The following is a 46790-nucleotide window of genomic DNA, read 5'->3' as shown; positions in this document are numbered from 1 at the left end:
ACTCCGGCGATGGCATGGACGACTTCGTCTTCCAGATCACCCAGGAAGAATTCCTCGAATTCATGTTCGAGGATCTCGAACTGCCCAACCTGGTCAAACGTCACCTGACCGGGACCGACACCTTCAAGACCGTGCGCGCGGGCATCGCCAACGAGGGCAACCCGTCACGCATCAATATCGTGCGCACCCTGCGCTCGGCCCATGCCCGGCGCATTGCCCTGACCGGCAGCAGCCGCGCGCTGCTGCGCGAAGCACAAAAGGAACTCGACCGCCTACGGGTCGAGGAGCCGGACAACTTCACCGATATCCAGGAAGTCGAACAGGAAATCGAACGCCTGAAGGCACGCATCAACCGCCTGCCCTTCCTCGACACCTTCGACCTCAAGTACAACCTGCTGGTCAAGCAGCCCAACCCCAGTTCCAAGGCAGTGATGTTCTGCCTGATGGACGTGTCCGGTTCCATGACCCAGGCCACCAAGGACATCGCCAAGCGCTTCTTCATCCTGTTGTACCTGTTCCTCAAGCGTAACTACGACCGCATCGAGGTGGTGTTCATCCGCCACCACACCAGCGCCAGGGAAGTCGACGAGGAAGAGTTCTTCTACTCCCGGGAAACCGGCGGCACCATCGTCTCCAGCGCGCTCAAGCTGATGCAGGAGATCATGGCCGAACGCTACCCGGCCAGCGACTGGAACATCTACGCCGCCCAGGCTTCTGACGGCGACAACTGGAACGACGACTCGCCGATCTGCCGCGACATCCTGTCCAAGCAGATCATGCCGCACGTGCAGTACTACACTTACGTCGAGATCACCCCCCGTGAGCACCAGGCGCTGTGGTATGAATACGAGCGCATCGGCGAAGCCTTCCCCGACACGTTCGCGCAGCAGCAGTTGGTATCGGCCGGTGACATCTACCCGGTCTTCCGTGAACTCTTCCAGCGCAGGTTAGCCACATGACCGCCAGAGCACAGAGACGCCAACCCATTTCCACCGGGTCCGAGTGGACGTTCGAGCTGATCCAGACCTACGACCGGGAAATCGGGCGCCTGGCCGAGCGTTACGCCCTGGACACTTACCCCAACCAGATCGAGGTGATCACGGCCGAGCAGATGATGGACGCCTACGCCTCGGTCGGCATGCCACTGGGTTACCACCACTGGTCCTACGGCAAGCAGTTCCTCAGCACGGAAAAGTCCTACAGCCGCGGCCAGATGGGCCTGGCCTACGAAATCGTGATCAACTCCGACCCGTGCATCGCCTACCTGATGGAAGAAAACACCATGTGCATGCAGGCACTGGTGATTGCCCACGCCTGCTACGGCCATAACAGCTTCTTCAAAGGCAACTACCTGTTCCGCACCTGGACCGACGCCAGCTCGATCATCGATTACCTGGTGTTTGCCAAGCAGTACATCGCCCAATGTGAAGAGCGCCACGGCATTGACGCCGTGGAAGACCTGATCGACTCCTGCCATGCCCTGATGAACTACGGCGTGGACCGCTACAAGCGCCCCTACCCCATCTCTGCAGAAGAGGAACGGCGGCGTCAGAAGGAACGCGAGGAGCACCTGCAGCGCCAGATCAACGACCTGTGGCGCACCATCCCGAAAAGCGCCGAAAGGGGTAACGAACGCGATGAGGGCCGCTTCCCCGCCGAACCACAGGAGAACATCCTGTATTTCATCGAGAAGAATGCCCCGCTGCTCGAACCCTGGCAGCGTGAAGTGGTGCGCATCGTGCGCAAGATCGCCCAGTACTTCTACCCGCAGCGCCAGACCCAGGTAATGAACGAAGGCTGGGCAACCTTCTGGCACTACACGCTCATGAACGACCTGTACGACGAGGGGCTGATCACCGAAGGCTTCATGATGGAGTTTTTGACGTCGCACACCAGCGTGGTGTTCCAGCCCGGCTTCGACAGCCCCTACTACAGCGGCATCAACCCCTACGCACTGGGCTTTGCGATGTACACCGACATCCGTCGCATGTGCGAAAACCCGACCGATGAAGATCGCCACTGGTTCCCCGACATTGCCGGCAGTGACTGGCTTTCTACCATCAAGTTTGCCATGAGCAGCTTCAAGGACGAGAGCTTCATCCTGCAGTACCTTTCGCCCAAGGTGATGCGCGACCTCAAGCTGTTCAGCATTCTCGATGACGACCAGCGCGACGACCTGCTGGTGCCCGCCATTCACGACGAAGCCGGCTACCGGGTGATCCGTGAACTGCTGGCCGCGCAGTACAACCTGGGTAACCGTGAACCGAACGTGCAGATCTGGAGCGTCGACCGTCGCGGTGACCGCTCGCTGACCCTGCGCCACCAGCAACACAACCGCAAACCGCTGGGCGACTCGACCGATGAGGTGCTCAAGCACCTGCATCGCCTGTGGGGCTTCGATATCCACCTGGAGACCGTACAGGGCGAGCAGGTGATGAAAACCCACCACATGCCACCCCGTGGCGAGCACGGCGAAAGCGCCGACTACGGGCGCATGGACCTGGCTGTCATTCACCACCTCTAGTGCAACGCCATGACTGCCGACGGGTTATCCTGTCGGCAGTTATGGAGAGCTGCACATGCACATCTACAAAGTCGGCGGCGCCGTGCGCGACCGCCTGCTCGGCCTTCCTGTCAGCGATATCGACTGGCTGGTGGTGGGCGCCACCGTCGAAGAAATGCACGCCAAGGGTTATCGGCCGGTGGGCGCTGATTTTCCGGTATTCCTGCACCCGAAAACCGGTGAGGAATATGCCTTGGCGCGTACCGAGCGAAAGAGCGGGCGCGGTTATGGCGGGTTCACTTTCCACGCCAGCCCTGACGTGACCCTGGAAGAAGACCTGATTCGCCGTGACCTTACCATCAATGCGATGGCCGAGGACGAAGCAGGCACGGTGTACGACCCCCACCACGGCAAAGACGATCTCGAAAGGCGAGTTTTACGCCATGTTTCCCCGGCATTCGCCGAAGATCCCTTACGCGTACTGCGCGTTGCGCGGTTTGCTGCCCGGTATGCACCGCTGGGTTTCCGGGTTGCCGAAGAAACGCTTGAGCTGATGCGCCAGATCAGCGCCTCTGGTGAGCTGCAGGCGCTGACTGCAGAGCGTAGCTGGAAGGAAATCGAGCGGGCGCTGATGGAGGCGCAACCCCAGGTTTTCTTCCAGGTGCTGCGCGACTGCGATGCCCTGCAAGCGCTGCTGCCTGAGCTTGTGGACGATTCCCGGGCCTTGGCGGCGCTGGAGCAGGCAGCGGCGCACGAACAGCCCCTGCACGTGCGCTGGGCCTGCCTGTTGCGCGGGCTGGCACCGGCATCGATCAAAGCCGTCAACCTGCGCCTCAAGGCACCAAGGGATTGCCAGGAGCTAGCCTTACTGACCGGAGAGTGCCTGGCACAGGGCAATCAGGCGCTGGAGCTGCCTGCCACGGCGCTGCTGGAGCTGCTGCAGAAGTTCGATGTTTACCGACGGCCGCAGCGGTTCGAAGATTTTGTGGTTGCTTGCGAGATGGCGGCGCTGGGCGATGGCAAGCCAGGTTATCCACAGGCCGAGTACCTGCGAGGGGCAGCAGCAGCGGCGCGAGCGGTGGATGTGAAGCCGTTGGTGCAGACTGGGCTGACTGGCCAGGCACTGGGCGAGGCCCTCAAGAGCGAGCGGTTGAAGGCCCTTCAGGCTTACCAGCCGGAGTGAACATAGCGGGCTCTCCCACAGGAACTGCACAGGCCTGAAAACAGCACAGTACCTGTGGGAGCGGGCATGCCCGCGAAGAGTCCAGCACAGTGGATGGCACCGGCTTCGCCGGTGTTCGCGGCGGTTCGACGCCTCGACGCGCCCGCTCCCACAATGACCGCGAAAAACCAGCTAGGCTGGCGTCAGCTGCAACCCACGCCACTCAAAGGCGACCGGGGCCAGTACCTGGTCAATCTGTGCCTCTTGCCACAACCGGGCCATGCTCTTGCCCGCCCCCGGATGCACCAGCTCAGGGGCCAGCAACGACAGCGGCCACAGCACAAAGGCGTTCTTCAGGATCTCGGCCCGGGGCAACACCAGCCCATCGAAGGTGCCGTGCAGACCGTCATACATCAGCACATCGATATCCAGCGGCAGCCCTTTGCGGTCTGGCGCGTAACGGCCATTTTCGGCCTCGATGAACTTCAGCCGACGGTCCAGCTCGATCAACGGCAGCGCGGTTTGCCCGGTTACCACGAAATTGATGAACGGTCCGCTCTTGATCCCCACCGGCTGGCTTTCGAACACCGGCGAACAGCGCATGTCGGTCAGGATGCCCGCCAACGCATCGAGCCCGGCGCACAAATGCGCCTCACGGTCGATGTTGCTGCCGAGGCCCAGGTAAACCGTGCTCAGAGACATCCGCGCTCGATCTCCACGCCAACACCGCCACGGGCCGCCGGTACCGCACCCGGTTTGGTCAGTTTCAACCGCACCCAGGGGATATGGAATTCTTCCATCAAGGTTGCCACCAGGCGCTCGGCAAAGGTTTCCACCAACTCGAAACGCGCCTGCTCGGCAAACGCCTGGATGCGTGCCGAGACGCTGGCGTAGTCCAGCGCCAGGTTCAGGTCGTCACCCGCTGCGGCCGGGCGGTTGTCCCAGGCAAAGCTCAGGTCCAGGCGCAAGCACTGGCGAATATCCCGCTCCCAGTCATAGGCACCGATGACGGTATCGACTTCCAGGCCTTCGATGAACACTCTGTCCAAGCACTTCTCTCCACAGCACGACAAGGGCGACTGGCGCCGTTAGAATCAGGGCGTCCTCGCCCGGAATAGTTAGCATGTTTTGGTTACTGGCGTTGCTCGCCTACCTGCTCGGCTCACTGTCCTTCGCCATTCTCCTCAGCCGCCTTTCGGGCAGCCCGGACCCGCGTTCCAGCGGCTCAGGCAATGCCGGCGCCACCAACATGCTACGCCTGGCAGGCCGTAAACTGGCGATCCTGACCCTGCTTGGCGACCTGTGCAAGGGCCTTTTGCCGGTATTGCTCGCCCGCCTTGCCGGGCTGGACCTGCACGCGCAGGCCTGGGTGGGCGTATGCGCGGTGTTGGGCCACCTGTTCCCCCTGTACTTCCGTTTCCGGGGCGGCAAGGGCGTGGCGACGGCTGCCGGCATGCTCATGGGCCTGTATTTCCCGGCCGCGTTGCTGGCCATCGGCGCCTGGCTGCTAACGTTCTACCTCACCCGCACCAGCTCGCTGGCGGCGTTGATTGCCACGCCGCTGACCTTGCCACTACTGGCCTGGCGCGAGCCCGAAGCCCTGCTGCCGATCACCGTGCTGACCGTGATGATCGTATGGCGCCACCGGAAAAACCTGCGCGACCTGTTCGCCGGTCGCGAACGGCACTTCTGAGCTTTCGGCTTCACACGTTACAGCGGCGGCAACTGCTCCATCGGCCAGCGTGCCTGCACGCTGATCGCCAGGTCCTGCTGCTGCCCGGCCAACAGGCGTTGGCAACCGGCGTAAGCGATCATCGCGCCGTTGTCGGTACAGAACTGCGGGCGCGCGTAGTACACGTTGCCCTTGATGCTGCCGAGCATGTCCTCAAGCGACGCGCGCAAAGCCTTGTTGGCACTCACACCACCCGCGATGACCAGGCGCTTGAGGCCGGTCTGCTTGAGCGCCCGCTTGCACTTGATGGTCAAAGTCTCCACCACCGCCTGCTGGAATGCCAGCGACAGGTCGCAACGGGTTTGCTCGCTGTCGTCGCCAGCGTTCTTGCATTGCTGCCAGGTGTTCAGGGCGAAGGTCTTGAGGCCACTGAAGCTGAATTCCAGCCCCGGGCGGTCGGTCATCGGCCGCGGGAACACGAACCGCCCAGGTACGCCCTGCTCGGCCAGGCGCGCGATTTCCGGCCCGCCGGGGTAGTTGAGGCCGATCAGCTTGGCGGTCTTGTCGAACGCTTCGCCGGCGGCATCGTCCAGGCTCTCGCCCAGCAGCTCGTACTGACCGATGCCATCGACGCGTACCAGCTGGGTATGTCCGCCTGAAACCAACAAAGCGACGAACGGAAACTCAGGTGGGTTTTCTTCCAGCATGGGCGCCAGCAAGTGGCCTTCCATGTGGTGCACGCCAATCGCCGGAATGTCCCAGGCAAAGGCCAGCGCCTGGGCGCACGAGGCGCCCACCAGCAATGCGCCGACCAGGCCAGGACCCGCGGTGTAGGCAATGGCGTCGATCTCGGTGGCGACGCAGCCCGCCTCCTCCAGCACCTGGCGGATGAGCGGCAACATGCGCTTCACATGGTCACGCGAGGCAAGCTCGGGCACCACACCGCCAAACACGCGATGCAGGTCAATCTGGCTGAACAGTGCGTCGGCCAACAAGCCGCGCTCACTGTCGTATAATGCGACGCCAGTTTCGTCGCAGGATGTTTCCAATCCCAGTACTAGCATGGGTTCGTCCCTTGTGGGGGCTGAATTCGAAGGCGCGCATGATAGTCCCCGTGTCGGGTGCCGACCAGCGGTTTTCGATCAGAGGCTTTGCATTCCGGCTTGCTAAGGGTTAACATCCGCAACCCTTGAAAACCGACGTTCTCCAGCACACCTTTGTTTTGCCAGGAGCACGTCTACCCCGGTAATGAATTAAGGTAGCCCTGGATGCCAGCCGTCAAAGTTAAAGAGAACGAACCCTTCGACGTAGCTCTGCGTCGTTTCAAGCGCTCCTGCGAAAAAGCCGGTGTACTGGCTGAAGTTCGTAGCCGCGAGTTTTACGAGAAGCCGACCGCCGAGCGTAAGCGCAAAGCAGCTGCTGCTGTTAAGCGTCACGCCAAGAAAGTACAGCGCGAACAGCGCCGCGCCGTTCGTCTGTACTAATACAGACGTTCTACGCAAAGCTTCTGCCCTGCCCGGTTAACAGCCGGGCGATGGCAGCGGTCGTTTCAAACTTGAGCAGCTAGCTCAAGGCCCTGCACAAGCTTCATGCGAAATGCACACGGGCAACCTGCCTGAAACGTCAGAGCTGGTCTTTCTTGCTGTATGACCAGACGTGCACGTCCAACTGACGAGCCCCCAGGGGCTGGCGACGAGCACACACTCCCTCGCACTCCCAAGCATCACTCACCCCATTCGGCGCGTGAGCGATTAGACTTGCCAGTTGCCAGATGACGAGACTGCCATGGCCGGGCTGATTCCCCAGAGTTTCATTGACGACCTGATCAACCGCCTCGACATCGTCGACGTGGTGAGTTCGCGCGTCCAGCTGAAAAAAACCGGCAAAAACTACTCCGCGTGCTGCCCGTTCCACAAGGAAAAGAGCCCTTCCTTCACGGTCAGCCCCGACAAGCAGTTCTACTACTGCTTCGGCTGCGGGGCCGGTGGCAACGCCCTGGGCTTCGTCATGGACCACGACAACCTGGACTTCCCCCAGGCTGTCGAAGAGCTGGCCCGCGCCGCAGGCATGGAAGTGCCCCGCGAGCAAGGCCGCCGCGACCAGAAACCTCGCCAGCCAACCGACTCGCCGCTGTACCCGCTGCTGGACGCCGCCTCGGAGTTCTACCGCCAGGCCCTGCGCAGCCACCCGACCCGCAAGGCCGCGGTGGACTACCTCAAGGGCCGCGGCCTGTCGGGGGAGATCGCTCGCGATTTCTGCCTGGGCTTCGCCCCGCCCGGCTGGGACAACCTGCTCAAGCACCTGGGTGCTGACGCCCTGCAGCAAAAAGTGATGATCGATGCCGGCCTGCTGATCGAAAACGCCGAAAGCGGCAAGCGCTACGACCGTTTCCGCGACCGGGTGATGTTCCCCATTCGCGACAGCCGCGGGCGCATCATCGCCTTCGGCGGGCGGGTACTGGGCGACGACAAGCCCAAGTACCTGAACTCCCCGGAAACCCCGGTGTTCCACAAGGGCCAGGAACTGTACGGGCTGTACGAGGCGCGCAAGCACAACCGCAACCTCGACGAGATCATCGTCGTCGAGGGCTACATGGACGTCATCGCCCTGGCTCAACAGGGCCTGCGCAATGCCGTGGCTACCCTTGGCACCGCCACCAGCGAAGAGCACCTCAAGCGCCTGTTCCGGGTGGTACCCAGCGTGCTGTTCTGCTTCGACGGCGACCAGGCCGGGCGCAAGGCCGCCTGGCGTGCGCTGGAGTCGACCCTGTCGAACCTGCAGGACGGCCGCCGCGCACGCTTCCTGTTCCTGCCCGAAGGCGAAGACCCGGACAGCCTGGTACGCGCTGAAGGCACCGATGCCTTCAGGGCCCGTATCAACCAGCACGCCCAGCCGCTGGCCGACTACTTCTTCGAGCAACTGGGCGTTGAAGCCGACCCGCGATCGCTGGAAGGCAAGGCGCACATGGCGACCCTGGCCGCACCGTTGATCGAAAAGATCCCCGGCGCCAACCTGCGCCAACTGATGCGCAACCGCCTGAAGGAAATCACCGGCCTGGACCCGCAGCAGGTCGAGCAACTGGCGCAACAAGCGCCAGCGGCCAGCAGTGTGCCGGACTACGACCCTGGCTACGACTACGACGCCATGGCCAGCTACACCCCTGATTACGGCGACATGCCGCAGCACGACTTCGCCCCCGCGCAGCAGGAGCAGGCGTGGAAGCCGAACAAGGGCGGTGGCAAAAAGCAGTGGAGCGACAAACCCTGGGACAAGAACCGCAAGGGCGGCAAGCCGTGGCAGCAACGTGACGAAGCGCCACCGCGTGTACCAGCCCCGGTCGAGCCGCCTACCCTGGCCGCCCTGCGCACCCTTCTGCACCACCCGTTGCTGGCCGGCAAGGTGGAAGATGCCAGCCACTTTGCCGACGAAGAACACCTGTACAGCCAGCTGCTGGTGTCATTGATCGAAGCCGCACAGAAAAATCCTGGGCTAAGCTCAATGCAGTTGATCGCACGCTGGCATGGCACCGAACAGGGCCGCCTGCTGCGGGCCCTGGCGGAAAAGGAATGGCTGATCGTGGCCGACAACCTTGAACAACAGTTTTTCGACACTATAACTAGCTTGTCCGCCCGCCAACGCGAGCGCAGCCTGGAACAACTGCTCAGGAAATCACGTCAAAGTGAATTGACCAGCGAGGAAAAAACCCAGCTCCTCGCCCTGCTGAGCCGGAATGTTCCCGCACAAACGCCGACCTCATCTGGCGCGTGAGGCCCATGCTCGGGTATAATCCTCGGCTTGTTTTTTGCCCGCCAAGACCTTCAGTGGATAGGGTGTTATGTCCGGAAAAGCGCAACAGCAGTCTCGTATCAAAGAGTTGATCACCCGCGGTCGTGAGCAGGGCTACCTGACTTACGCGGAGGTCAACGACCACCTGCCTGAGGATATTTCAGATCCTGAACAGGTGGAAGACATCATCCGCATGATCAACGACATGGGGATCAACGTATTCGAGAGTGCTCCGGATGCGGATGCCCTTCTGTTGGCGGAAGCCGACACCGACGAAGCCGCGGCCGAAGAAGCCGCTGCTGCGTTGGCGGCAGTTGAAACCGATATCGGCCGCACGACCGACCCGGTGCGCATGTACATGCGTGAAATGGGTACCGTCGAGCTGCTGACCCGCGAAGGCGAGATCGAAATCGCCAAGCGGATCGAGGAAGGCATTCGTGAAGTCATGGGCGCCATCGCCCACTTCCCGGGCACTGTCGATTACATTCTCGGCGAATATGACCGCGTCACCACCGAGGGTGGCCGCCTGTCGGACGTTCTCAGCGGTTACATCGACCCTGACGACAACATCGCCGCGCCGACCGAAGAAGTGCCGATCCCTGGCGCCAAGGCCGCAGCCGCGAAGGAAGAGTCCGAGGACGAAGAGGAAGAAGCCGAGAGCAGTGACGAAGAGGAAGAGACCGAGAGCGGTCCGGACCCGGTAGTCGCAGCCCAGCGTTTCGGTGCGGTATCCGACCAGCTTCAGGCGACCGTCAAGGTCGTGAAGAAGAACGGTCGTGCCCACAAGGAAAGCATCGCGGCCCTGCAAGCCCTCGCCGACCTGTTCATGCCGATCAAGCTGGTACCCAAGCAGTTCGAGGTCCTGGTAGAGCGTGTTCGTGATGCCCTGAACCGTCTGCGTCAGCAAGAGCGCGCCATCATGCAGCTGTGCGTGCGTGATGCCCGCATGCCGCGTGCCGACTTCCTGCGCATGTTCCCGAGCAACGAAACCGACCAGACCTGGAGCGGTGACCTGGCCAAGCGCAACACCAAATGGGCTGCCGCCCTGGGTGAAAAGGACGCCGCCATTGTCGCTTGCCAGCAGAAGCTGATCGACCTTGAGACCGAAACCGGCCTGACCGTTGCCGAGATCAAGGACATCAACCGTCGCATGTCGATTGGTGAAGCCAAGGCCCGTCGCGCCAAGAAAGAAATGGTCGAGGCGAACCTGCGTCTGGTGATCTCCATCGCCAAGAAGTACACCAACCGTGGCCTGCAGTTCCTCGACCTGATCCAGGAAGGCAACATCGGCTTGATGAAAGCGGTGGACAAGTTCGAATACCGTCGCGGCTACAAGTTCTCGACCTATGCCACCTGGTGGATCCGTCAGGCGATCACCCGTTCGATCGCCGACCAGGCACGCACCATCCGTATTCCGGTGCACATGATCGAGACGATCAACAAGCTCAACCGTATTTCCCGCCAGATGCTGCAGGAAATGGGTCGCGAACCGACCCCGGAAGAGCTGGGCGAGCGCATGGAAATGCCTGAGGACAAGATCCGCAAGGTACTGAAGATCGCCAAAGAGCCGATCTCCATGGAAACCCCGATCGGTGACGACGAAGATTCGCACCTGGGCGACTTCATCGAGGACTCGACCATGCAGTCCCCGATCGACGTGGCCACGGTCGAAAGCCTCAAGGAAGCCACCCGTGACGTACTCTCGGGCCTGACCGCACGCGAAGCCAAGGTGCTGCGCATGCGTTTCGGTATCGACATGAACACCGACCACACCCTCGAAGAGGTGGGCAAGCAGTTTGACGTAACGCGTGAGCGGATCCGTCAGATCGAAGCGAAGGCGTTGCGCAAACTGCGCCACCCGACTCGCAGCGAGCATCTGCGCTCCTTCCTCGACGAGTGATGACAAACCCCGGCCCAGGCCGGGGTTTTTCTTTTCTGCCTCCTGCGCACTGCTGTGCCCCCTGTGGGAGCGGACGCGCCCGCGAACACCGGCGCAGCCGGTGCCATTCATCGCGGCGCCTGCTTCGCGGGCACGCCCGCTCCCGCAGGTACATCACCTGCCACAGTCAGATCTACAGCCCCACACCTGCAAGGCCCTGTTGTATTTGACAAAAGGGGCCGCCTTTCACCCTACACCTGCAGCAATGCCCGTCTACACTCGACGTCAGACCCCCTGAATGCGAGGCTGCTATGCCACCTATGCCGGCCATTCTGTTGCTGCTCCTGATTTTGTGGAACACGACGGCCGGTGCCCTGACCCTGACAGACGAGGAGAAAGCCTGGCTGGCTGCCCACCCGCAGCTGAGCCTGGGCGTAGACGCCTCTTGGCCACCGTTCGAGTTTCGCGACCAGGAGGGCCGGTACCAGGGATTGGCCGCCGATTACATCGCCGCGATCCAGCAACGCCTGGGCGTGACGCTCAAACCGGTCGAGCCCAGCAGCTGGACCGAGGTACTGGCGCAGGCGCGGGAAAACCGCATCGACCTGCTGCCCGGCATCATGTCCACGCCCGAACGCCAGGGCTACTTGGCCTTCACCCGCCCATACCTTGACTTCCCCATCGTCATCCTCGCCCACAAAGGCGGCGCCCAACCGCGCAAACTGGACGACCTGTACGGCCTGAAAATCGCCGTGGTCGAAAACTACGCCCCGCACGAACTGCTGCGCACCCATCACCCCGACCTCAACCTGGTGGCACTTCCCAATGTGAGCTCCGCGTTGCAGGCCCTGGCCACCGATCAAGTGGACGCCGTGGTCGGCGACCTGGCTTCAAGCATCTGGAGCCTGCGCCAGCTCAAGCTCGATGGCCTCTACGTCAGTGGTGAAACGCCCTACCGCTACCAGCTGGCCATGGCCGCACCACGTGACAACAAAGTGCTGGTGGGCATTCTGGACAAAGTCATGGCCGACATGAGCAGCGGCGAAGTCAACCAGATCCAGCAGCGCTGGGTGGGCAATGTGGTCGACCAACGGATGTTCTGGTCCGACCTGCTGGTATATGGCCTGCCAACGGTGCTGTTACTGATGGCCGTTCTGGCCGTGGTCATCCGTATCAACCGCCGGCTCAGCTCGGAGATATCCCGGCGTATCGCGCTGGAGCAGGAGCTGCGCAGCAGCGAGTACCACTACCGCGGCCTGGTCGAGAGCCTGTCAGCCATCGCCTGGGAAGCCGATGCCAACGACTTCACCTACAGCTACGTCTCACCGCATGCCGAAGACCTGCTTGGCTACCCGCTGAGCGACTGGCTCAAGCCGGGCTTCTGGCGCAGCATTCTGCACCCGGACGACGCCCTCTGGGCTCAGGCCTACTGCGAAAGCGAAACCGCAGCCGGACGCGACCATAGCCTGGACTATCGGGTAATCCGGGCCGACGGCCAGCCACTGTGGGTGCGCAATATCGTCAGCATGATCGAACACGGGCACCGGCCGGTGATGCGCGGGCTGATGATCGACATCAGCGAAACCAAGCGCACCGAGGACGCCCTGCGCCTGTCCGAGCAAAAGTTCGCCTCGGTGTTCCAGCAGTGCCCCGACATTCTGCTGATCGCCCGCCACAGCGACGGCTGCCTGTTGGAGGTGAACGAAGCCTTCGAAGAGCAGATCGGCCTGACCGCGGGACAGGTACTTGGCCGCAGCGCCACCGATCTGCACCTGTGGGGTGTCGAAGGCTCCGGCCCGCCACTGCTCGAGCGCCTGCACCAGGGCGGCATCCGCAACCTGGAAATGAGCTTCCGGCGCAGCAATGGCCAGCTGTTCACCGGCCTGACCTCGGCCGAAACCTTCGAGCTCGACGGCACCCCGGCGCTGGTGGTGGCGGTGCGCGACATCAGCCAGCTCAAGGAAACCCAGGGGCAACTGCAAACCTCGGAAGAGAAATTCGCCAAGGCCTTCCACGCTTCGCCCGACGGCTTGCTGCTGTCGCGCCAGAGCGACGGTTTGCTGCTTGAGGTGAACGAAGGCTTCTGCCGCCTTACAGGCTACGACCTCAACCCGACCATCGACCAGACCTCGCTTGACCTGGGTATCTGGGTCGACCTCAACGAACGCAAACGCATGGTCGACCAGCTCAACCGCGACGGCTTCGCCCCCTGCCACATCCGCCGCAGCGACGGGCAGATCCGCCTGTGCGAGCTGTCCGCCAGGCCCCTGCCGATTGCTGGCGTCGACTGCATGCTGACCATCGCCCGCGACATCACCGAGCGCCACCTGATGCAGGAAAAACTGCAGCTGGCCGCCACCGTGTTCGAGAACACCGCCGAAGGCGTACTGATCACCGACATCGACCAACGCATCAGTGCCGTCAACCGCGCCTTCAGCGAAATCACCGGCTACAGCGAGATCGAAGCCCTCGGCCAGACCCCGCGCCTGCTTGCCTCCGGCCAGCACGACAGCGCCTTCTATGCCGCCATGTGGCACCAGCTTACCGCCGAGGGTCACTGGCAAGGCGAGATTTACAACAAGCGCAAGAACGGCGAACTGTACCCCGGCTGGCTGACCATCAGCGCCGTGCGCAACAGCGATCGCGAGATCACCCACTTCGTTGCCGTGTTCGCCGACATTTCCAGCCTCAAGCACGCCCAGGCCAAGCTCGACTACCAGGCCCACCACGACCCGCTGACCGGCCTGCCCAACCGTGCCTTGTTCGAGAACCGCCTACAGGCTGTGCTCACTTGCGCGCAGGTGTCCAACCGCCAGGGCGCGGTGCTGTTCCTTGACCTCGACCGCTTCAAGCACATCAACGACAGCCTCGGCCATCCGGTCGGCGACCTGCTGCTCAAGGGGATTGCCCAGCGCCTGAAGGAGCAGGTGCGCGACGTCGACACCGTGGCCCGCCTTGGCGGCGACGAGTTCATCATCCTGCTGCCCGGCCTGCACAAGCCCAGCGACGCCAGTACCATCGCCAACAAGCTGCTGGCCTGCTTCGTCGCACCCTTCCAGGCCGGTGAGCACGAGTTCTTCACCAGCGCCAGCATCGGCATCAGCCTGTATCCGCAGGACGGCACCGACGTGGCCACGCTGATCCGCAACGCCGACGCGGCCATGTACCGCTCCAAAGCCAAAGGCCGCAACCGCGTCGAAGCCTACACCCGCGACCTGACCGCCCAGGCCAGCGAGCGCATCGCCCTGGAGCACGAGCTGCGCCGTGCCGTCGAACGCAACGAAATGAGCCTGTGCTTCCAGCCCAAGCTCAGCCTCAAGACCCAGAACCTGGTCGGCGCCGAGGCGCTGATCCGCTGGAGCCACCCGACCTTTGGTGAAGTACCGCCGGAGCACTTCATCCACCTGGCAGAAGAGAACGGCACCATCCTGCAGCTCGGCGACTGGGTGTTGGAACAAGCCTGCCGGCAGATGCAGGCCTGGAAGCAGCACTACGAACCCTTCGGCCCATTGTCGATCAACCTCGCGGGCGCCCAGCTGCGCCAGCCACACCTGGCGCGGCGCATTGAACAGTTGCTCAAGCACTACCAGCTCAAGGCGGGTGACCTGCAACTGGAAATCACCGAAAACTTCATCATGAGCCAGGCCGAAGAAGCCCTCGCCGTGCTGTACCAGCTGAAAAAACTGGGCGTGCAGCTGGCCATCGACGACTTTGGCACCGGCTATTCATCGCTGAGCTATCTCAAGCGCCTGCCGCTGGACATTCTCAAGATCGACAAGTCGTTCATCCGCGGCCTGCCCGACGACCCGCACGACGCCGCTATCGCCCGTGCGATCATTGCCCTGGGCCGCAGCATGCAACTGACCATCATTGCCGAAGGCGTGGAAAACCAGGCCCAGCAACGCTTCCTGGCGGCCGAGGGCTGCGAGCAGATCCAGGGCTACATCGTCAGCCTGCCGCTGCCGCCAGGGGAGTTCGCGGCAACGTTTCTTCGCATAGCACTATCGGATCTTTCAGATGGCACAGGTGCGAAACCCTCGTTATAATCCGGCCACTTACTGAGGGCCTATAGCTCAGTTGGTTAGAGCAGAGGACTCATAATCCTTTGGTCCACGGTTCAAGTCCGTGTGGGCCCACCAAATACGAAAGCCGCGCAAATGCGCGGCTTTTTCGTTCTCACGTCCTGCCTAAAGCGCTTTCCGATACCAAGCCGCTCTCACAAAAAATCCCCCCTGCAAAACTGCCGGTGATACAACGCGGCGACATTCCAGTCCGGCACCTTCGTCCCAAGGGCAACAGCCGAGGCCCACATAAATTGTTACCAATTCAAAAATACTCTTTTCCAGACTGCTTGATTTATCCAGTCCGTACAGCGTTTTAAACTAAAAACAACGCCAGCATCTTTTGCCCGGCACTGGATATCAAACACCGCGTCAAACTTTGTTTTAACCCATCACGCAACACCACCGTGCTGACCTGCAGCCAGGATCAAAGGCATGCCTTCCATCGCGCTGACGCCCATGGCGAACTTTGCCTTTGGCGGAGCCGTGCACCGCATTTTTGTACGCACCACCCGCAAGAACTAACAACGGCCCACTGACTGGCCTGGTTGCTCGCACCCTGAGGGAACAGCCATGTACTCACCAACAGAGCTCACACAACTATGACGGATGACAAAAGTTCCAACGCCGGGAGGCGCTCGTTAAGCAATGCTGCGCGACTGCTTTTTTCGCTACTTGTAATGGGTGTAGCGGTGGCATTGATTTACGGCGGCTCCAAACTTCTGGCACTGGGCGGATCGAGTTACTACTTGCTTGCGGGACTTGCCTACGCCGTGCTGGCCGTACTGGTATTCCTGCGCAAGCGTATCAGTACTGTAATTTCCATCCTGATATTCCTTGCTACCTGCGCCTGGGCATTTTACGAGGTGGGCCAGTTCAGCTACTGGCAACTGCTGCCTCGCCTGGTCGTTCCAGCCATCATCCTGACCCTGAGCCTGTGGGTGGGTGGTGCACTGCCCAACACCGCTTCGGCCACACGCCGAGCTGCCAAGCGCTGCGGCTTTGCTGTGTTCCTGGCATTGATCGCCACGTTCGTCGCTGCCTTCTTCCCGCATGGCGGCATTTCGAACCCAGTCGCGGCAGTTAGCCAACCAAACCCTGACGCAATCTCCGATGCCCCAGGAAACTGGGAGTTCTTCGGGCGCAACGCCTCGGGGACGCGCTTCGCCCCGTACACGCAAATCACCCCGAAAAACGTCAAGGACCTGCAAGTTGCCTGGACCTACCGGACCGGCCGCAGAACCACGGGTGCAGGTGCTGGTGTCGACGAGAACACGCCTTTGCAGATCGGCAACGTCCTGTATTCGTGCACACCGGAAAACCTGATCACTGCGCTTGATGGCGATAGCGGCAAACCCCTGTGGAAGTTCGACCCTCACGCCAAAAGCGCAGAGCACGTGACTTGCCGTGGCGTGGGCTATTACGACATCGACAGCGATGACAGCCTGAGCGCCGAGGTGAAAGCCTCTCACGCCAGCGAGCAACAATGCCGCCAGCGCATCCTGGTGTCGTCAGTCGATGCCCGGCTGTTTGCCCTGGATGCACACACCGGTGCCCTGTGCCCCAACTTCGGCGAGGCCGGTTACGTTGACCTGAAGAAAGGCATGGGGCCAACGGAAAACAGCAAGCGCTATCACCCGACGTCCCTGCCTGTGGTCATGGGCCACCTCACGGTGGTGGGTGGCTGGGTGCGTGACATCGTGGCCGGCGAGCCTTCCGGCGCCGTGCGCGCATTCGATGTGCTGACCGGTGCGTTGGTATGGGCCTGGGATGTCGGTGCGCCCGAGGGCACGGACACAGCGGCAGCTGACCATCAGTTCGCGCTTGAAACACCTAACGTATGGACCATTCCCACCTACGACAAAGAACTGAACCTGGTCTACCTGCCTACCGGTAATGGCCCACCTGACTATTGGGGTGGCGACCGCAACCAGGTGAAAGAAAAGTTCGGCACAGCGATTGTCGCAGTCGATGCATCGACGGGTAAGGCCAAGTGGGTTTTCCAGACTGTTCATCATGATGTCTGGGACTACGACCTGCCTTCGCAACCCGTGCTTTACGAGATGAAGAACGCACAAGGGGTGAAGACCCCGGTCCTGATCCAGACCACCAAGACCGGCCATATCTTCGTGCTGGATCGCCGCACTGGCGAACCCGTCACTGAGGTGCAGGAGCGCCCTGTTCCCACTTCACCCGCTGCAGAAGGCGAACACCTGTCACCGACCCAGCCTTACTCCTCTGGCATGCCAGTGATTGGCGCAGACCCTCTGACCGAACAGTCGATGTGGGGCGTGTCCACGTTCGACCAGCTCTACTGCCGAATCATGTTCAAGGACTCGGTGTACGTCGGCCCGTTCACACCGCCCACTGAAAAGCCGTACATCGAATGGCCCGGGCTGTTGGGCGGCATGAACTGGGGTGGCATTTCGATTGATGAAAACACCGGCATGATGTTCGTCAATGACATGCGCATGCCGCTGCGCATGTCGTTGGTAACCAAGGAAGACACGCGCAAATACAAAGTGTCGACCGATGAGGTGCCGGGCTTCATGGGCACTATCCGCCCACAGGTCGCGGGCATCTATGGCGGCGTGAAAATCGACATCCTCCAGTCCCCGCTGGGCGTGCCTTGCAATACGCCACCGTTCGGCAGCATGAGCGCCATTGACCTCAACACCCAGAAGCTGGTGTGGCAGGTGCCACTGGGCACGGTTCAGGATACTGGCCCACTGGGGATCAAGACGCACATGCAGATCCCGCTGGGTATGCCGACACTTGGCGGCCCAACCTCGACCGCATCCGGCCTGGTGTTCTTCGCTGGCACCCAGGATTACTACCTGCGCGCCCTCGATTCGGCCACCGGCAAGGAAGTGTGGAAGGCCCGCTTGCCTGTAGGTGCCGTAGCAGCACCGCTGATCTACAAGTCCCCCAAGACCGGTAAGCAGTATGTGGTGATCTCCGCTGGCGGCATGAGCCACTCGCCAGATGTGGGCGATTACATCATCGCCTACGCCCTGCCTGACAGCATCAAGCCGTAACGGCTCGTTGCTGCATGACGAAAAATCCCCGCTCGCGGGGATTTTTTTTCCCGCCAGTGGCCCATCACGCAAATGCCTGAACGGCTCAACCATTTCTCAAGCAAGGGAGCCCGCCCAAAATGTCATTACCCTTCCGCGCCGTGCTGATCAGCAGCCTGTGCAGCGGTTTGTCTCTTTGCCTTGTGCCACTGTCCTGCGCACTGGCCGATACTGCCAACCTGATGACCCAACCTACGCTCACCGGCAACTGGGGCGGGCAGCGCCAGAAGCTGGCAGACCAGGGCATAAAGCTGACGGGCGACTACACCTCGGAAACCCTTTCCAACCTGCATGGCGGTATCAAGCGCGGTACCCGCTATGCACAACAGATACGTCTGGGCGCTCAGTTCGACTTGAGCAAACTGCTCGACATACCAGATGCCGGACGCGTGCAAGTGGTGATCAATGATCGTCGCGGCCACAGCGCCACGGAAGACCTGATTGGCAATCGCATGTCCGCGCAAGAAATCTACGGGGGCGAGTACACACGGCTGACCGAACTGAGTTACCAGCGCAATCTGTTTTCGCCAGACCTGTCCGCCAAAGTCGGTTACATGGTCATGGGTACCGAGTTCGGCGGCATGCCGATCCTGGCCAACTTTGTCAGTGCCGGTTTTTGTGCACACCCGCTTACCATGTCCAGCGGGAGTGGCTGGGGCAACTACCCGACAGCACATTGGGGTGGCGAGTTGCGCTATGACGTAAACCCGTCGCTAACCCTGCAAACGGCACTGTTCCAGGTAAACCCGGATTACAACGCTCGCGTCTCCAAAGCGTTCGCCATGCCCAGTAACGGCACCACGGGCGCGATCCTGCCACTGGAGGCGATCTTCAATAACCGTGCATTTCTCGATGGCCAGTACAAAGTTGGCTGGTACTACGACACGTCCGACTACCCCAAGATTGGCGGCACTGGCAAAAGCAGCAGCCGCACCGGCGCTTACCTGCTGGTCGACCAGGCAATCTGGCGTGATGAGCAGGACCCGGCCAGTGTCCTGAGAGTGTTCGGGCAAGCAGCCACCAGTAACGCCGCGACCTCGCCAATGCGCCGCTGGTACTCGCTTGGCCTGGTCAAACAGAAGCCGTTTGCCAGCCGCCCGCATGACGCTATTTCCTTCGGCTATGGCCGCGCCGTCATCAACCCGCGCACGCGGGATGCGCAGGAAGCTGCTGCCGCCCCCACAGAAGACTTTGCTGTTGTTGCCGGCCTCGACAGCGGCGAGCAAGTGCTGGAACTCAACTACGGTGCACAAGTAACGCCGTGGCTACTGCTGCGCCCGGACTTGCAGTACTACATCGAGCCAGGGGCGTTCTTTGGCAAGCAAAGGGGCAATGCGCTGGCGGCGGGTTTGCAGATCAAGATGACCTTCTGACAGGCCGCATCTCGACCTGGCGCGGGTTGTAGAACGTCATGCCAGCCGGAATATCCCGGGTAACCAGCGACATCGCCCCGATCACCACGTCGTCACCAATCTCGATACGGTCGGCAACGATACAACTGTTGGCGCCCATGCTCACATTGTCGCCAATGCGCAGCGCGTATTCCGCCAACCCGAGGGTCTTGATGCCGATCGAGCAGTTCTGCCGAATGAAGAAATTGCGCCCGATGCTCACGTGCCGGGTAATCACCACCCCCGGCAGGTGCGCGATGCGCAGGCCGGGGGCGATCTGTGCGCCGATGTCGATGTCCACCGCGTACTTGAGGTTGAGCCGCTGCTCCATGCGCCGGGCATGACGCCGGGCCAGGCCGCCGCGGGCGTCGAGGTACTGGGCCAGGCGGAAGGCAAACAGAAAGCGCAGCTTGTTGTCCTTGCGTGCACGGCGCAGCACGTTGAACAGCAGGCTGATACGGCGTCCGGGCCTTTTCTTGTTGGAGACTTCCAGTCGCCAACATTCGAGCAGGAGGTCGAGGTTCACACTGAGGTTCCCGTTGGACTATCGCTTCATCATGCCGAATTCACACCGAAGACGCAGCCTCCAAGGCATACGCGGTTCCTGTGTGGGAGCGGCCTTGCGTCGCGATAGGGCCGCAAAGCGGCCCCGGGATTTCAGCAGTGACGCAAATATTGCTGGGGCTGCTGCGCAGCCCTTTCCGACCGGTCCGGCGCCCCGGCAAGGACGCTCCTACAGGGGATCGCGTCAGATTGGTCACCTGTGCCCGGCCTTGCCCTGATTGCCGTTGGCTGGCTAGGCTAGCGGGCCAACCGAAGAGACTCGCCATGTCGGATTCCCGCTCCATCACGCTGGATGAAATCGATCGCCAGTTGATCGCCCTGCTGCAGATCAACGCCCGCGAAAGCGTCGCCACCCTCGCCCGCCAGTTGGGCATCGCCCGCACCACCGTGAACTCGCGCCTGGAACGGCTGGAGAAGAACAAGGTCATCTCCGGCTATGGCGTGCGCCTGGGCCAGAGTGTGTTAGGCGGCGGACTGCAAGCGTACGTGGGGATCAAGGTGCAGCCGCGTTCCGGTAAGGAAGTGGTGCGGCGCTTGAGTGCCATGGGCCAGGTGCAGCAGCTGTGTGCAGTGAGCGGCGAGTTCGACTACGTAGCTTGGCTACGTACGGATTCGCCCGAACAGTTGGACCAGCTGCTCGACCAGATCGGCAGTGTCGACGGGGTGGAGAAGACCACCACGTCGATCATTCTCAGCAGCAAGGTAGACCGCGGGCAGCCAATTTGATTGGAACATCTGGCACCCCTGGCTTTACTCGTCATAATTGATCTTGTACTGGTAAATATGACGAATGAAAATACATTCAGACACCACTCTGAACCTTAATTACGAACGCCCCACTCCCTAAAATGACCGCCAGGCATCTCCTATACTCAGGCTCCGCTCCCCGCGCAGCCCCTCTGGCAAGGTCACTTCATGAACAAGAAAAACCGCCACCCCGCCGACGGCAAGCAGCCCATCACTATCTTCGGCCCGGACTTCCCGTTCGCCTTCGACGACTGGCTGGAACACCCCGCAGGCCTCGGCAGCATTCCGGCTGAGCGCCAGGGTGAAGAAGTGGCCATCGTGGGTGCCGGTATCGCTGGCCTGGTGGCGGCTTACGAGCTGATGAAGCTGGGCTTGAAGCCGGTGGTGTACGAGGCGTCCAAGCTGGGTGGCCGGCTGCGTTCGCAAACCTTCAACGGCACCGACGGGATCATCGCCGAACTCGGCGGCATGCGTTTCCCGGTGTCGTCCACTGCGTTCTACCACTATGTGGACAAGCTGGGCCTGGAAACCAAGCCCTTCCCCAACCCGCTGACCCCGGCGTCGGGCAGCACGGTGATCGACCTGGAAGGCCAGACCTACTACGCGGAAAAAACCTCCGACCTGCCCACGCTGTTCCACGAAGTGGCCGACGCCTGGGCCGACGCGCTGGAAAGTGGCGCCCAGTTCGCCGACATCCAGCAAGCCATCCGCGACCGGGATGTACCGCGCCTGAAGGAACTGTGGAACAAGCTGGTGCCGCTGTGGGATGACCGTACCTTCTACGACTTCGTCGCCACCTCGCGCTCGTTCGCCAAACTGAGCTTCCAGCACCGCGAAGTGTTCGGCCAGGTCGGCTTTGGCACCGGCGGCTGGGACTCGGACTTCCCCAACTCGATGCTGGAAATCTTCCGCGTGGTGATGACCAACTGCGACGACCACCAACACCTGGTGGTCGGCGGTGTGGAGCAGGTGCCGCAGGGTATCTGGCGCCATGTGCCGGAGCGCTGCGCCCACTGGCCAGAGGGCACCAGCCTGAGCGGCCTGCACGGCGGCGCGCCGCGCACCGGGGTCAAGCGCATTGCCCGTGCAGCCGATGGCCGCCTGGCGGTCACCGACAACTGGGGCGACACCCGGCACTACGGCGCCGTGCTCGCCACCTGCCAGACCTGGCTGCTGACCACCCAGATCGACTGCGAGGAATCGCTGTTTTCGCAGAAGATGTGGATGGCCCTGGACCGCACCCGCTACATGCAGTCGTCGAAGACATTCGTCATGGTCGACCGGCCGTTCTGGAAGGACAAAGACCCGCAAACCGGCCGCGACCTGATGAGCATGACCCTCACCGACCGCCTCACCCGCGGCACCTACCTGTTCGACAATGGCGACGACAAGCCGGGGGTGATCTGCCTGTCCTACGCCTGGATGAGCGACGCGTTGAAAATGCTGCCGCACCCGGTGGAAAAACGCGTGCAGCTGGCCCTGGATGCGCTGAAGAAAATCTACCCCAAGACCGATATCGCCGGGCACATCATCGGCGACCCGATCACCATTTCCTGGGAGGCCGACCCGCACTTCCTCGGCGCCTTCAAGGGCGCACTGCCGGGCCATTACCGCTACAACCAGCGCATGTACGCACACTTCATGCAGCAGGACATGCCTAGCGAGCAGCGCGGCATGTTCATCGCCGGTGACGACGTGTCGTGGACCCCGGCGTGGGTCGAAGGCGCGGTGCAGACGTCGCTGAATGCGGTGTGGGGTATCATGAACCACTTCGGTGGCCAGACCCACCCGGACAACCCCGGCCCGGGCGATGTGTTCGACGAAATCGGCCCGATCGCCCTGGCAGACTGACTCAAGGAGGCACCATGCGCATTGCTCTGTTCCAGGGCGCCCCCAGGCCACTGGACGTGCCCGGCAACCTGCAGCGGCTGCGCCACCAGGCGCAGCTGGCAGCCGAACGCGGCGCACAGTTGCTGGTGTGCCCGGAAATGTTCCTGACCGGTTACAACATCGGCCTGGCCCAGGTCGAACGGCTGGCTGAAGCCAACGATGGCCAGGCGGCGATGGACGTGGTGGAGATCGCCCAGGCGCACCGCATCGCGATCGTCTATGGCTACCCGGAGCGTGGCGATGATGGGGGGATCTACAACAGTGTGCAGTTGATCGATGCGCACGGCCGCAGCTTGAGCAACTACCGCAAGACCCACCTGTTCGGTGAACTGGACCGCACGATGTTCAGCGCCGGCGCCGACCACTTCCCGGTGGTGGAACTGGACGGTTGGAAAGTCGGCCTGCTGATCTGTTACGACATCGAGTTCCCGGAGAACGCCCGACGCCTGGCGCTGGGCGGTGCCGAACTGATCCTGGTGCCGACGGCGAACATGGCCCCGTACGACTTTGTCTGCCAGGTGACCGTGAGGGCGCGGGCGCAGGAAAACCAGTGCTACCTGGTGTATGCCAATTATTGCGGCTCGGAAGGCGAGATCCACTATTGCGGGCAGAGCAGCATCATCGGCCCGGATGGCAGCCTGCTGGCCATGGGTGGGCGGGATGAATGCCTGCTGCTGGCGGAGCTGGAGCATGCGCAAGTGGTGCAGGGGCGGCAGGCATTTCCTTACCTGACTGACCTGCGCCAGGAACTGCACCTGCGTAAAAGCTGACAGGGGCCGCAGTGCGGCCCAATCGCCGGCAAGCCAGCTCCCACAGGTATCCCACAATGTTCAGATCTGTGGAGACCCTGTGGGAGCTGGCTTGCCGGCGATTGGGCCGGGCCTGCAAACAAATGGGTTAGCATGGATAGCAGCAACTGGAGCCCCCATGCCTGACGCCACCCGCCACCTCACCCTCGCCAACGGCCTGCAGCTCACCCTGCGCCACGCCCCGCGCCTGAAGCGCTCGGCGGCCGCATTGCGGGTGCACGCGGGCAGCCACGACGCGCCGGGCAAATGGCCCGGTCTGGCCCACTTCCTCGAACACCTGTTCTTCCTCGGCACCGCACGGTTCCCGCTGGACGATGGCCTGATGCGCTACGTGCAGGCCCTCGGTGGCCAGGTCAACGCCAGCACCCGGGAACGCGCCACCGATTTTTTCTTCGAAGTCCCGCCCAATGCCTTGGCCGGGGGCCTGGAGCGCCTGTGCCAGATGCTGGCCGAACCGGACCTGGGCATCGAGCGCCAACGCCGCGAACGCGAAGTGATTCACGCCGAGTTCATCGCCTGGTCGCGCAACCCGCAGGCTCAGCAGCAGTTCGCCTTGCTGCAATCCGTGTCGCCGGGCCATCCGCTAGGCGCTTTTCACGCCGGTAACCGGCACACCCTGGCCCTGCAGGACCCTGCCTTCCAGCAAGCGCTCGAGGGCTTTCACCAACGGTATTACCAGGGCGGCCAGATGACCTTGAGCCTGTGTGGCCCACAGTCGCTGGATGAGCTGGAACAGTTGGGCAGGCAGCATGCCAGCCTGTTCGCAACGGGCACGCAGGCGCCACAAACGCTGCCACCGCCCCTGTCGCCAGCGAATGCGCGTCTGGTATTCACCCATGAAAAGCTCCCGGCAGGTGCCGAACAGGCCCTGGAATTACTGATCAGCTGCCTCGGCGACAACCGCCCAGGTACCTGGCTGGATGCGCTTCGCCAACGTGGCTGGCTGCAAGGCTTCAAGGCCGAGATGCTGTATGCCTTCGCCGGGCAGGTACTTTGGCACATTAACCTGCAACTGAGCGCAGACGCCAACCCGGGCGAAGCAGATGCCCTGCTGCAAGGTTGGTTCAGCTTCATCCGCCAGGCCGACCTTGAACAGGTGAACCACGAATTCGGCCTGTTGCAGCGCAGCCGCGAACGCAGCGCCGGCGCGCTTGAGCTGGCCCGACGGGACAGCACGGGCCAGCCGTTCGCCAACCTGGATGCGCAAGGTCTGCAGGCCCTGGCCGCACTGCTGAAAGGCCTGCCGGGCCATGCGTATGGGCAATGGCAACTGCCCCCGGTCGACCCCTTGCTGATGGCAGATCTACCCAATACCCCGGCGCAACCGCTACCGGCGGCTCTGAAAGCCAGCGGCCTGCTTCCTGGCGCTCGTCAGTACGCTGCGCTTTATCTGCGCTGGCACCTGCCTTCGCCCTTGCGCCAGCGCTTGCAGGGCGTGCTGGAACAGGCGCTCGCCCCACTGCAGGAGCGCTGCGAGCGCGCGTCGGTGCAACTGCTGTTCAGTGCCGTTGGCGAATACTGGCAATTGCGCTGCGCCGGGCAACCGGCGGCAGTGCTTCGGGCTGTGGAGCAGGCCCTGGCACTGATGCTCAAGCCGGCAGCCAGTTGCTGGCAGCCCAACACGGCGGCGCCACCGCCACTGATCCCCATCAGGGCCTTGCTCAAGCAACTGCCCGACGCGGTACTGGGCGCTTACCCCGCAAGTGCGCCTGCCGGCATGCCGACGCAGTCGCAACTCGACAGCCTGTGGCAGCACGCACACTGGCATGGCCTTGCCACAGGCTTCGACGATGTTGCGCTAAGCGCTTTGGGCACTGCGTTACGACACTGCCCAGGACAAGGCTCGTTGCCTACCCCGCCGCCTACATGGGCCAGCCACCGTTGGCATCACGCCGAAGTAACCGGCAGTGAACACGCCCTGTTGCTGTTCTGCCCGCTCCCTGCGGCCAGCGAAGCCAGCGGCCGCCTGCTTGCGCAATTGCTGCAAGGGCCGGTTTACCAGCGGCTGCGGGTAGAGCTGCAACTCGGCTACGCGGTATTCAGTACCTTTCGTCAGGTCGAAGGTGTCGGCGGCCTGTTGTTCGGTGTGCAGTCGCCACATACCCGCCAGGCGCAGATCTTCGACCACCTGCTTACCCTGCTGAGGCAAGGCATCATGCTGGATCCGGGTGCTCGCCAGGCCTTGGCCGGGCAATTCGACGAACCCGCCATGGCCAACGCCGAGGTCGCCGAATGGGCATGGCAGACACACCTGGCTACACAACCCGGCACGCTGGATGCGCTGCGCAGGGCTATCTTGAAGACGCGGCAGACGGATCTGGACCGGCTGCTGGGCACCCTGCTCGACAAGGATTGCCCTTGGCTCTGCTTGGCCAACGCTGCCGCGCCAACCCCTTCACGGCAGTGAACAACCTATAGATTGTTACGCCATCCGCAACGGCGCTTTTCGAATAATTAACCTTTCGGTACAAAATTTTCTTGTAAGATAGCGCAATCCCAGTTTCAGGGAACTGCCGACGCATTGGCGGTACCCAAGTAGTAGCTGAGCAACCCAACCCTCATCCGGAAGGAGTAATCCCATGTGGACCAAACCTGCTTACACTGACCTGCGTATCGGCTTCGAAGTCACCATGTACTTCGCAAGCCGCTAAGCCAGGCTTGCGCCTCAACGCCTCGGCCCGCCGGGGCGTTTTCGTTTTTACGACACGGTTTTTTGCATAGAGAGTGGCCATGTACATCCAGGTTCTCGGCTCCGCCGCCGGTGGCGGGTTCCCGCAGTGGAACTGCAACTGCGTCAACTGCAAGGGCTACCGTGACGGCACCCTGCGGGCCACGGCGCGCACCCAGTCGTCCATCGCCCTGTCCGACGACGGTGTGCACTGGGTGCTGTGCAATGCCTCGCCCGACATCCGCGCCCAGCTCCAGGCCTTTGCGCCGATGCAGCCGGCCCGCGCCCTGCGCGACACCGGCATCAACGCCATCGTCCTGCTGGACAGCCAGATCGACCACACCACCGGCCTGCTCAGCCTGCGCGAAGGTTGCCCGCACCAGGTGTGGTGCACCGACATGGTCCACCAGGACCTCACCACCGGTTTCCCGCTGTTCAACATGCTCAGCCACTGGAACGGTGGCCTGCAGTGGAACCGCATCGAGCTGGAAGGCAGCTTCGTGATCGACGCCTGCCCCAACCTGCGCTTCACCCCGTTCCCGCTGCGCAGCGCCGCGCCGCCCTACTCCCCGCACCGCTTCGACCCGCACCCGGGCGATAACCTGGGTTTGATGGTCGAAGACACCCGCACCGGCGGCAAGCTGTTCTACGCCCCGGGCCTGGGCCAGGTAGACGAAAAGCTGCTGGCGATGATGCACGGTGCCGACTGCCTGCTGGTCGACGGCACCCTGTGGGAAGACGACGAAATGCAGCGCCGTGGCGTGGGCACCCGCACCGGCCGCGAGATGGGTCACCTGGCGCAGAACGGGCCTGGCGGCATGCTGGAAGTGCTCGACGGCTTCCCGCGCCAGCGCAAGGTACTTATCCACATCAACAACACCAACCCGATACTCGATGAAGACTCGCCCGAGCGCGCCGAAGTCCTGCGCCACGGTGTAGAAGTGGCCTTCGATGGCATGAGCATCGAGTTGTAACAACAGCCTGCAAGGCGACGCAAAACCCTGTGGGAGCGGGCATGCCCGCGAAAAACCCAACACGGTGTATGGCACCGGCTTCGCCGGTGTTCGCGGGCACGCCCGCTCCCACAAGGGGGGTATGTGCCAGGCCAGATAATCGTTCTACAGGAGCCAGCCGAATGAGCGACGCACTGCCAATGTCCCCTGCCGAATTCGAGCAGGCTCTGCGCGCCAAGGGCGCCTACTACCACATCCATCACCCGTACCACGTGGCGATGTACCAGGGACGCGCCACCCGCGAGCAGATCCAGGGTTGGGTAGCCAACCGCTTCTACTACCAGGTCAACATCCCGATGAAGGATGCCGCGATCCTGGCCAACTGCCCGGACCGCGAAGTACGCCGCGAGTGGATTCAGCGCCTGCTCGACCACGACGGCGCACCCGGCGAGGACGGTGGCATCGAAGCCTGGCTGCGCCTGGGCCAGGCCGTCGGCCTCGACCCGGACCAGCTGCGCTCCCAGGAGCTGGTACTGCCCGGCGTACGCTTTGCCGTGGACGCCTACGTCAACTTCGCCCGCCGCGCCAGCTGGCAGGAAGCCGCCAGCAGCTCGCTGACCGAACTGTTCGCCCCGCAAATCCACCAGTCGCGGCTGGACAGCTGGCCACAGCACTACCCGTGGATCGACCCGGCCGGCTACGCGTACTTCCGCACCCGCCTGGGCCAAGCCCGGCGTGACGTGGAGCACGGCCTGGCGATTACCCTGCAGCACTACACCACCCGCGCGGGCCAGGAGCGTATGCTGGAGATACTGCAGTTCAAGCTGGATATCCTCTGGAGCATGCTCGACGCCATGAGCATGGCCTACGAGCTGAACCGCCCGCCTTATCACTCCGTCACCCAGGACCGGGTGTGGCACAAGGGGATCACCCTATGAGTCTTGATCGCAATCAGGTGCCGAGCTGGCGCCCCGGCTACCGCTTCCAGTACGAGCCGGCGCAGAAGGGCCATGTGTTGCTGTACCCCGAAGGCATGATCAAGCTCAACGAGAGCGCCAGCCTGATCGGTGGCCTGATCGACGGCCAGCGTGACGTGGCAGCGATCATCAGCGAACTCGAACAGCAATTCCCCGATGTCCCGCAAGTAGCGGACGACATCGAGCAGTTCATGGAGGTGGCCCGTGCCGAACACTGGATCGTCCTCGCCTGACTTGCCGCCTACGCCCGAGGTCGGCCTGCCGCTGTGGCTGCTGGCCGAGCTGACCTACCGCTGCCCACTGCAGTGCCCTTACTGCTCCAACCCGCTGGACTTTGCCGCCCAGGGCCAGGAGCTGAGCACCGAACAGTGGTTCAAGGTAATGGCCGAAGCGCGGGAAATGGGCGCGGCACAAATCGGCTTTTCCGGCGGCGAACCGCTGGTGCGCCAGGACCTTGCCGAACTGATCGGCGAAGCCCGCCGCCTGGGGTTCTATACCAACCTGATCACCTCGGGCATCGGCCTGACCGAAGCGCGCATCGCCGACTTCAAGAAGGCCGGCCTGGACCATATCCAGATCAGCTTCCAGGCCAGTGACGAGCAGGTCAACAACCTGCTGGCCGGCTCGAAGAAGGCCTTTGCGCAAAAACTGGCGATGGCCCGTGCCGTAAAGGCCCACGGCTACCCGATGGTGCTCAACTTCGTTACCCATCGGCACAACATCGACAAGACCGACCGCATCATCGAGCTGTGCATTGCCCTGGAAGCCGACTTTGTCGAGCTTGCCACCTGCCAGTTCTACGGCTGGGCGCACCTCAACCGCCTGGGGCTGCTGCCAACCCGTGCGCAGCTGGAGCGGGCCGAGCGCATCACCAACGAATACCGGGCGAAGCTCAAGGCCGAGGGCAACCCGTGCAAGCTGATCTTCGTCACGCCCGACTATTACGAAGAGCGCCCCAAGGCCTGCATGAATGGCTGGGGCAACCTGTTTCTCACCATTACCCCGGACGGCACCGCGCTGCCCTGCCACGGCGCCCGTCAGTTGCCCGTGCAGTTCCCCAATGTACGCGACCACGACCTGCACCATATCTGGTATGAGTCGTTTGGCTTCAACCGCTTCCGTGGTTATGAGTGGATGCGCGAACCGTGCCGCTCCTGTGACGAAAAAGAAAAGGACTTCGGCGGCTGCCGCTGCCAGGCCTTCATGCTGACCGGCGATGCCAGCAACGCCGACCCTGTGTGCGCCAAGTCGGCCGACCACGGCATCATCCTCAAGGCCCGCGAGGAGGCACAAACCGCCCAGCTCGCCATTGAACAGATGACCTTCCGCAATGATCGAAACTCCCGTGTCATCGCCCGCGGCTGAATTCAGCGCGGCACAGGCAGTTTCCGCCGGTACCGACTTTGCCGAACTCAAGGTCAGTGCCGACGGGCTGTTCTGGATCGAATTTCGCCCCGCCGACGGTGCTTGCCGTATCTGGCACTGGCTGTACCACCAGGCCCGCTGCCTGACCCCGGATGGCTTCAGCGTGCGCAGCCGGGTCTACGAATATGGCGGTGGCAGCTTCTGCCTGGGTGGCGACGGGCTGGTGTTCGTCAATGAAAAGGACCAGCAGGTCTACACCCAGCCGCTGGACGATTCGCCACCGCGCGCGCTGACCCAGGACGCCAGCTGCCGCTACGGCGATGTGCAGTGGCACGCTGGCCAGGTGCTGGCTGTCGAGGAGCGCCATGCCGAGCAGGTGGAGCATCGCCTGGTCGCTTTGGCTGAGAGCCGCGAGGTGCTCGCCGAGGGCGCCGATTTCTACGCCTCACCCACGGTGAGTGCCGATGGCATGCGCCTGGCGTGGATCGAATGGGACCGCCCGGCGCAGCCCTGGACCTTCACCCGATTGATGTACCGGGTACGCGACAGCAGTGGCCACTGGGGGCCCGCGCAGTGCGTGGCCAGCGATGATGAATCGCTGCAACAACCGCGCTTCGATGCCGAAGGCCGGCTCTACTGCCTGTCCGACCGCAATGGCTTCTGGCAGCCCTGGGGTGAAGTCGATGGCCACTGGCAGGCATTGCCTGCCGCGCCTGCGGACCACGCGGCTGCGCCTTGGCAATTGGGCACCTGTACCTGGTTGGCGCTGGGGCCGCAAAGCTACCTGGCCAGCTGGTTCAAAGACGGCTTCGGGCAACTTGGGCTGCGTCATGAAGATGGCCGCATGGAGCGTTTCGCCAGTGCCTACACACGCTTTCGCAGCCTGGCCATGGACAGCGAACACCTGTATGCCATTGCCGCCTCGCCCATCAGCCCGCCAGCCGTGATCGCCATCGACCGCATCAACCACGAGGTACGCGTGCTGGCCGGTGGTGCCGAGATGCTGCCAGCAGAGCAGATCAGCCTGCCGCAGTCGATCCACTATGGCAGCGACGGCGAGCAGGCCCATGGTTTCTTCTACCCGCCAGCGCAGGCCAAAGGCGCCGCGCCGCTGGTGGTGTTCATCCACGGCGGGCCAACGTCGGCCTGCTATCCCGTGCTCGACCCTCGCATCCAGTACTGGACCCTACGCGGCTTTGCCGTGGCCGACCTGAACTACCGGGGCAGCACCGGCTATGGCCGGGAATACCGCCAGGCACTGCACCTGCGCTGGGGCGAGAGCGATGTGGCCGATGCCTGCGCGGCGGTCGAATACCTGGCGGCTCAAGGCCTGGTCGACAAGCACAAGGCGTTTATCCGCGGCGGCAGCGCCGGTGGCTACACCACCCTGTGCGCCTTGGCGTTCCATGACGTGTTCCGCGCCGGCGCCAGCCTGTACGGGGTCAGCGATCCGGTTGCCCTGGGCCGTGCCACGCACAAGTTCGAGGGGGATTACCTGGACTGGCTGATCGGGGACCCGCAGCAGGATGCCGAACGCTACCGCCAGCGCACGCCGCTGCTGCATGCAGGGCAGATCAAGGTGCCGGTGATTTTCTTTCAGGGTGAGCTGGATGCTGTAGTGGTGCCGGAGCAGACCCGCGCCATGCTGGCGGCGTTGCAGGCCAACGGGATCAAGGCTGAGGGGCACTTCTATGCGGGGGAGCGGCATGGGTTCCGCAAGGCGGAGAACCTGGCGCATGCGCTGGAAGAGGAGTGGAAATTCTATTGCCGGGTGTTGGAGGGCTGAAATTTTTGGGGCCGCTTTGCGGCCCATCCGACCGGTCCGGCGCCCCGGCAAGGCCGCTCCCACATTGATCGGCGTACGCAGGACGTTTGTGGGAGCGGCCTTGCCGGGGCGCCGGACCGGTCGGATGGGCTGCAAAGCAGCCCTAGAAAACCTCACCGTTTGGCGATGATATACACCGCATGCACGATCCCCGGAATGTACCCCAGCAAGGTCAGCAGAATATTCAGCCAGAACGCCCCGCCAAACCCCACCTGCAGAAACACACCCAGCGGTGGCAGAAGAATGGCGATGATGATGCGAATAAAGTCCATGCGAGTCTCTCCTGAAGGGTTACTTCAAAGACTAGCTGCCCGCCGTAGAGGTTCCACAGGCAAAAAAAAACGCCCCGGGCCGAATGAAACAGGCCAGGGGCGATGCGCAGGAACGCCAGACGGTTCGTAAAATTCTCGGTCTTGCTACACAGCTACGCCGGTACCTCGCGGCGGGCCTGCTGCTGGGCATGCAGGCGGGCAAAGGCGCGGGCCAGGCGCAGCAACATTTCATCGATGTTGCCCTTGCTCACGGTCAGCGCTGGCGACAAACGCACCACATCCGCTTGCGGAGCATTGAGCAGCAGGCCTTCGTGCAGTGCCGCTACCACCAGCTCTTTGGCCAGGTTTTCTTTCAGTTGCAGCGCCCACAGCAGGCCTTGCCCGCGTACCTCACCCTGGCCATAACGCCCGGCCAGGCGGCTCAGGCCTTCGCGCAGATGGCGGCCGTTGTCCTGCACCTGGGCGAAAAAGCCAGGCTCCAGCACGGTGTCCAGCACAGCCAGGCCGGCGGCGCACATCAGCGCATTGCCATGGTGGCTGCCTTCCAGTTCGCCAGGCTCGGCGCAACATGCCGTACCCCGGGCGAGCAAGGCGGCTAGCGGCACACCGCCGCCCAGGCCCTTGCCCAAGGTGATGATGTCGGCGCGCACGCCATACAGCTCCTCGGCCAACAGCGCCCCACAGCGGCCAATACCGGTCTGCACCTCATCGAGGATCAGCAGGATGCCCAGTTCACGGCACAGCGTTTCCACGCCCTTGAGATACTCCTGCGTGGCCGGGATAACCCCCGCCTCGCCCTGGATAGGCTCAAGCATGATGGCCACGGTGCGAGAGTCCACCGCGGCATGCAGCGCTTCCAGGTCATTGAAGGGCACCTTGCTGAAGCCCGGCAGGCCAGGCTCGCAGCGGTTGCATGGCAGCGGGTCGGACGCCGACAGCGCGCCCAGGCTGCGGCCGTGGCAGGCCTGGCTGGCAGTGATGATGTGGTAGGCGCCGTTGCGGTGCAGCTGGCCCCATTTGCGCGCCAGTTTGATCGCACCTTCACAGGCTTCCGCACCGCTGTTCAGCAGGTAGGCCTGTTCGCTGCCGGTACTCTGGCACAGGCGGTTGACCAACCCCAGCAGGCCACGGCTGTGGAAGCCCGAGCCAGGGTTGATCAGCGCCTGGGCCTGGTTGCCCAGCGCCTTCACCAGCACGCTGGGGCTATGGCCCAGGCTGTTGACCGCGCCACCCTGGGTAAAGTCCAGATAGGCACGCCCTTCGTTGTCCCACAACCAGGAGCCCTGACCCCGCACGAACACCTGCGCTGCCCGTTCTGCGCTGGGCATCAGGCGATCACGCGACAACTCATCAGCGTGCGGCACGATCACCGGCGCACGCTTGGGCTCGGCGACAGCGGCAGGGGCCGAGCGGCGCAGGTTGAACAGGTTCATCAGGGCTCCAACCAATCACGGTAAAGGGCGGCTACGGTGCGGTCTTGGTGCCGACACTCGATATTTTGCCTTGCCTATCAAAAGTGTTTTTCATCCGGGGTAACAATCGACCCAATGATCGCTGTAACCCGTTGGAATACGGCGATAGACTAGGCCCCGCGAGGGTTTTCGACCATTTCGTTTTTCCAGCATTTTCGATAAGTGTTACTTATGGATTTCCGCCAACTGCGTTATTTCGTCGCGGTGTACGAAGAAGGCCACGTGGGCCGTGCCGCCGAGCGCCTGTCGCTGTCCCAGCCGGCACTCTCCCAGCAGATCCGCCAGCTGGAACACAGCCTCGACCTGAGCCTGTTCGAGCGCAGCAACAAGCGCCTGCTGCCCACCCTGGCTGCCCATACCCTGTACAACCACGCCTTGCCATTGCTCGATGGCCTGCAGCGCGCCCACGAGGCCATGCGCAACTTCAAGGGCCAATCGCTGCGCACACTGGCTATCGGCGTGTTGCAGACCGTGCGGCCCAGCCTGGTGCCGCAGCTGCTCGAACGGCTGCGCAAGGCACAGCCGCACCTTGTCGTGCAGATCTACGAGTTGTCGGGGCTGGAGATCGAACGGCGGCTGCTCAACGGCAGCCTGGACATCGGCATCAGCTATCTGCCACCGCGCCAACCTGGGCTGCATGGCCTGCTGCTGTATGAAGATGAGCTGCAGCTGGTAATCCCCGATACCCACCCGCTGAAGGATTTCAAGAAGGTGTCCATCCGCCAGGCCGCCGAGTTGCCCATGCTGATGCTGGGTGAGGAGTTCCAGATCCGCCAGATCTGGCAGGCGCAGCTGGCCAGCCAGGGCCGACGGCCACACGTGCAGGCAGAGATGAACAACATGGCGGGGATTCTCGACAGCCTGGCGCACACTTCACTGGCGACCATTCTGCCGGGGCGGGCCAAGGAGGCTGCCGAAGATGACCAGGGGCTGCTGTGGAAGCCGCTGAGCGAGCCGCGGGTGCCGCTGAAGGTTGGCCTGGTGTTCCGCGATGCACAGCGCCAGCAGGCCTCTGTGGAGCTGCTGCGCACGCTGCTGGAGGAAGAGACGGACCCCCGCCTGTTGGGCGCATCGCCGCTGGATGTGCTGGCCTGAAAAAACACGCGCACAAAGAAAACCCCGCCGAAGCGGGGTTTCCCAGACTGTTTCCCTGTGACATCCGTATCGCCCCGCCATCCTGGCAGGTGGTCCTTCGTCGTCTTCCTTGATCTGTCCTTTGCGCTTCCTGCGCAACGTCCATGTGGTAAAGATTAACCGTGGATCCAATCTGAGAACAGTGGTGAAAAGTCACCACGTCGTGTAGGAAAAAGCTTACAAAGGGGATTCATTCCCAGACATGCCATGGCTGGGGGCCGCCTTGCGGCCCAATCGCGACACAAGGCCGCTCCCACATGGGGCCGCGCAACATCCGAACATGCGCGATACCTGTAGGAGCGACCTTGCGTCGCGATGGGCCGCAAAGCGGCCCCAAAAACTATCAGAACTGCTCAGCATCCAGCAGGTAAAGCGACTCGCTCCCCGCCTTCACCGAAGCCACCAGCGAATCTACCCGTGGCAGCAACCGTGCAAAGTAGAACCGCGCCGTCCCCAGCTTGCCCGAGTAGAACGCCTCGTCCCCCTCACCCGCCTTGGCCGCACGCGCCATCAGTGCCCACATGTAGGCATAGGCCACATAACCAAAGGCATGCAGGTACTCGACCGACGCCGCACCGATTTCATTCGGGTTGCCCTTGGCCTGTTCCAGCACCCACTCGGTCAGCCCGTCGAGCTGGTCGAGGCTGGCAGCCAACGGCTTGGCAAATTCGCCCAACTCGCTACCCGCACTGGCAATGAACTGGCGAATCTCGTCGGAGAACAACCGGTAGTACGCACCACCGCTGGCCACCACCTTGCGCCCCATCAGGTCGAGGGCCTGAATGCCGTTGGTGCCTTCGTAGATCTGCGTGATGCGCACATCACGCACCAACTGCTCCTGGCCCCACTCACGGATGTAACCGTGCCCACCGAATACCTGCTGGCCGTGCACCGTGCTCTCCAGCCCCAGGTCGGTGAGGAAGGCCTTGGCCACCGGCGTCAGCAGCGCCACCAGTTCTTCGCTGCGCTTGCGCACGGCGGCGTCTTGGCTGTACTTGGCGCTGTCCAGCTGCATGGCTACATAGGTGGAGAAAGCGCGGCCGCCCTCGATCTGCGCCTTCATGGTCAGCAGCATGCGGCGTACGTCCGGGTGGACGATGATCGGGTCGGCGGCTTTTTCCTTCGCTTGCGGGCCGGTCGGGGCGCGGCTCTGCAGGCGGTCGCGGGCGTATTCCACGGCGTTCTGGTAGGAGCGCTCGGCCGAGGCCAGGCCCTGGATGCCAACGCCCAGGCGCTCGTAGTTCATCATGGTGAACATGGCCGCCAGGCCCTTGTTCGGCTCACCGACGATGTAGCCGACTGCCTCGTCGAAGTTCATCACACAGGTAGCCGAGGCCTGGATGCCCATCTTGTGCTCGATCGAGCCGCAAGTGGCCGGGTTGCGTGCGCCAAGGCTGCCGTCTTCGTTGACCAGGAACTTCGGCACCAGGAACAGCGAAATGCCTTTCGCCCCTGCCGGTGCATCCGGCAGTTTGGCCAGCACCAGGTGAATGATGTTCTCGGTCAGGTCGTGCTCGCCACCGGTGATGAAGATCTTGGTGCCGCTGACCTTGTAGCTGCCGTCGGCCTGGGGCTCGGCCTTGGTGCGGATGATGCCAAGGTCGGTACCGGCATGCGGCTCGGTCAGGCACATCGAACCTGCCCACACGCCGGCGTACATGTTCGGCAGGTACTTTTCCTTCAAAGCTTCGCTGGCGTGGGCGTTGATCGACAGGCAGGCGCCAGCGGTCAGCATCGGGTACAGGCCAAACGCCAGGCTGGAGGCATTGACCATTTCCTCGACCTGGGCCGAGATGGCCTTGGGCATGCCCATGCCGCCGAACAGCGGGTCACCGCCCACGCCTACCCAGCCGCCTTCGGCGTAGGTGTTGTAGGCCTCGATGAAACCGGCCGGTGTGCTTACCGCACCGTTGTCCCAGTGGCAGCCTTCTTCATCGGCGGCGCGGCTGAGCGGCGCGATGGTCTTGGCGGTGACCTTGCCGGCTTCTTCCAGCACGGCCATGGCCGTCTCGGCATCGACTACCTCAGCCAGCCCGGGCAACTGCGCCCACTGCTCGGCCACGTTGAAGACTTCATTCAGTACGAAGCGCATGTCGCGCAGGGGCGCTTTATAGTCAGCCATGACAACCTCTCGCTAGTCGGGTCGGGGCGGTCTCGGGGAACCGCGACACTGGGATTACTGGCAGTGTAACCGAACAACTTTTACGAGACATAGGGTCATCACCTGACCATATAGTCTTACTCAGTCACGCTGTACGCACTGCCCCACGCTGCGATTGTTGCCCATGCACCATGACACAATTGCGCCCTGCGCCTTTGGCGCTGTACAGCGCCTGGTCAGCGGATTTCAGCACCGCCTCGGGGTTACGGTGATCAACCTGGCGCTCGGCCACACCGATGCTGATGGTGACCGACACCGTGCCGCCACTGCTGCCCGCCCGGCGCTGGCGCCCACTGGTATCGTCCTGTGGGCGGCTGTTCTGGTCGCGCAGGTGCATCACATAGTTGGCGATCACTTCGCGCACGGCCTCCACGTGGGGCACACATTCTTCGGCCGTCTTGCCGGCGAACACCAGGGCGAACTCCTCGCCGCCGTATCGATACGCGCGGCCACCACCGGTCACCTTGGACAAGCGGCTGGCCACCAGGCGCAACACCTGGTCGCCCACATCGTGGCCGTGGGTATCGTTGAATTTCTTGAAGTGGTCGACATCGGTCATGGCGATCACGTAGTTACGCCCCAGGCGCTGCATGCGCTCGTTCAGCGCACGGCGCCCCGGCAGGCCGGTCAGCTCGTCACGGAAGGCCATCTGGTAGGCCTCGTGAGCAACCGCGGCGGCGATCATCAACATCACCTGGCTGCACATGATGTTCAGCGTGAAAGGCAGGATGAAGGTTTGCGGCAGCATCCAGAAAATGCCCAGCAGGCCGGTTATCAACGCGGCGTGCAGCGGCCGCGGTGCGCGCAGGTATTGCACCACCAGCAGGATGAACACGCCGAGGAACAAGGGGTAGACCATCTGGATCAGGCTCATCCACTGGCCATGCAGGGTTGGCCAGCGGATCTCCGCCAGCCAGGTCAGCAGCGCTTCGGGGTAGCTTTGTTCGAGGGCCACCGCCACGCTGCCCACGGCGAACAGCACGGCGCCGCGGGCGACCAGGTCCTGCAGCAGGTGGGTACGTTCCTGCCAGGCGCCGTACAGCCCGAACAGGGCGGGCAGCAGCAGGCACACCAGGTGGAAGATCACGGCCGCGTCCTCGCGCACGCGGCCATGGTCACGGTAGAAGTCGGTCTGGGTGTCGAGCAGGTAGTAGGCGATGTACACCGTGAGCATCATGAACAGCTCACGCTGGCGGCGGTACACCGCGCAGTAGGCACCGCCCAGCAACAGCACCAAGGTGGGCAGGACGTTGAACAGCGATGTGAAGAAGACACTGAGGTCTCTCACATAGGCTGCGGCGAGCCCTGCCAGCAACAGGAACAGCGAAGGCAGGAAGTGGCTTGCGCGAACAGCGTTAAGACGAAACAAGGGTAATCTCCAACCCGGCAGATCAATAGTGGCATTGTGCCCTTACTTCATCGCGCGACACAAGGCCGCTCCTACAAAGGGTTCGCAGTTGGGCCCAAAAGCAAAAAACCCGCCTACCGGTGAGGGCAGGCGGGTTTTGGGTACAGCCGGGTGAATCAGTACGACAGGCCGAAGTGCTCTTCGTCCATCGCCATCAGGTTGTTGGCACCCGACAGCATGGTCGCCACATGCGTACGGGTACGCGGCAGGATGCGCTGGAAGTAGAAGCGCGCAGTCTGCAGCTTGGCGGTGTAGAACGCCTCTTCGCTGGTGCCGGCTGCCAGCTTCTCGGCCGCCAGGCGGGCGATGTCGGCCCAGAAGTAGGCCAGGCAGGCGTAGCCGGAGTACATCAGGTAATCCACCGAGGCCGCACCCACTTCTTCGCGGTCCTTCATGGCGGCCATGCCCACTTTCATGGTCAGCTCGCCCCACTCCTTGTTGATGGCCGCCAGCGGTTCAACGAACTCCTTGACCGCTTCGTTACCTTCTTGCGCCTGGCAGAACTTGTGCACGATCTTGGTGAAGCCCTTCAGAGCCTCGCCCTGGGTCATCAGCACTTTACGGCCGAGCAGGTCGAGGGCCTGGATGCCAGTGGTGCCTTCGTACAGCATGGAGATACGGCTGTCGCGCACGTTCTGCTCCATGCCCCACTCGGCGATGAAGCCGTGGCCGCCGTAGATCTGCACGCCGTGGTTGGCGGCTTCGAAACCGACTTCGGTCATGAACGCCTTGGCGATCGGGGTCAGGAACGCCAGCAGGGCGTCGGCCTTTTTGCGTTCTTCCTCGTCCTGGCTGTACTTGACGATGTCCACCTGCTTGGCGGTGAAGTACACCATCGCGCGGTTGCCTTCGGCGAAGGCCTTCATGGTCAGCAGCATGCGGCGCACGTCCGGGTGGACGATGATCGGGTCGGCGGCCTTGTCCGGTGTTTTCGGGCCGGTCAGGGAACGCATCTGCAAGCGCTCGCGGGCGTACTTCAGGCCCCCCTGGAAGGCCACCTCGGCATGCGCCAGGCCTTGCAGCGCGGTACCCAGGCGAGCCGTGTTCATGAAGGTGAACATGCAGTTCAGGCCTTTGTTGGCCGCGCCGATCAGGTAGCCGGTGGCTGCATCGAAGTTCATCACGCAGGTGGCGTTACCGTGGATGCCCATCTTGTGTTCGATGGAGCCGCAGCTCACGCCGTTGCGCTCGCCCACACCGCCTTCGGCGTTGGGCAGGAACTTCGGCACGATGAACAGCGAAATGCCTTTGGTACCGGCCGGTGCGTCCGGCAGGCGGGCCAGGACGATATGGACGATGTTGCCGGCCATGTCGTGCTCACCGGCCGAAATGAAAATCTTGGTGCCCGACACTTTGTAGCTGCCGTCGGCCTGGGGTTCGGCCTTGGTGCGCAGCATGCCCAGGTCGGTACCGCAGTGGGGTTCGGTCAGGCACATGGTGCCGGTCCACTCACCGGAAACCAGTTTGGTCAGGTAAGTCTCTTGCTGCTCATGGGTACCGTGCGCAGAAATGGTGTTCATCGCGCCATGCGACAGGCCTGGGTACATGCCCCACGACCAGTTCGACTCACCCACCATCTCGCTCAATGCCAGGCCCAGCGACTCCGGAAGGCCTTGGCCGCCATGGGCGACGTCATGGGCCAGGCTCGGCCAGCCGCCTTCGACGAACTGCTCGTAGGCTGCCTTGAAGCCAGTCGGGGTTTTAACGCCGGCTTCGCTCCAGGTGCAGCCTTCCAGGTCGCCGACACGGTTCAGCGGGGCCAGCACCTGCTCACAGAACTTCGCGCCTTCTTCGAGGATCGCGTCGACCATGTCGGGCGTGGCGTCCTGGCAGCCCGGCAGGCTCTGATAGTGCGCCTCATAGCCAAGCAGTTCGTCGCGAACGAAGCGGATATCACGCAAGGGGGCTTTGTAATCAGGCATTGCGATGAACCTCTGGGTCAGTTCTGTGGGGGTGACCAGCTCTTGGCGGCCGTCTATCAAACAGTTGTTTGAAACTTACGTTTAGCTCCGGCTTATGTCAAGGATGGACTATGGTGCCATTTACGCCACGAAAAATGGCGTTTACGCCACACCCAGGAAAACCGCTGCCTCTGTGGGAGCGGGCGTGCCCGCGAAAGGGCCCGGCCAGACAATAGAGGTGCCTGACCTGACGCATTCGCGGGCACGCCCGCTCCCACAGGGGGTTGTATTTGATTTGAGGGGGGTGACCTGTCAGGCGTAGGTGTCGATGATCCGGCCGAGCATTTCGTCGGATGCCTTGACCACCTTTGCGCCAAGTTCGACTTCGGTTTTGCCCACGGCCATTTGCACGGTGCTGGTGGCCAGGTCCAGCTGCTGGCTGCGATCTACTGCACGCAGGCGTTCAGCCTGAAAATCGCTGGACTGGCTGGTGGCGGTACGTTCGGCTGTGGTGTTGGCGATCTGGCCGGCGGCCTGATCGACGCGGTTCTGGCCGGTTTGAATTGCGCTCAGGCCCGCGTAATACGCGGAGCTACCGGTGATTTCCATGTCAGGACTCCATTGACGCTGGATGACGAACAGCCCCAATTAAAGCAGGCCGGGCGCTAAAAGGCCCGTTTAAATCCCTAATGGCTCGGTGCCAGTCGATAGGCCCTGGGTATTCCTGCACCGGCCCTATCGCCGGCAAGCCAGCTCCCACAAGTACCACACAAGCCTAAGGCATGTAGAGAACCTGTGGGAGCTGGCTTGCCGGCGATAGGGCCAGGCCTGGAAAAGCTAATCCAGCAGATCCAGTTGCAGGTGCTCAGCCACCATGTCAGCACTGGCCTGCTTCAGCTTGGGTACCCGCCCCAGGCAAGGCGCCGGCAAGCGCTCTGCCAGGCTGGCCAGGTTTTCTTCAAGACGCGAAGTACGCGGCTCGATGATGTTGGCCACCCATCCGGCCAATTGCAGCCCATCCCGCTCGATCGCCTCGGCACTGAGCAAGGCATGGCTGATGCAACCCAACCGCACCCCCACCACCAGAATCACCGGCAACTGCAGGGCAACGGCAAGATCAGACAGGTTCTCCAGGCCCGACAACGGCACCCGCCAGCCACCGGCCCCTTCGACCAAGGTGAAATCGGCATTTTGTTGCAGCACATTGCGCATCGCGGCCAACAGCTCTGCAACGGAAAGCGTCACCCCCGCCTCGCGCGCTGCCACATGCGGGGCAATGGCAGGCTCGAAGGCAAACGGGTTGACCTGCTCATAGGGCAGCTTGATCGTGCTTTCGTCGATCAGCGCCTGGGCATCGCTGTTGCGCAAGCCTTTCGGTGTCATCGTGCAGCCGGAGGCCACCGGCTTGGCACCCAGTGTGCTCATGCCCTGCAAGCGCGCCGCATGCAAAAGCCCGGCGGCGATGGTGGTCTTGCCGACATCGGTATCGGTACCGGCAATGAAATAGGCCTGACTCATCTCGCTCCCCTTACGCCTGTGGCTTGCGCAACACACCATAGACCACCTGATAGGTGGCTGGCAGCCCCTCGGGCTGGCGAAATGCTTCGTAGGCCTGCAACAGGCCCTGCATGCGGGCCCGGCCGGTGAGGCCTGAAGGGCGCCCCGGGTTGAGGTTGTGTGCGCCCAGTGCCTTGAGTTCATGAGTCAAACTGCGCACATCCGGGTAGTGCAGCACGTGCGGGCAGCGCTGCAGCCCAAGTTGTTCAAAGCCGCTGCCGCCACACAGACGCTGGTAATCCTCAAACCGGCGGAAGCGGTTCACATGCACCAGGCCATCCACGGCCTGCCAGCTGGCACGCAACTCTTCGAGGGTACCCACACACAGGCTGCTGAAAGCCAGCACGCCGCCGGGGCGCAGTACCCGCAACGCCTCGGCCAGCACGCTGGCGAACTGGTCGCACCACTGCACGGCCAAGCTGGTAAACACAAGGTCCACACTGGCATCACGCAGCGGCAAGCGCTCGGCGTCACCGGCCACGTGGTAGTGCGCCCCACCTTGTCCATCCCGCGCGTGGCGCAGCATGCCTTCGGCAATGTCCACTGCCACACCGCTGGCCTGTGCGAAACACTCGGCCAGCTTTCGGCTGAAATGGCCGGTGCCGCTGCCCAGGTCCAGCCAGTGCGAGGGTTGCAAGCCGGCCGGCAGTTGCCCCAGCAGGTTCAGACCTACGGCGCGCTGCAAGGCTGCCACGCTGTCGTAGCTGGCCGCGGCGCGGGAGAACGAAGCCGCCACCTGGCGCTTGTCGGGCAAGGCGCCGGGCAGGGTCGGACGGGAAAGGTCAGTCATCGCCACTCTCATGCAGGAAAATCTTGATGCCCGCCGCCAGCTCCTGTGGGTACTCCAGCAGGAACGCGTGGGAACTGTCTTCGACCAGGCCCACTTCCACATCGGGCAGCAGCTCGCTCAACGCCTTGGCTGCCTCTGCCGGCACCAGCGCATCGCTGCCAGCGAACAGGTGCAATTGCGGGCCGGCGTATGCCTGCAGGGCCTCCCGGGTGTCCAGCTTGGCCAGCACCTCAAGGCCGGTGGCCAGGTACAGCGGGTCGGTGTCCGGCACGCCGACACCCAGTTGGCGCAGCAACGTGCGTGGCTGCTGGGCGCCATCACTGCACAAGGTACGGAAGCGTTTGAGGGTGACCTGGGTATGGCTGCGGCAGCCGTCAAGGAAGGTGCCGAAGGTGTCTTCGGGCATGCCGTGGGGCCAGTCTGGCCGAACCACGAAACTGGGGTTGCTGGCCAGGGTCAGCAGGCCACAGCAATGGTCACCGCGCTTGTGCGCCAGTGCGCTGGCCAGCATGCCGCCCAGCGACCAGCCACCCAGCCAGACATCGCTCGGCAGCTTGCGGTCAAGGTGGTCGACCCAGGCCTGGACATCGCTGTCGGCCAGTTCCGGCAAGGGCATCAGCTCCACCTGCAGGCGGGCATCCTGGGCACGCAGGCTGGCTGCCAGCGGCTCCAGTGAAGCAGTGCCCAGGCCCCAGCCGGGCAGCAATACAAGACGATTACGCATCGGCGTTCTCCAACTGTGGATAACACTCGGCCAATGCATTCAACAATAGCTGCACCTGCGCCTCGCTGTGCGCGGCGCTCAGGGTCACCCGCAGGCGTGCGCTGCCCGCCGGCACCGTGGGTGGTCGGATGGCCGTCACCAGCAAGCCGCGTTCGCGCAGCATGCGTGACAGGCGCAAGGCCTGTGCGCTGTCGCCGATCATGATCGGCTGGATCGGCGTCGGGCTGTCCATCAACGCCAGCCCGATCTGCTGTGCGCCTTCGCGGAACTGGCGAATCAACGCCGCCAGGTGCTCGCGGCGCCAGGTTTCGCGGCGCAGCAGCTCCAGGCTCTTCAGCGTGGCGCAGGCCAGCGCCGGTGGCTGGCTGGTGGTGTAGATGTAGGGGCGGGCGAACTGCACCAGCGTCTCGATCAGCTCTTCGCTGCCGGCAACAAAGGCGCCCGCTGTACCGCAAGCCTTGCCCAGCGTGCCGATCAGCACGGGTACGTCATCCACGCCCAGGCCGAAGTGCTCGACGATGCCGCCGCCCTGTGCGCCGAGCGTGCCCAGGCCATGGGCGTCATCGACCATCAGCCAGGCACCGCGCGCGCGGGCGACATCGGCCAGCGCCGGCAGGTCGGCCAGATCGCCGTCCATGCTGAACACGCCATCGGTCACCACCAGCGTATTGCCGACGGCCTTGTCCAGGCGGCTGGCCAGGCTGGCCGCATCGTTGTGCAGGTAGCGGTTGAAACGGGCGCCGCTGAGCAGCCCGCCATCCAGCAGCGAGGCGTGGTTCAGTCGGTCTTGCAGCACGGTATCGCCCTGCCCCACCAGCGCGGTGATGGCGCCCAGGTTGGCCATATAGCCCGTGGAGAACAACAGCGCACGCGGGCGGCCGGTGAGTTCGGCCAGCGCTTCTTCAACCTGGTGGTGCGGCGTGCTGTGGCCGACCACCAGGTGCGAGGCACCACCACCGACACCCCAACGCTCGGCGCCGGCCTGCCAGGCGGCGATCACTTCGGGGTGGTTGGCCAGGCCCAGGTAGTCATTGCTGCAGAAGGCCAGCAACCGCTGGCCGTCGACCACCACTTCCGGCCCTTGCGGGCTCTCCAGCAGTGGCCGCTGCCGATACAGGTCTGCGGCGCGCCGTTCGGCCAGGCGCGCCGCCAGGTCGAAGGCCATGTCAGGCCGATGCAGCGTTGTAGAACATCTCGCTGCTGCGCTGTTCGACCAACGCCTGCTCGATGGCCGCCTGATGCACTTCGTCGGCGTGCTCTTCACGCGCTTCGGGCTTGATGCCCAGGCGTGCGAACAATTGCATGTCCTTGTCGGCCTGCGGGTTGGCGGTGGTCAGCAGTTTTTCGCCGTAGAAGATCGAGTTGGCGCCAGCCATGAACGCCAGGGCCTGCATTTGCTCGTTCATCTGCTCGCGGCCGGCGGACAGGCGCACGTGCGACTTGGGCATCAGCAGGCGAGCCACGGCCAGCATGCGAATGAAATCGAACGGGTCGACGTCCTCTTCCTCGGCCAGCGGCGTGCCGGCAACCTTGACCAGCATGTTGATCGGCACCGACTCCGGGTGCTCGGGCAGGTTGGCCAGCTGGATCAGCAGGCCGGCGCGGTCGTCCAGCGATTCGCCCATGCCCAGGATACCGCCGGAGCAGATCTTCATCCCCGCATCGCGCACGTAGGCCAGGGTCTGCAGGCGCTCGCTATAGGTGCGGGTGGTAATGATGCTGCCGTAAAACTCTGGCGAGGTATCAAGGTTGTGGTTGTAGTAGTCCAGGCCAGCCTGGGCCAGGGCTGCGGTCTGCTCCTGGTCGAGCTTGCCGAGGGTCATGCAGGTTTCCAGGCCCATGGCCTTCACGCCTTTGACCATCTCCAGCACGTAGGGCATGTCTTTGGCCGACGGGTGCTTCCACGCCGCGCCCATGCAGAAGCGGGTGGAACCGATGGCTTTGGCGCGGGCAGCCTCTTCAAGCACCTTCTGCACTTCCATCAGCTTCTGTTTTTCCAGCCCGGTGTTGTAGTGGCCGGACTGTGGACAATATTTGCAATCTTCCGGGCAGGCGCCGGTCTTGATCGACAGCAGGGTCGACACCTGCACCCGGTTAGGGTCGAAATGCGCGCGGTGCACGGTCTGCGCCTGGAACAGCAAGTCATTGAACGGTTGCTGGAACAGCGCCTTGACCTCGGCCAGGGACCAGTCGTGACGTGTTGTTGCAGTTGTGCTGGCGCTCATCGGCGTTTCCTTGTTTAGGCTGTAGCTGGCGCCGGGACAGGAAAGCCCACAAGCGCATCACGGATAGCTCGCATAGTCACGGAAGGCCCATGAACTGTCAACCGCACTGGAAAAGACTGGTTTACAAGTGCTCACTTATTAATCAGATGTGTTTGTTGTGTGACGCGCCTGCCGAGCAGGCCTACCCGATGTGCATCGCCTGCGAACAGGAACTGCCCTGGCTGGGCGATCAGTGCCTGCGCTGCGCCCTGCCGCTGCCTATGGCTGGCCTGACCTGCGCCCACTGCTGCCGCCACTTGCCGCCGTTCGAGCAAGTGATTGCGCCATGGCAGTTCGGCTTTCCGGTCGACACGCTGGTCAGCCGCTTCAAGCACAACCGCCAGTGGCCATTGGGGCGTTTGATGGCTGAACTGCTGGGGTATGGGCTGCTGCATCGCTTTGCCGAAGGGCTACCGCGCCCTGACCTGCTGTTACCTGTGCCCCTGGCCAAGCGTCGACTGCGCGAGCGCGGGTTCAACCAGGCCGGGATGTTGGGGCGGTGGCTGTCGAAGCAACTTGGGCTACCTTGCGATGAGCGCTTGCTGCTGCGCACGCGCGAGACGCCTGCGCAGCAACAACTGGATGCCAAGGCAAGGCGGCGCAATTTGCGACAAGCGTTTGCGGTCACGGGTGAACTGACGGGTAAGCATGTCGCCATTGTCGATGATGTGTTGACCACCGGTGCCACCGCGCAGGCCATCGCCGAGGTACTGCGCAAGGCCGGAGCGCGGCGGGTGGATGTGTATTGCCTGGCGCGCACGCCCAAGCCGGGGTATGCATGACCCTGCGCAGTCCTCCACAATCCACTTTCAGGACCTTCACCTACAACGACTCAATGCCCATGCCCCTACCCGCCCTGCTTACTCAGCACATCGCTCGCCGCCCCCAGCGCATCGCGCTGCTGCAGCACATTGCCGATCAAGGCTCGATCACCCGAGCCGCCAAGGCTGCAGGCATCAGTTACAAAGCCGCCTGGGATGCCATCGACGAGCTCAACAACCTGGCCAGCCAGCCGTTGGTCGAACGCAGCACCGGTGGCCGAGGCGGTGGCGGTGCGCGTTTGTCGCCGGAAGGCGAGCGGGTGCTGCGCCTGTATCAAAGGCTGCAGTCACTGCAGGCACAAATTCTTGAGGCCGCCGAAGAATCCAGCGACCTCGACCTGCTCGGTCGCCTGATGCTGCGTACCAGTGCCCGCAACCAGCTGCAGGGCCAAGTCAGCGGCCTGCGCCGCGAGGGCCGGTATGACCGAGTCAGCCTGGCGTTGGGCGGTGGGCTGGAGATTGAGGCGCTGATCACCCACGACAGTACCGCACGGCTGGAGCTGACGCTGGGGACGATGGTGGTGGCGCTGCTCAAAGCCGGGTGGGTTCGGTTGCTGGCGCAGGGGGAAGCAGCCGAAACGGGCAGCAACTGCTTGAACGCAACGGTGGAAGAAGTGCTGGCCGAGGATGAAGGGCCCAGTGAGGTCCGGCTGGCGTTGGGTAATGGGCAGACGTTGTGTGCCATTGCCGAGGCGGATTGGTTGGCGCGGCAGGATGTGGGGGCTGGCAGTTCGGTGCGGGCGCAGTTTCATCCCTCTTATGTGTTGATTGGGGTTCCTGCGTAGCCTGGCCGCGCAGAGCGCGGTTCGCGGGCTCGCCCGCTCCCACAGGGACCGCGCCGCCCGATGCATGTGCGCAATACCTGTGGGAGCGGGCATGCCCGCGAAGAGGCCGGCACAGGTATAACGCTGTACCATGGCCCCACGCTGCCTACCCCCGGAGTCACCATGTCCCACC

The 46790-nt window shown here is 63.0% G+C and carries 38 protein-coding genes and 1 tRNA gene; 24 read left to right on the top strand and 15 right to left on the bottom strand.

The window, feature by feature from the left end; translation table 11 throughout:
• The 3 genes from AK81_RS22015 to AK81_RS22005 all read left to right on the top strand — a co-directional run.
• Window positions 1-959: YeaH/YhbH family protein (locus AK81_RS22015; RefSeq protein ID WP_043202474.1), on the top strand; the 959-nt coding region annotated here is incomplete at its 5' end.
• Window positions 956-2524, top strand: a complete 1569-nt coding sequence (locus AK81_RS22010) for a SpoVR family protein (protein ID WP_043202470.1) — start codon at window positions 956-958, stop codon at window positions 2522-2524. The genes AK81_RS22015 and AK81_RS22010, both read left to right, overlap by 4 nt.
• 55 nt (window positions 2525-2579) lie before the next feature.
• Window positions 2580-3686, top strand: coding sequence for a hypothetical protein (locus tag AK81_RS22005; protein ID WP_043202468.1), 1107 nt, complete (start codon window positions 2580-2582; stop codon window positions 3684-3686).
• Between the two features lie 171 nt (window positions 3687-3857).
• On the opposite strand, the gene folK is transcribed toward AK81_RS22005, so the two are convergent.
• Both folK and folB read right to left on the bottom strand, forming a co-directional pair.
• Window positions 3858-4367: a 2-amino-4-hydroxy-6-hydroxymethyldihydropteridine diphosphokinase gene (gene folK / locus AK81_RS22000; protein WP_043202465.1), complete on the bottom strand. Its 510-nt coding sequence runs from the start codon at window positions 4365-4367 to the stop codon at window positions 3858-3860.
• Window positions 4358-4714, bottom strand: coding sequence for a dihydroneopterin aldolase (folB, locus tag AK81_RS21995; protein WP_004375185.1), 357 nt, complete (start codon window positions 4712-4714; stop codon window positions 4358-4360). The genes folK and folB overlap by 10 nt, the downstream gene beginning before the upstream one ends.
• A 74-nt stretch (window positions 4715-4788) precedes the next feature.
• Here folB and plsY point away from each other — a divergent pair, with 74 nt between their 5' ends.
• Window positions 4789-5358 carry a glycerol-3-phosphate 1-O-acyltransferase PlsY gene (gene plsY / locus AK81_RS21990; RefSeq protein WP_043202462.1) on the top strand — a complete coding sequence of 190 codons (570 nt, stop codon included), beginning with the start codon at window positions 4789-4791 and terminating at the stop codon, window positions 5356-5358.
• Window positions 5359-5375: 17 nt separating this feature from the next.
• On the opposite strand, the gene tsaD is transcribed toward plsY, so the two are convergent.
• On the bottom strand, window positions 5376-6401 hold the full coding sequence (gene tsaD, locus AK81_RS21985) for a tRNA (adenosine(37)-N6)-threonylcarbamoyltransferase complex transferase subunit TsaD (RefSeq protein WP_043202459.1): 1026 nt from the start codon (window positions 6399-6401) through the stop codon (window positions 5376-5378).
• 204 nt (window positions 6402-6605) lie between these two features.
• On the opposite strand from tsaD, the gene rpsU reads away from it, so the two are divergent.
• The 7 genes from rpsU to AK81_RS21950 all read left to right on the top strand — a co-directional run bounded on the left by rpsU (window position 6606) and on the right by AK81_RS21950 (window position 19513).
• The gene (rpsU, locus tag AK81_RS21980) at window positions 6606-6821 is read left to right on the top strand and encodes a 30S ribosomal protein S21 (RefSeq protein ID WP_003255575.1); all 216 of its coding nucleotides are present in this window, start codon (window positions 6606-6608) and stop codon (window positions 6819-6821) included.
• 301 nt (window positions 6822-7122) lie between these two features.
• Window positions 7123-9105 carry a DNA primase gene (gene dnaG, locus AK81_RS21975; RefSeq protein ID WP_043202455.1) on the top strand — a complete coding sequence of 661 codons (1983 nt, stop codon included), beginning with the start codon at window positions 7123-7125 and terminating at the stop codon, window positions 9103-9105.
• A 67-nt stretch (window positions 9106-9172) separates the two neighbouring features.
• Window positions 9173-11023 carry an RNA polymerase sigma factor RpoD gene (gene rpoD / locus AK81_RS21970; protein ID WP_043202452.1) on the top strand — a complete coding sequence of 617 codons (1851 nt, stop codon included), beginning with the start codon at window positions 9173-9175 and terminating at the stop codon, window positions 11021-11023.
• A gap of 290 nt (window positions 11024-11313) precedes the next feature.
• Window positions 11314-15048 carry a bifunctional diguanylate cyclase/phosphodiesterase gene (locus AK81_RS21965; protein WP_043202449.1) on the top strand — a complete coding sequence of 1245 codons (3735 nt, stop codon included), beginning with the start codon at window positions 11314-11316 and terminating at the stop codon, window positions 15046-15048.
• Window positions 15049-15064: 16 nt separating this feature from the next.
• Window positions 15065-15141, top strand: a tRNA-Ile gene (locus tag AK81_RS21960).
• A 524-nt stretch (window positions 15142-15665) separates the two neighbouring features.
• Window positions 15666-18101: a membrane-bound PQQ-dependent dehydrogenase, glucose/quinate/shikimate family gene (locus AK81_RS21955; protein ID WP_206542916.1), complete on the top strand. Its 2436-nt coding sequence runs from the start codon at window positions 15666-15668 to the stop codon at window positions 18099-18101.
• Window positions 18102-18220: 119 nt separating this feature from the next.
• Entirely contained in the window at window positions 18221-19513 is a 1293-nt protein-coding gene (locus tag AK81_RS21950) for a carbohydrate porin (protein WP_043202446.1), read from the top strand.
• Here AK81_RS21950 and AK81_RS21945 read toward each other — a convergent pair.
• Window positions 19497-20057, bottom strand: coding sequence for a serine acetyltransferase (locus AK81_RS21945; protein WP_043202444.1), 561 nt, complete (start codon window positions 20055-20057; stop codon window positions 19497-19499). The two genes, AK81_RS21950 and AK81_RS21945, sit on opposite strands and share 17 nt — an antisense overlap.
• Window positions 20058-20359: 302 nt before the next feature.
• On the opposite strand from AK81_RS21945, the gene AK81_RS21940 reads away from it, so the two are divergent.
• The 10 genes from AK81_RS21940 to AK81_RS21900 all read left to right on the top strand — a co-directional run bounded on the left by AK81_RS21940 (window position 20360) and on the right by AK81_RS21900 (window position 31290).
• Window positions 20360-20821 carry an Lrp/AsnC family transcriptional regulator gene (locus AK81_RS21940; protein WP_043202443.1) on the top strand — a complete coding sequence of 154 codons (462 nt, stop codon included), beginning with the start codon at window positions 20360-20362 and terminating at the stop codon, window positions 20819-20821.
• 189 nt (window positions 20822-21010) lie between these two features.
• Window positions 21011-22693 carry a flavin monoamine oxidase family protein gene (locus AK81_RS21935; protein WP_043202442.1) on the top strand — a complete coding sequence of 561 codons (1683 nt, stop codon included), beginning with the start codon at window positions 21011-21013 and terminating at the stop codon, window positions 22691-22693.
• A gap of 14 nt (window positions 22694-22707) precedes the next feature.
• Window positions 22708-23502, top strand: coding sequence for a carbon-nitrogen hydrolase family protein (locus tag AK81_RS21930; protein ID WP_043202440.1), 795 nt, complete (start codon window positions 22708-22710; stop codon window positions 23500-23502).
• 157 nt (window positions 23503-23659) lie between these two features.
• Window positions 23660-25948, top strand: coding sequence for a pyrroloquinoline quinone biosynthesis protein PqqF (gene pqqF / locus AK81_RS21925; RefSeq protein ID WP_043202439.1), 2289 nt, complete (start codon window positions 23660-23662; stop codon window positions 25946-25948).
• Window positions 25949-26120: 172 nt separating this feature from the next.
• On the top strand, window positions 26121-26192 hold the full coding sequence (pqqA, locus tag AK81_RS28655; protein WP_008365141.1) for a pyrroloquinoline quinone precursor peptide PqqA: 72 nt from the start codon (window positions 26121-26123) through the stop codon (window positions 26190-26192).
• 79 nt (window positions 26193-26271) lie between these two features.
• Complete coding sequence (pqqB, locus tag AK81_RS21920; protein ID WP_043202438.1) at window positions 26272-27183, top strand: pyrroloquinoline quinone biosynthesis protein PqqB; 912 nt, start codon at window positions 26272-26274, stop codon at window positions 27181-27183.
• A 161-nt stretch (window positions 27184-27344) separates the two neighbouring features.
• Entirely contained in the window at window positions 27345-28100 is a 756-nt protein-coding gene (gene pqqC / locus AK81_RS21915) for a pyrroloquinoline-quinone synthase PqqC (protein WP_043202436.1), read from the top strand.
• Window positions 28097-28372, top strand: coding sequence for a pyrroloquinoline quinone biosynthesis peptide chaperone PqqD (gene pqqD / locus AK81_RS21910; RefSeq protein WP_043202435.1), 276 nt, complete (start codon window positions 28097-28099; stop codon window positions 28370-28372). Before pqqC ends, pqqD begins: the two co-directional genes overlap by 4 nt.
• Window positions 28344-29504 carry a pyrroloquinoline quinone biosynthesis protein PqqE gene (pqqE, locus tag AK81_RS21905; protein ID WP_043202433.1) on the top strand — a complete coding sequence of 387 codons (1161 nt, stop codon included), beginning with the start codon at window positions 28344-28346 and terminating at the stop codon, window positions 29502-29504. Before pqqD ends, pqqE begins: the two co-directional genes overlap by 29 nt.
• Window positions 29470-31290: a S9 family peptidase gene (locus tag AK81_RS21900; RefSeq protein WP_043202432.1), complete on the top strand. Its 1821-nt coding sequence runs from the start codon at window positions 29470-29472 to the stop codon at window positions 31288-31290. The genes pqqE and AK81_RS21900 overlap by 35 nt, the downstream gene beginning before the upstream one ends.
• 152 nt (window positions 31291-31442) lie before the next feature.
• Here the strand turns inward: AK81_RS21900 and AK81_RS27685 are convergent, their stop codons facing one another.
• Together AK81_RS27685 and AK81_RS21895 are read right to left on the bottom strand one after the other, a co-directional pair.
• Window positions 31443-31601, bottom strand: a complete 159-nt coding sequence (locus tag AK81_RS27685) for a YqaE/Pmp3 family membrane protein (protein WP_003177654.1) — start codon at window positions 31599-31601, stop codon at window positions 31443-31445.
• A 152-nt stretch (window positions 31602-31753) separates the two neighbouring features.
• Window positions 31754-33034 carry an aspartate aminotransferase family protein gene (locus AK81_RS21895; RefSeq protein ID WP_043202430.1) on the bottom strand — a complete coding sequence of 427 codons (1281 nt, stop codon included), beginning with the start codon at window positions 33032-33034 and terminating at the stop codon, window positions 31754-31756.
• A 210-nt stretch (window positions 33035-33244) separates the two neighbouring features.
• Between AK81_RS21895 and AK81_RS21890 the strand changes: the two genes are divergently transcribed.
• A complete protein-coding gene (locus AK81_RS21890; protein ID WP_043202428.1) occupies window positions 33245-34168 on the top strand; it encodes a LysR family transcriptional regulator in 924 nt (307 codons plus the stop codon).
• 382 nt (window positions 34169-34550) lie between these two features.
• Here the strand turns inward: AK81_RS21890 and AK81_RS21885 are convergent, their stop codons facing one another.
• From AK81_RS21885 to bioB, 9 genes are all read right to left on the bottom strand, one after another.
• The gene (locus AK81_RS21885) at window positions 34551-36329 is read right to left on the bottom strand and encodes an acyl-CoA dehydrogenase C-terminal domain-containing protein (protein ID WP_043202427.1); all 1779 of its coding nucleotides are present in this window, start codon (window positions 36327-36329) and stop codon (window positions 34551-34553) included.
• Between the two features lie 124 nt (window positions 36330-36453).
• Window positions 36454-37737 carry a GGDEF domain-containing protein gene (locus tag AK81_RS21880; RefSeq protein ID WP_043202425.1) on the bottom strand — a complete coding sequence of 428 codons (1284 nt, stop codon included), beginning with the start codon at window positions 37735-37737 and terminating at the stop codon, window positions 36454-36456.
• Window positions 37738-37892: 155 nt separating this feature from the next.
• Window positions 37893-39698, bottom strand: a complete 1806-nt coding sequence (locus tag AK81_RS21875; RefSeq protein WP_043202423.1) for a phenylacyl-CoA dehydrogenase — start codon at window positions 39696-39698, stop codon at window positions 37893-37895.
• Between the two features lie 291 nt (window positions 39699-39989).
• Window positions 39990-40286 (bottom strand): hypothetical protein, encoded by a 297-nt coding sequence (locus AK81_RS21870; protein WP_043202422.1) that lies wholly within the window; start codon window positions 40284-40286, stop codon window positions 39990-39992.
• Window positions 40287-40514: 228 nt separating this feature from the next.
• Complete coding sequence (bioD, locus tag AK81_RS21865) at window positions 40515-41195, bottom strand: dethiobiotin synthase (protein ID WP_043202420.1); 681 nt, start codon at window positions 41193-41195, stop codon at window positions 40515-40517.
• A 10-nt stretch (window positions 41196-41205) separates the two neighbouring features.
• Window positions 41206-42024, bottom strand: a complete 819-nt coding sequence (bioC, locus tag AK81_RS21860; RefSeq protein ID WP_043202419.1) for a malonyl-ACP O-methyltransferase BioC — start codon at window positions 42022-42024, stop codon at window positions 41206-41208.
• Window positions 42017-42748, bottom strand: coding sequence for an alpha/beta fold hydrolase (locus AK81_RS21855; RefSeq protein WP_043202417.1), 732 nt, complete (start codon window positions 42746-42748; stop codon window positions 42017-42019). The genes bioC and AK81_RS21855 overlap by 8 nt, the downstream gene beginning before the upstream one ends.
• Window positions 42741-43913, bottom strand: a complete 1173-nt coding sequence (bioF, locus tag AK81_RS21850) for an 8-amino-7-oxononanoate synthase (protein WP_043202415.1) — start codon at window positions 43911-43913, stop codon at window positions 42741-42743. The genes AK81_RS21855 and bioF overlap by 8 nt, the downstream gene beginning before the upstream one ends.
• A 1-nt stretch (window position 43914) precedes the next feature.
• Window positions 43915-44973 (bottom strand): biotin synthase BioB, encoded by a 1059-nt coding sequence (gene bioB / locus AK81_RS21845; protein ID WP_016497669.1) that lies wholly within the window; start codon window positions 44971-44973, stop codon window positions 43915-43917.
• Window positions 44974-45062: 89 nt separating this feature from the next.
• Between bioB and AK81_RS21840 the strand changes: the two genes are divergently transcribed.
• Window positions 45063-45794 carry a ComF family protein gene (locus AK81_RS21840; RefSeq protein ID WP_043202413.1) on the top strand — a complete coding sequence of 244 codons (732 nt, stop codon included), beginning with the start codon at window positions 45063-45065 and terminating at the stop codon, window positions 45792-45794.
• Between the two features lie 59 nt (window positions 45795-45853).
• Entirely contained in the window at window positions 45854-46618 is a 765-nt protein-coding gene (locus AK81_RS21835; RefSeq protein WP_043202410.1) for a TOBE domain-containing protein, read from the top strand.
• The last annotated feature ends 172 nt before the right edge of the window (window positions 46619-46790 follow it).

The organism is Pseudomonas putida W15Oct28 (assembly GCF_000708715.2).
In the GTDB taxonomy this organism is placed as follows: domain Bacteria; phylum Pseudomonadota; class Gammaproteobacteria; order Pseudomonadales; family Pseudomonadaceae; genus Aquipseudomonas; species Aquipseudomonas putida_R.
Note: the sequence above shows the minus strand (reverse complement) of the source record. Positions and strands in the feature narration are given on the sequence as shown.

Bases quoted from the DNA above. Each gene is read 5' to 3' on its own strand.
- AK81_RS22010 (WP_043202470.1), top strand. From the start codon at position 956: ATGACCGCCAGAGCACAGAGACGCCAACCCATTTCCACCGGGTCCGAG.
- AK81_RS22005 (WP_043202468.1), top strand. From the start codon at position 2,580: ATGCACATCTACAAAGTCGGCGGCGCCGTGCGCGACCGCCTGCTCGGC.
- folK (WP_043202465.1), bottom strand. From the start codon at position 4,367: ATGTCTCTGAGCACGGTTTACCTGGGCCTCGGCAGCAACATCGACCGT.
- plsY (WP_043202462.1), top strand. From the start codon at position 4,789: ATGTTTTGGTTACTGGCGTTGCTCGCCTACCTGCTCGGCTCACTGTCC.
- tsaD (WP_043202459.1), bottom strand. From the start codon at position 6,401: ATGCTAGTACTGGGATTGGAAACATCCTGCGACGAAACTGGCGTCGCA.
- rpsU (WP_003255575.1), top strand. From the start codon at position 6,606: ATGCCAGCCGTCAAAGTTAAAGAGAACGAACCCTTCGACGTAGCTCTG.
- dnaG (WP_043202455.1), top strand. From the start codon at position 7,123: ATGGCCGGGCTGATTCCCCAGAGTTTCATTGACGACCTGATCAACCGC.
- rpoD (WP_043202452.1), top strand. From the start codon at position 9,173: ATGTCCGGAAAAGCGCAACAGCAGTCTCGTATCAAAGAGTTGATCACC.
- AK81_RS21965 (WP_043202449.1), top strand. From the start codon at position 11,314: ATGCCACCTATGCCGGCCATTCTGTTGCTGCTCCTGATTTTGTGGAAC.
- AK81_RS21955 (WP_206542916.1), top strand. From the start codon at position 15,666: ATGACGGATGACAAAAGTTCCAACGCCGGGAGGCGCTCGTTAAGCAAT.
- AK81_RS21950 (WP_043202446.1), top strand. From the start codon at position 18,221: ATGTCATTACCCTTCCGCGCCGTGCTGATCAGCAGCCTGTGCAGCGGT.
- AK81_RS21940 (WP_043202443.1), top strand. From the start codon at position 20,360: ATGTCGGATTCCCGCTCCATCACGCTGGATGAAATCGATCGCCAGTTG.
- AK81_RS21935 (WP_043202442.1), top strand. From the start codon at position 21,011: ATGAACAAGAAAAACCGCCACCCCGCCGACGGCAAGCAGCCCATCACT.
- AK81_RS21930 (WP_043202440.1), top strand. From the start codon at position 22,708: ATGCGCATTGCTCTGTTCCAGGGCGCCCCCAGGCCACTGGACGTGCCC.
- pqqF (WP_043202439.1), top strand. From the start codon at position 23,660: ATGCCTGACGCCACCCGCCACCTCACCCTCGCCAACGGCCTGCAGCTC.
- pqqB (WP_043202438.1), top strand. From the start codon at position 26,272: ATGTACATCCAGGTTCTCGGCTCCGCCGCCGGTGGCGGGTTCCCGCAG.
- pqqC (WP_043202436.1), top strand. From the start codon at position 27,345: ATGAGCGACGCACTGCCAATGTCCCCTGCCGAATTCGAGCAGGCTCTG.
- pqqD (WP_043202435.1), top strand. From the start codon at position 28,097: ATGAGTCTTGATCGCAATCAGGTGCCGAGCTGGCGCCCCGGCTACCGC.
- AK81_RS21900 (WP_043202432.1), top strand. From the start codon at position 29,470: ATGATCGAAACTCCCGTGTCATCGCCCGCGGCTGAATTCAGCGCGGCA.
- AK81_RS27685 (WP_003177654.1), bottom strand. From the start codon at position 31,601: ATGGACTTTATTCGCATCATCATCGCCATTCTTCTGCCACCGCTGGGT.
- AK81_RS21895 (WP_043202430.1), bottom strand. From the start codon at position 33,034: ATGAACCTGTTCAACCTGCGCCGCTCGGCCCCTGCCGCTGTCGCCGAG.
- AK81_RS21890 (WP_043202428.1), top strand. From the start codon at position 33,245: ATGGATTTCCGCCAACTGCGTTATTTCGTCGCGGTGTACGAAGAAGGC.
- AK81_RS21885 (WP_043202427.1), bottom strand. From the start codon at position 36,329: ATGGCTGACTATAAAGCGCCCCTGCGCGACATGCGCTTCGTACTGAAT.
- AK81_RS21875 (WP_043202423.1), bottom strand. From the start codon at position 39,698: ATGCCTGATTACAAAGCCCCCTTGCGTGATATCCGCTTCGTTCGCGAC.
- AK81_RS21870 (WP_043202422.1), bottom strand. From the start codon at position 40,286: ATGGAAATCACCGGTAGCTCCGCGTATTACGCGGGCCTGAGCGCAATT.
- bioD (WP_043202420.1), bottom strand. From the start codon at position 41,195: ATGAGTCAGGCCTATTTCATTGCCGGTACCGATACCGATGTCGGCAAG.
- bioC (WP_043202419.1), bottom strand. From the start codon at position 42,024: ATGACTGACCTTTCCCGTCCGACCCTGCCCGGCGCCTTGCCCGACAAG.
- AK81_RS21855 (WP_043202417.1), bottom strand. From the start codon at position 42,748: ATGCGTAATCGTCTTGTATTGCTGCCCGGCTGGGGCCTGGGCACTGCT.
- bioF (WP_043202415.1), bottom strand. From the start codon at position 43,913: ATGGCCTTCGACCTGGCGGCGCGCCTGGCCGAACGGCGCGCCGCAGAC.
- bioB (WP_016497669.1), bottom strand. From the start codon at position 44,973: ATGAGCGCCAGCACAACTGCAACAACACGTCACGACTGGTCCCTGGCC.
- AK81_RS21840 (WP_043202413.1), top strand. From the start codon at position 45,063: ATGAACTGTCAACCGCACTGGAAAAGACTGGTTTACAAGTGCTCACTT.
- AK81_RS21835 (WP_043202410.1), top strand. From the start codon at position 45,854: ATGCCCCTACCCGCCCTGCTTACTCAGCACATCGCTCGCCGCCCCCAG.